Source organism: Lysinibacillus sp. FSL R5-0849 (assembly GCF_038595075.1).
Classification (GTDB): Bacteria; Bacillota; Bacilli; order Bacillales_A; family Planococcaceae; genus Lysinibacillus; species Lysinibacillus fusiformis.
This window is the reverse complement of record NZ_CP152004.1, coordinates 4,147,095-4,204,765: the sequence shown is the minus strand read 5'-3', so window position 1 is coordinate 4,204,765 and position 57,671 is coordinate 4,147,095. Positions and strand designations below refer to the sequence as shown.

47 protein-coding genes, 1 tRNA gene and 1 pseudogene (2 of these 49 cut by a window edge) are annotated in these 57,671 nt (G+C 37.6%); 33 read left to right on the top strand and 16 right to left on the bottom strand.

The window, feature by feature from the left end:
- A protein-coding gene (locus MKY80_RS20780; RefSeq protein WP_008177029.1) for a sigma-54-dependent Fis family transcriptional regulator crosses the window boundary here: on the bottom strand, nt 1-197 show its beginning. It extends 1,489 nt beyond the left edge of the window; the window shows 197 of its 1,686 coding nt (coding positions 1-197); the start codon lies at nt 195-197; its stop codon lies off the left edge, out of view.
- A 174-nt stretch (nt 198-371) separates the two neighbouring features.
- Between MKY80_RS20780 and MKY80_RS20775 the strand changes: the two genes are divergently transcribed.
- Genes MKY80_RS20775 through MKY80_RS20755 form a run of 5 tightly spaced genes read left to right on the top strand, consistent with a single transcriptional unit; the run spans nt 372 to nt 5,882 of the window.
- Nucleotides 372-1,553: an FAD-dependent oxidoreductase gene (locus tag MKY80_RS20775; protein ID WP_342531030.1), complete on the top strand. Its 1,182-nt coding sequence runs from the start codon at nt 372-374 to the stop codon at nt 1,551-1,553.
- Nucleotides 1,550-2,569, top strand: a complete 1,020-nt coding sequence (locus MKY80_RS20770) for a proline racemase family protein (RefSeq protein ID WP_342531028.1) — start codon at nt 1,550-1,552, stop codon at nt 2,567-2,569. The genes MKY80_RS20775 and MKY80_RS20770 overlap by 4 nt, the downstream gene beginning before the upstream one ends.
- A 12-nt stretch (nt 2,570-2,581) precedes the next feature.
- Nucleotides 2,582-3,454 carry a proline racemase family protein gene (locus MKY80_RS20765; RefSeq protein ID WP_089987166.1) on the top strand — a complete coding sequence of 291 codons (873 nt, stop codon included), beginning with the start codon at nt 2,582-2,584 and terminating at the stop codon, nt 3,452-3,454.
- Nucleotides 3,455-3,479: 25 nt separating this feature from the next.
- Nucleotides 3,480-4,382 carry a 4-hydroxy-tetrahydrodipicolinate synthase gene (gene dapA / locus MKY80_RS20760; protein WP_089987165.1) on the top strand — a complete coding sequence of 301 codons (903 nt, stop codon included), beginning with the start codon at nt 3,480-3,482 and terminating at the stop codon, nt 4,380-4,382.
- 18 nt (nt 4,383-4,400) lie between these two features.
- Complete coding sequence (locus tag MKY80_RS20755) at nt 4,401-5,882, top strand: aldehyde dehydrogenase family protein (RefSeq protein WP_089987164.1); 1,482 nt, start codon at nt 4,401-4,403, stop codon at nt 5,880-5,882.
- A gap of 61 nt (nt 5,883-5,943) precedes the next feature.
- Here MKY80_RS20755 and rpoN read toward each other — a convergent pair whose 3' ends face one another.
- Both rpoN and MKY80_RS20745 read right to left on the bottom strand, forming a co-directional pair.
- Nucleotides 5,944-7,230 carry an RNA polymerase factor sigma-54 gene (gene rpoN, locus MKY80_RS20750; protein ID WP_089987163.1) on the bottom strand — a complete coding sequence of 429 codons (1,287 nt, stop codon included), beginning with the start codon at nt 7,228-7,230 and terminating at the stop codon, nt 5,944-5,946.
- 179 nt (nt 7,231-7,409) lie between these two features.
- Nucleotides 7,410-8,474, bottom strand: a complete 1,065-nt coding sequence (locus MKY80_RS20745) for a Xaa-Pro peptidase family protein (protein ID WP_239355479.1) — start codon at nt 8,472-8,474, stop codon at nt 7,410-7,412.
- 135 nt (nt 8,475-8,609) lie between these two features.
- Between MKY80_RS20745 and MKY80_RS20740 the strand changes: the two genes are divergently transcribed.
- The gene (locus tag MKY80_RS20740) at nt 8,610-10,292 is read left to right on the top strand and encodes a peptide ABC transporter substrate-binding protein (RefSeq protein WP_096365780.1); all 1,683 of its coding nucleotides are present in this window, start codon (nt 8,610-8,612) and stop codon (nt 10,290-10,292) included.
- Between the two features lie 40 nt (nt 10,293-10,332).
- On the opposite strand, the gene MKY80_RS20735 is transcribed toward MKY80_RS20740, so the two are convergent.
- The 4 genes from MKY80_RS20735 to opp3b are packed head-to-tail and all read right to left on the bottom strand — an operon-like array spanning nt 10,333 to nt 14,657.
- Nucleotides 10,333-10,698, bottom strand: coding sequence for a DUF3899 domain-containing protein (locus MKY80_RS20735; RefSeq protein WP_216604819.1), 366 nt, complete (start codon nt 10,696-10,698; stop codon nt 10,333-10,335).
- Entirely contained in the window at nt 10,695-12,686 is a 1,992-nt protein-coding gene (locus MKY80_RS20730; RefSeq protein WP_008177010.1) for an ABC transporter ATP-binding protein, read from the bottom strand. The genes MKY80_RS20735 and MKY80_RS20730 overlap by 4 nt, the downstream gene beginning before the upstream one ends.
- A 13-nt stretch (nt 12,687-12,699) precedes the next feature.
- Nucleotides 12,700-13,731 carry an oligopeptide ABC transporter permease gene (gene opp3C / locus MKY80_RS20725; RefSeq protein ID WP_342531021.1) on the bottom strand — a complete coding sequence of 344 codons (1,032 nt, stop codon included), beginning with the start codon at nt 13,729-13,731 and terminating at the stop codon, nt 12,700-12,702.
- A complete protein-coding gene (gene opp3b / locus MKY80_RS20720) occupies nt 13,728-14,657 on the bottom strand; it encodes an oligopeptide ABC transporter permease (RefSeq protein ID WP_107922886.1) in 930 nt (309 codons plus the stop codon). The genes opp3C and opp3b overlap by 4 nt, the downstream gene beginning before the upstream one ends.
- 150 nt (nt 14,658-14,807) lie before the next feature.
- On the opposite strand from opp3b, the gene MKY80_RS20715 reads away from it, so the two are divergent.
- From MKY80_RS20715 to tsaD, 6 genes are all read left to right on the top strand, one after another.
- Nucleotides 14,808-14,883, top strand: a tRNA-Asp gene (locus MKY80_RS20715).
- A gap of 470 nt (nt 14,884-15,353) precedes the next feature.
- Nucleotides 15,354-15,692: a hypothetical protein gene (locus tag MKY80_RS20710; RefSeq protein WP_043990233.1), complete on the top strand. Its 339-nt coding sequence runs from the start codon at nt 15,354-15,356 to the stop codon at nt 15,690-15,692.
- A 335-nt stretch (nt 15,693-16,027) separates the two neighbouring features.
- The gene (tsaE, locus tag MKY80_RS20705) at nt 16,028-16,477 is read left to right on the top strand and encodes a tRNA (adenosine(37)-N6)-threonylcarbamoyltransferase complex ATPase subunit type 1 TsaE (RefSeq protein ID WP_043990256.1); all 450 of its coding nucleotides are present in this window, start codon (nt 16,028-16,030) and stop codon (nt 16,475-16,477) included.
- Nucleotides 16,474-17,181, top strand: coding sequence for a tRNA (adenosine(37)-N6)-threonylcarbamoyltransferase complex dimerization subunit type 1 TsaB (gene tsaB / locus MKY80_RS20700; RefSeq protein ID WP_089987158.1), 708 nt, complete (start codon nt 16,474-16,476; stop codon nt 17,179-17,181). Before tsaE ends, tsaB begins: the two co-directional genes overlap by 4 nt.
- Nucleotides 17,174-17,626, top strand: coding sequence for a ribosomal protein S18-alanine N-acetyltransferase (gene rimI, locus MKY80_RS20695; protein ID WP_342531015.1), 453 nt, complete (start codon nt 17,174-17,176; stop codon nt 17,624-17,626). Before tsaB ends, rimI begins: the two co-directional genes overlap by 8 nt.
- Nucleotides 17,626-18,642: a tRNA (adenosine(37)-N6)-threonylcarbamoyltransferase complex transferase subunit TsaD gene (gene tsaD / locus MKY80_RS20690; RefSeq protein ID WP_008176997.1), complete on the top strand. Its 1,017-nt coding sequence runs from the start codon at nt 17,626-17,628 to the stop codon at nt 18,640-18,642. The genes rimI and tsaD overlap by 1 nt, the downstream gene beginning before the upstream one ends.
- A 436-nt stretch (nt 18,643-19,078) precedes the next feature.
- Here tsaD and MKY80_RS20685 read toward each other — a convergent pair whose 3' ends face one another.
- Nucleotides 19,079-21,022: an ABC-F family ATP-binding cassette domain-containing protein gene (locus tag MKY80_RS20685; RefSeq protein ID WP_342531013.1), complete on the bottom strand. Its 1,944-nt coding sequence runs from the start codon at nt 21,020-21,022 to the stop codon at nt 19,079-19,081.
- Between the two features lie 244 nt (nt 21,023-21,266).
- On the opposite strand from MKY80_RS20685, the gene MKY80_RS20680 reads away from it, so the two are divergent.
- From MKY80_RS20680 to tatC, 3 genes are all read left to right on the top strand, one after another.
- Nucleotides 21,267-21,902: a redox-sensing transcriptional repressor Rex gene (locus tag MKY80_RS20680; RefSeq protein WP_008176993.1), complete on the top strand. Its 636-nt coding sequence runs from the start codon at nt 21,267-21,269 to the stop codon at nt 21,900-21,902.
- 165 nt (nt 21,903-22,067) lie between these two features.
- On the top strand, nt 22,068-22,253 hold the full coding sequence (locus MKY80_RS20675; protein WP_008176991.1) for a twin-arginine translocase TatA/TatE family subunit: 186 nt from the start codon (nt 22,068-22,070) through the stop codon (nt 22,251-22,253).
- A 16-nt stretch (nt 22,254-22,269) separates the two neighbouring features.
- Nucleotides 22,270-23,094, top strand: a complete 825-nt coding sequence (gene tatC, locus MKY80_RS20670; protein WP_239355477.1) for a twin-arginine translocase subunit TatC — start codon at nt 22,270-22,272, stop codon at nt 23,092-23,094.
- A gap of 75 nt (nt 23,095-23,169) precedes the next feature.
- Here the strand turns inward: tatC and MKY80_RS20665 are convergent, their stop codons facing one another.
- On the bottom strand, nt 23,170-23,934 hold the full coding sequence (locus MKY80_RS20665) for a type II CAAX endopeptidase family protein (protein WP_089987156.1): 765 nt from the start codon (nt 23,932-23,934) through the stop codon (nt 23,170-23,172).
- 168 nt (nt 23,935-24,102) lie between these two features.
- Here MKY80_RS20665 and groES point away from each other — a divergent pair, with 168 nt between their 5' ends.
- The 7 genes and pseudogenes from groES to MKY80_RS20630 all read left to right on the top strand — a co-directional run bounded on the left by groES (nt 24,103) and on the right by MKY80_RS20630 (nt 31,562).
- Nucleotides 24,103-24,387 (top strand): co-chaperone GroES, encoded by a 285-nt coding sequence (gene groES / locus MKY80_RS20660; RefSeq protein ID WP_008176986.1) that lies wholly within the window; start codon nt 24,103-24,105, stop codon nt 24,385-24,387.
- Nucleotides 24,388-24,515: 128 nt separating this feature from the next.
- Nucleotides 24,516-26,150, top strand: coding sequence for a chaperonin GroEL (gene groL / locus MKY80_RS20655; protein ID WP_008176984.1), 1,635 nt, complete (start codon nt 24,516-24,518; stop codon nt 26,148-26,150).
- Between the two features lie 136 nt (nt 26,151-26,286).
- A pseudogene (locus MKY80_RS20650) lies at nt 26,287-27,644 on the top strand (IS3 family transposase).
- Nucleotides 27,645-28,031: 387 nt separating this feature from the next.
- Complete coding sequence (locus tag MKY80_RS20645; RefSeq protein WP_342531007.1) at nt 28,032-28,478, top strand: DUF6241 domain-containing protein; 447 nt, start codon at nt 28,032-28,034, stop codon at nt 28,476-28,478.
- A gap of 244 nt (nt 28,479-28,722) precedes the next feature.
- On the top strand, nt 28,723-29,772 hold the full coding sequence (locus tag MKY80_RS20640) for an iron ABC transporter permease (protein WP_171366050.1): 1,050 nt from the start codon (nt 28,723-28,725) through the stop codon (nt 29,770-29,772).
- 4 nt (nt 29,773-29,776) lie between these two features.
- A complete protein-coding gene (locus MKY80_RS20635) occupies nt 29,777-30,538 on the top strand; it encodes an ABC transporter ATP-binding protein (RefSeq protein WP_089987153.1) in 762 nt (253 codons plus the stop codon).
- A gap of 13 nt (nt 30,539-30,551) precedes the next feature.
- Nucleotides 30,552-31,562: an ABC transporter substrate-binding protein gene (locus tag MKY80_RS20630; RefSeq protein WP_090003192.1), complete on the top strand. Its 1,011-nt coding sequence runs from the start codon at nt 30,552-30,554 to the stop codon at nt 31,560-31,562.
- Nucleotides 31,563-31,664: 102 nt separating this feature from the next.
- Here the strand turns inward: MKY80_RS20630 and MKY80_RS20625 are convergent, their stop codons facing one another.
- The 4 genes from MKY80_RS20625 to MKY80_RS20610 all read right to left on the bottom strand — a co-directional run bounded on the left by MKY80_RS20625 (nt 31,665) and on the right by MKY80_RS20610 (nt 38,462).
- Nucleotides 31,665-32,129, bottom strand: a complete 465-nt coding sequence (locus tag MKY80_RS20625; protein WP_342531000.1) for a 4'-phosphopantetheinyl transferase superfamily protein — start codon at nt 32,127-32,129, stop codon at nt 31,665-31,667.
- A 185-nt stretch (nt 32,130-32,314) separates the two neighbouring features.
- Nucleotides 32,315-35,482, bottom strand: a complete 3,168-nt coding sequence (locus MKY80_RS20620; RefSeq protein WP_342530998.1) for an amino acid adenylation domain-containing protein — start codon at nt 35,480-35,482, stop codon at nt 32,315-32,317.
- A gap of 131 nt (nt 35,483-35,613) precedes the next feature.
- Nucleotides 35,614-37,362 (bottom strand): HAMP domain-containing methyl-accepting chemotaxis protein, encoded by a 1,749-nt coding sequence (locus MKY80_RS20615; RefSeq protein WP_008176967.1) that lies wholly within the window; start codon nt 37,360-37,362, stop codon nt 35,614-35,616.
- A gap of 557 nt (nt 37,363-37,919) precedes the next feature.
- A complete protein-coding gene (locus tag MKY80_RS20610; protein ID WP_237068913.1) occupies nt 37,920-38,462 on the bottom strand; it encodes a hypothetical protein in 543 nt (180 codons plus the stop codon).
- A 119-nt stretch (nt 38,463-38,581) separates the two neighbouring features.
- On the opposite strand from MKY80_RS20610, the gene MKY80_RS20605 reads away from it, so the two are divergent.
- Together MKY80_RS20605 and MKY80_RS20600 are read left to right on the top strand one after the other, a co-directional pair.
- A complete protein-coding gene (locus tag MKY80_RS20605; protein WP_342530995.1) occupies nt 38,582-39,919 on the top strand; it encodes an AAA family ATPase in 1,338 nt (445 codons plus the stop codon).
- A complete protein-coding gene (locus MKY80_RS20600) occupies nt 39,912-40,643 on the top strand; it encodes a hypothetical protein (protein WP_008176961.1) in 732 nt (243 codons plus the stop codon). The genes MKY80_RS20605 and MKY80_RS20600 overlap by 8 nt, the downstream gene beginning before the upstream one ends.
- A gap of 47 nt (nt 40,644-40,690) precedes the next feature.
- Here the strand turns inward: MKY80_RS20600 and MKY80_RS20595 are convergent, their stop codons facing one another.
- Both MKY80_RS20595 and MKY80_RS20590 read right to left on the bottom strand, forming a co-directional pair.
- Nucleotides 40,691-45,775, bottom strand: coding sequence for a DUF4132 domain-containing protein (locus tag MKY80_RS20595; protein ID WP_342530992.1), 5,085 nt, complete (start codon nt 45,773-45,775; stop codon nt 40,691-40,693).
- A gap of 13 nt (nt 45,776-45,788) precedes the next feature.
- The gene (locus MKY80_RS20590) at nt 45,789-46,208 is read right to left on the bottom strand and encodes a hypothetical protein (protein ID WP_342530990.1); all 420 of its coding nucleotides are present in this window, start codon (nt 46,206-46,208) and stop codon (nt 45,789-45,791) included.
- A gap of 536 nt (nt 46,209-46,744) precedes the next feature.
- On the opposite strand from MKY80_RS20590, the gene MKY80_RS20585 reads away from it, so the two are divergent.
- The 3 genes from MKY80_RS20585 to MKY80_RS20575 all read left to right on the top strand — a co-directional run bounded on the left by MKY80_RS20585 (nt 46,745) and on the right by MKY80_RS20575 (nt 50,945).
- Complete coding sequence (locus tag MKY80_RS20585) at nt 46,745-48,034, top strand: glycoside hydrolase family 18 protein (RefSeq protein ID WP_342533082.1); 1,290 nt, start codon at nt 46,745-46,747, stop codon at nt 48,032-48,034.
- A gap of 126 nt (nt 48,035-48,160) precedes the next feature.
- Nucleotides 48,161-50,374, top strand: coding sequence for a YcdB/YcdC domain-containing protein (locus MKY80_RS20580; protein ID WP_090003198.1), 2,214 nt, complete (start codon nt 48,161-48,163; stop codon nt 50,372-50,374).
- 106 nt (nt 50,375-50,480) lie between these two features.
- Nucleotides 50,481-50,945, top strand: a complete 465-nt coding sequence (locus tag MKY80_RS20575; protein WP_008176953.1) for a YusW family protein — start codon at nt 50,481-50,483, stop codon at nt 50,943-50,945.
- Nucleotides 50,946-50,998: 53 nt separating this feature from the next.
- Here the strand turns inward: MKY80_RS20575 and MKY80_RS20570 are convergent, their stop codons facing one another.
- Nucleotides 50,999-52,984, bottom strand: a complete 1,986-nt coding sequence (locus MKY80_RS20570; protein ID WP_342530987.1) for a catalase — start codon at nt 52,982-52,984, stop codon at nt 50,999-51,001.
- 172 nt (nt 52,985-53,156) lie between these two features.
- On the opposite strand from MKY80_RS20570, the gene MKY80_RS20565 reads away from it, so the two are divergent.
- The 6 genes from MKY80_RS20565 to MKY80_RS20540 all read left to right on the top strand — a co-directional run.
- Nucleotides 53,157-53,591, top strand: a complete 435-nt coding sequence (locus MKY80_RS20565; protein WP_008176948.1) for a MarR family transcriptional regulator — start codon at nt 53,157-53,159, stop codon at nt 53,589-53,591.
- 51 nt (nt 53,592-53,642) lie between these two features.
- Nucleotides 53,643-54,626 (top strand): ring-cleaving dioxygenase, encoded by a 984-nt coding sequence (locus tag MKY80_RS20560; protein WP_342530985.1) that lies wholly within the window; start codon nt 53,643-53,645, stop codon nt 54,624-54,626.
- 68 nt (nt 54,627-54,694) lie between these two features.
- Nucleotides 54,695-55,312: a nitroreductase family protein gene (locus MKY80_RS20555; RefSeq protein WP_008176945.1), complete on the top strand. Its 618-nt coding sequence runs from the start codon at nt 54,695-54,697 to the stop codon at nt 55,310-55,312.
- A 63-nt stretch (nt 55,313-55,375) separates the two neighbouring features.
- Nucleotides 55,376-55,918, top strand: coding sequence for an NADPH-dependent FMN reductase (locus tag MKY80_RS20550; protein ID WP_025117582.1), 543 nt, complete (start codon nt 55,376-55,378; stop codon nt 55,916-55,918).
- A 129-nt stretch (nt 55,919-56,047) separates the two neighbouring features.
- A complete protein-coding gene (locus MKY80_RS20545) occupies nt 56,048-57,448 on the top strand; it encodes an ATP-binding protein (RefSeq protein ID WP_342530982.1) in 1,401 nt (466 codons plus the stop codon).
- A protein-coding gene (locus MKY80_RS20540; RefSeq protein ID WP_342530980.1) for a response regulator transcription factor crosses the window boundary here: on the top strand, nt 57,420-57,671 show its start. 450 nt of this gene lie beyond the right edge of the window; 252 of the gene's 702 nt are visible here — the first part of the coding sequence; it begins with the start codon at nt 57,420-57,422; the stop codon falls past the right edge of the window. Before MKY80_RS20545 ends, MKY80_RS20540 begins: the two co-directional genes overlap by 29 nt.

Genomic DNA, 57,671 nt, shown 5'->3' with positions numbered 1-57,671 from the left:
ATGGCGTTTTTGAGCGGGCAATTCGACTGGATGGTATGACAGGCAACATAGTGAACATCATTTTTTCTTTTACCGCGAACTGCACCATAGGGTTTATTATTTTCAATCACAAAATATTGTTTGCTGGCATCGTTTATTTTGGACACAATGTCGTCAGTAGTTGTAATAGCAAAGTTACATTTTACTATTTTATTCATTATTAAATGATATGGATGCAAGATAAGTCCCCCCTTATTGTTCATTTGTCCAATTATTTTGAATAATATAAATAATTTTGACACATAGTGCCTAGTTTATCAAACAAATTCCAGTTTGATAGATTGGCATGATTTTTGCATCATACAGTCATAAATAGAAAGGAGGAGGAAGATATGAAGAAATCCCATCATGATATCGTAATTATTGGCGGTGGCATTATTGGTGGAGCAATAGCTTATTATTGCGCAAAGGCCGGCCTAGATATCACAATACTTGAAAAAAACGAACTTGCGAGTGGGACTTCTTCTCGTTGTGATGGCAATATTTTAGCTATTGATAAAGATCCTGGCTTCGACAGTCAAATGTCTTTAGTCAGTCAAAGATTGGTTCATGAACTTAATAGAGAGTTAGATATGAGCTTTGAATATCGGAATCCGGGCAGCATCCTTGTTTGTGAAAGTGAGCTAGAGATGGAGGCTGCGCAGCAATGGGTTAATCGCCAACAAGAGGCGGGTTTAGATTTTACGATGTTAGATCGTGAGGATTTACGGAACGAATCAAAATACTTCGCAGATGACTTATACGGTGGATTGGAATGTAAAACTGATTCAACAGTGAACCCATACATGCTGACATTTTCTATGTTTCATTCAGCTGAGAAGTTAGGGGCAAAGATAAAAAAACAGACAGAGGTCAAGCATATTAAAAAACAGCCAGATCATACATTTTTACTTAAAACGAATGACGGATGGATAACCGCCAATAAAGTCATTAATGCTTGCGGAATTTGGGCACCGTTTATTGGACAAATGCTTGATATTGATATTCCCATTAAACCTCGCAAAGGTCATATACTGGTCGCATCACGTCAGCAACCAGTTGGGCTAAGAAAAGTAATGGAATTTGGTTATTTAATTTCAAAGTTTGGTGGAGAGCGTAAGGTGGATGCGGATATTGAAAAGTATGGAGTAGCCTTAGTGTTTGAACCGACAGAGGCACAGAATTTTTTAATAGGGAGTAGTCGTGAATTTGTAGGCTTTGACACGAAGGTGAATCATGATGTGGCAAAAATGATTGCTAGACGTGCAGTACGATTCTATCCAAAAATTGCTGATATGTCGATTATTCGTACATATGCAGGGTTAAGACCATGGACAGAAGATCATTTACCTATTATTTGTGAAGTAGAAGAAGTACCTGGCTTCTATATTGCAGCGGGTCATGAAGGAGATGGCATTAGCTTAGCTGCAGTTACCGGAAAACTTATCCAAGAATTACTCCAGCACAAAGATACATGCATTCCTACTGAACCGGTACATCTTAGTCGTTTTCAGAAAGGAGTCCTTCATAAATGAATTTTCAAAAGCTATTTATGACGATTGATACTCATACGGGTGGAAATCCAACACGTTCATTAATAAGTGGTATGCCCAAGCTTGAAGGCAAAACTATGTCAGAAAAAATGTTATTTATGCAAGAGAACTATGACTGGATTCGAAAATTTCTTATGAATGAGCCACGAGGACATAGCGTAATGTCAGGCGTTATCATTACAGATTCTTGCCACGCCGAAGCCGATATTGGCGTGATTTATATAGAAACAGGTGGGTACTTACCAATGTGTGGACATGACACAATAGGTGTTTGTACAGCACTAATTGAAGCAAATTTAATAGAGGTCACTACACCCTATACAAACATAAAATTGGACACACCTGCAGGTTTAATAGATGTACAAATTAAAGTGGATGATGGAGTAGCGAAGGAAGTGACCTTTAAAAACGTACCATCCTTTTTATTAAAAACGATTGAAATCAACGATGCTGAGCTAGGTGTAGTGGAATGTGAAATAGCATATGGAGGGAACTTTTACGGCATTATTGATGCTAGAAAAATCAATCTAGACTTAGCTGTAGACAATTCGACGAAGATTATTAACACGGCTATTCGCCTCCGTAATACTGTAAATGCTAAGGAGGATATTGTCCATCCTGAATTCTCGTTTATCCATGGGCTTACACATATTGAGTTTTATACAGATCCAGTTAACCCATCAGCAGATTTAAAAAATACAGTTGTTGTTCCGCCAGGAGGAATAGACCGTTCTCCTTGTGGCACTGGTACTTCTGCCAAAATTGCTACACTCTACTCAAAAAATAAGCTCGCTCTCAATGAGTCCTTCGTTTATGAAAGTATTGTGGGAACAATGTTTAAAGCACGTGTACTAGAAGAAGTAACGATAAGTGGTTTAACAGCTGTTATTCCGGAGGTAACAGGATCAGCATGGGTAATGGGGATGCATCGTTTCTTTTACAATGATCAGGACCCACTAAAAGAGGGCTATTTGATGATTCCGCCAATGGATCACTAAGGGAGGATAAACATGAATTTTCATAAGTCTTTTCAAACGATAGATACACAAGTAGTGGGAGAAGCCTTTCGCATCATTGTGCAATCCCCAATCATGCTTATGCATGAAGATATTTTGGAAGCGGATCATCAGTTAAATACACAATTTGAAGATACAAAACAACAGCTTTTGAATGAGCCTAGAGGACACCGTGGAATGAATGGCTGCCTTGTTTTACCATCCGCTATTGCTTCTTATCGCTTATTATTTTTCCAGCATGCAGCTTCTACAAATTTTAAGTATGAGGCACTTGTAGCCACAATGACAGCATTGATTGAGCAAGGAACAATAGAACTCTCAAAAAATAATACTTACTCTATTGAAACAGTCAAAGGCGTCTATGAAGCCTATGTCAAACTTTCTGAAAAGAGAGATGCAGTATTATCAGTTCATTTAATAGTGAAGCCAGCACATTTAGAAGGTGAGCAAGTCATTATTGATAATGAACGACGCTACATGGTGGTTGAAAAACCACGGCAAATTAAAGCCATTGTTTTAGAAGAATTAGCAGAAATCAGTACGTGGGGATTACTAGAAAGTGAGAAATATAGTACGGCAGATGGGGTCATTATGTATGAACAATTAGTTGGCTCTGTCAGGTCCGTTACCTTTGAACGAGATGGCTATATATTACGTTCACCTGGTGTAGATAGTACACTGGCGTTAATAGCGGTTTTAGGGGAAGAAGCTGTCAAAAAAAACGACAGTATTTTTGGTAGCAGCATTGAAATTATACAAAAGCATGAAGCTGGCTACGAAATTGCATTAACAGGTTATATCACAGGAATCCATCAATTTGTAGTGGACCGTGAAGATCCTTTGCAGCATGGATTTATCATTGTGTAATAAAAGAGGATAGAGGAGGATAAAGATGAAAAATCTAGAAGGTGTATTTCCTGTATTAGTAACGCCGATGAAAAATCAAACAGACATTGATTGGGGTGGTTTCCGTCAAAATATTGAACATTTTATTGAAGCAGGGGTAACAGGTATTGCTATTAACGGTAGTACAGGTGAATTTGTAAGTTTAACGAAAGAAGAACGGTTTAAAGCAGTAGAGGTAGCTGTAGATCAAATTAAAGGGCGAATTACATTGATTGTTGGTACAGCAGCTGAAACAACTGCAGAAGCAATTATCTATACACAGCAGGCAGAACAGGCTGGAGCAGATGCAGCATTATTAATTAATTCCTATTACGCACATCCAAAAGATGATGAAATATATGTTCATTTTAAATCAGTAGCCGAATCTGTAAACTTCCCTATTATGATCTATAATAATCCGTTTACTTCGGGGGTAGATATTGGCTTAGAAACGATTTTAAAAGTAGGTAGAGATGTTCCAAATATTACACATATTAAAGAATCAAGCGGCAATATTGGAAAAGCGCGTGATATCGTACGTCAAGGCCAAGATGATATAAAAGTATTTTGTGGCTCAGAGGATTTAGCTATCGAATCATTTTTAGTTGGGGCTGTTGGGTGGATTTCTGTATCTGGAAATATTGTGCCAGAGCTTGTGACAAAATTATATAGCCAAGTACAAGAGGGGAACCTAGAGGCAGCTTGGGCAATTTACGATCGCTTATTACCTTTATGTGCATTTTTAGAGGGATCGGGTAAATATGTACAAATTACTAAACGTGCAATGGAACTAAAAGGGTGGGCAGGAGGGCCTTGTCGTCTACCACGACTCCCACTAACAGAGGAAGAAGATGCCCAACTTAAAGCAATTATGACTAATTTAGACGTACTGGCAATTGAACATTATTAATGCAAAGGGGGATGAATGATGGAGGCAGTGTTGACATTAAAACCACAAGTAAAGGAATTTCTACAGTCCACGATCGGCTTGTATATTGACGGTGAATATGTGCAAGCTCAATCAGGTAAAGCATTGAATGTTTTAAATCCTGCTAATGAAGAGGTCATTGCGGTAGTAAGCGAAGCACAGGCAGAAGATATTGATCTTGCAGTAGAAGCTGCTCGAAAAGCATTTGATGGTGAATGGTCAACGATGGAGGCAGCTGAACGCTCCCGAATTATTTATAAATTGGCAGATTTACTAGAAGAACATCGTGAAGAGCTAGCACAGCTTGAATCATTAGACAATGGAAAACCATATAAAACTGCTCTTGCAGATGATGTGGATGGCACAGTTCAACATTTTCGTTATTATGCGGGCTGGGCAACAAAAATTACAGGCCAGACTGTACAAGTGTCGAAGGATTACTTGAATTACATTGTACATGAGCCCGTTGGAGTTGTAGGTCAAATTATTCCTTGGAATTTTCCTCTTGCCATGGCGGCATGGAAGCTTGGCTCAGCGTTAGCTGTAGGATGTACGGTTGTCATCAAACCTGCGGCTGAAACGCCATTGTCATTATTATATGTGGGGCAATTAATGAAACAAGCTGGTTTTCCGGACGGTGTGGTAAATATTGTACCAGGTACGGGAGAGGCGGGCGAAGCGATTGTTACTCATAAAGGTGTAGCAAAAGTAGCCTTCACTGGATCAACAAAGACAGGAATACACGTGATGAAAAAGGCTGCTGATGATGTGAAAAGTATAACATTAGAGCTTGGGGGGAAATCTCCTGCTATTGTGTTACAAGATGCAGATGTCGAGGAGGCAATAGAAGGAACATTTGCTGGGACGATGTACAATCATGGCCAAAACTGTAGCGCATGTACACGAGTATTTGTGCATAGTAGTCTATACAATCAATTTATTGAACGACTCGCAGAAAAGGCTAAAGCATTGAAGGTAGGGCCAGGTTTAGACCCAGAAACAGATATGGGTCCATTAGTGTCACAAAAGCAATTAAACACTGTTCTTTATTTTATCGAAAAAGGAAAAGAGGAGGGTGCTCGCTTAGTAGCTGGCGGTGATCGAGCACTGCCAAAGGGATATTTTGTCCAACCAACTATCTTTGCTGATGTACAGGACACGATGACAATTGCCCAAGAAGAGATTTTCGGACCTGTTATGTCCATTCTATCGTTTGAAACAGTAGATGAAGTAATTGCACGCGCTAATAATAGTAAGTATGGACTTGCTGCAAGCATTTGGACTGAAAATGTAAAGAAGGCACATTATATTGCTAGTAAACTACAAGCAGGGACAGTATGGATTAATGATTTTGGATTAGAATGGGAAACGATGCCATTTGGAGGTTACAAACAGTCAGGTATTGGTCGTGAAATGGGCGGTGAATATGGATTGTCCAATTACACTGAGGTGAAAAGTGTATTTGTTAATATGAAGCAATAATAGGTGAATTTGCATGAAAGAAGGAAAAGGAGCTATCTTCAATAGGTAGCTCCTTTTCTCGTTATTGAAAGGGTATTATTTTACGCCGTGCAGAGGACGGGATACTCATGTCCTCGCGGTATTTGGCTATGGTACGTCGAGATATTTCAATGCCTAAAGCAGCGTTAAAATATTCAGCTATTTTTTGATCAGAGAAGGGCTTAGCCTTATTTTCTGACTTGATATAGTCTGACAGCAAAGACTTCACCTTTACTTGTGACACACTCTGACCATTGGCTGTCGACAATTTAGAGCTGAATAATTCCTTTAATTCAAAGGTGCCAAAAGCAGTTTGTACATACTTATTTGTTGTAATACGACTTACCGTTGATTCGTGAACATCTATTTGGTCAGCAATTTCACGCAACGTAAGTGGTTGCATGGCGTCGAAGCCATCCAGAAAGAAATTTTTTTGCTTTTCAATAAGGGCCTTCATAATGTTGATCATTGTATTTCGACGTTGTTCAATGCTGTTCACTAGCCAGTGGTAGTCAGCTAAGTGTTTTTTAAAATAACTCTTTTCTGAGGAATGAGCTTTTATATAAGGAAAGTAGTCAGCGTGAATACTAATCTTTGGTAAATAATAATCGTTCAACGAAAAGGTAATCCCACCGTCAACAATATCAACAATAATATCTGGTATCGTCGTATGTACCAATTCCTGATAAAATAATGAGCTTAGTTTTGGCTGTAAAGATTGTATAAAAAGATAAATCATTTGTAAGTCATTTAGTGATATATCCAGCTCTTTTAATATTTTCTTCCAATTATTATGAGCAAGCTCTTCTAGATAATTAGAAATAATAGTATCGGCATGAGCAGGGCTGTTAGGACAATAAATAGTTTGTAATAGTAAACATTCCTTTAAATTACGTGCACCCATTCCTAAAGGACCAATCGTTTGTAATAAATGAATGCCCTTTTCTATTTCTAGGTCATTATAAGAAGTTTGTATAGGTTGCTCATAATAACCATTGTCATCTAAATGATAAATAATATGTTTTAAGAGCTGAATGTCCTTTTCATTATCAAATGTTAGCCTGACCTGCTGGAACAGCTCATCACGAATATTTTTTTCACATTTTGTAGAAAGATGCCAATTGTTATAGTGTCCGCTACTCGTTTTTGGAATCTGTAGGTGCTCTTTAAGTGTTGGTTCACTTAGTTCGATTAACGGATTAACGAGCTCTTGTTCACGTATATATTGTTCTAACTCCTGAGTTGAGTATTGGAGTAGCTCGATTGCCTGACGAAGTTGGGTAGACATAACGATTTGTAATTCTTGTGTTTGTTTAATAGAAAGTTGCATACTTAAACCTCGATTCTCTATCAATCTATCTAACTAACTTAGAAAAATATAGTGACAAGAAACTTTGACATGTGCAACGAAATGAATCATTAGCTTTCAATAATAAGCTCAAAATGTTGAAATGAATGGTTTTAAAAAGTGTAAAAAAAGTAAACATCTATAGGGTAAGTGTAAAGAAATTATAAAATAATGAGTTCTTTTGGCGAGTGTGTGATTATTTCAACACCATCTTTTGTAATGATGACATCATCCTCTATACGAACACCACCAACTTGTGGGACATAAATGCCTGGCTCTACAGTAAGCACCATATTCTCCTCTAAAACGTCTTCACAAACTGTCGACATGAAAATATTTTCGTGAATATCTAGACCGATGCCATGACCTGCTCCATGTCCGTAATTTTGCCCATAGCCTTTAGCTGTAATATAGTCACGTGTATAGCTATCTGCCTGTCGTCCAGTAATACCAGCCTTCATATTAGAAAGAGCGTGTTGCAAGGAGCCATAAACAATTTGATATATTTCTTTTAATTGTTCAGGGGGCTCGCCGACAGCAATAGTTCTTGTCATGTCAGAACGATAGCCTTCATAATAAGCGCCAAAATCAAGTGTAAGCATATCACCTTGCTTAATAGTTTTCGAAGACGCCACGCCATGTGGTAGAGCAGAGCGATGACCAGAAGCGACAATCATATCAAATGCAGCGCCAGTAGCACCATTTTTACGCATATGGGATTCCAGCTCATTGGCAATTTCGATTTCTGTAACACCAGGTTTAATGAATGTCAAAATATGCTTAAAGGCTTCATCTGAAATCCAAGCTGCTTTCTTAATAATTTCAATTTCCTCTGGTGTCTTAATCATACGTAAATCTTCCACAATTGTAGATAAAGGCTTTAATGTTGCTGTTAATTTATTTGCCATTAATTGATACGTGTAGTAAGTGACGTGATGTTGTTCAAAGCCAACAGTTTGAATGGATTCCTGTTCTAAAATTTCTTGAATCGTTTCATATAAACGGCTGCGATCAATTTCATGAACCTCAAATGCTTTACTTTGCTCTGTTGCTTGCTGTGTATAGCGGAAGTCCACCAATAAAAGTGCTCGTGTGTTAGTTACTACAACCGTTCCTGCACTTCCTGTAAATCCTGTTAAATAACGTCGGTTTTGAGCATTTGTAATAATCATTGCGCTTGTACCTTGTGCTTGTAGAGCATTTCGTAATTGTTCTAGTTTTGACATGTTGTCATTCCCCCTTTAATGAAAGTATAATGCAAAAACTGTGCCAATTTTTTAAAAAATAGAATCGGCATGGAAATTGCATAGATTTTTATAGTGCGATTTCTTTCGTGCAATAAAATTAAAGGGGTTTTGAGGATGGCTAAAAAAACAAAATGGCTTTTCGTATTGTTAGCATTAATGCTCGTTGTATTGGTCGGTTGTTACGGCAAAGATAACACCACTTCTGGAAATACTACAAATAGTAATGAAACAGACAATGTATCTTCTGATGGGGAAGATAATATTGCCGCACAGGAACTTCATTTAGTGGCAACAGGAGATTTAACGACGATGAGCTCTTTAGGGAGTGTAGATGCACTTGCTGTGACGGCAATGAACTCAGTATTTGAGGGATTATATCGTATAGGTCCTGAAAATACACCAATTCCAGGTATGGCAGAGTCACATGAAGTTTCTGAGGATGGTACAGTATATACATTTAAAATACGTAAAGATGCTGTGTGGAGTAATGGGACTCCAGTGACAGCACATGATTTTGAGTATGCATGGAAAAGAGCTATAAATCCCGAAACTCAAGCAATCTATTCATACTTAATGCTAGATATAAAAAATGCTGCCAATGTGCAAACAGAAGAAGATCCCCTTTATGGGAAGGTGGAGGAAATCGGTATTAAAGCAATAAATGATGAAACGTTAGAAGTGCAGCTAAATGCGCCGATCCCATACTTTATTAGCTTAACAACGTATGCACCGTTCTTCCCATTAAATAAAGAATTTACAGAGTCCCAAGGCGATCAATACGCGCTAGAAGCGGAAAATATGATCTATAATGGACCTTTCATGATGGAGTCTTGGCAACATGGGCAAGGATGGACGTTCGTCAAAAATGAAAGTTATTGGGATAAGGACACGGTAAAACTTACTAAAATCACGCAGAAAATAGTGAAAGATACGGCAACGGCTGTCAATCTCTATGAAGCTGGTGAAATAGACACTGCCGAGTTATCTAGTGAATATGTTGCTCAATATAAAGACAGTCCAGAGTATTCAACGTTTTTAAAGCCAAATACGTATTTTATTCGTATGAATCATGAAAATAAATATTTATCTAATCTAAACATTCGTAAAGCCATTGATATGGCATGGGACAAACAAGGATTCGCTGATGTGATATTACAGGATGGTTCCATTCCTGCCTACTATTTAGTACCTCAGGGATTATCAACAGATGACAAGGGAAATGATTTCCGTGATGGCAACGGCGATATGAATAAAACAAATATCGAGCTAGCGAAGGAAGCGTGGGCTACTGGCTTAAAGGAACTTGGTGTAGACCAAGTAAAGCTGGAGTTTTTAACATATGACCGTGCAGAATCTAAAAAAGCCGCTGAATTTATTAAAAACCAATTGGAGACGAACTTAGAAGGCTTAGAGCTAACAATTAATATGCAGCCAAATAAGCAAAAGCTTGCATTAGAAGGGGCTGTTGATTTTGATTTAGACTATGGTGGCTGGGGCCCTGACTATCAAGACCCTATGACATATATTGAATTATTTGAGTCAACGGCTTATTATAATCAATCTAACTATAAAAATGAAAAAGTTGATGCACTTATTAAACAAGCAAAAACTACCTCTAATGTTAGCGAGCGTTGGGAACTTATGCAGCAAGCCGAAAAATTAATGATGGAAGATGTAGCATTTGCCCCAACATTCCAAAAAGGGTTAAGTCGTTTGACAAAACCATATGTGAAAAACTTATATGAGCATCCATTCTCAGCTGACATAAGCTATAAATGGGTAGAAATTGTAAAATAAAAATGCTGTCCTCTTTTCTCGAGAGGACAGCATTTTTCATTTATAGATAGAAAACTATAGATAAAATGGCTGTCACGGAGCAGCCAAGTATACCTGCTAGTAGTAGCGGATAAGTGAAGGTATAGGACGGAGCATGAACATATTCTAAATCTCCATCTAATTCAAAGGCATAGACACCATTTTTAGTAACACGTGCAAAAAAGCGTTTAAAACTATAGGCGATACCATTAAAAAGCCCACCTTGTACAACAACCAATGAAGCACCTACAATTGTAGCAGTAAGGGATATAAGGAAAATATTATTAATTAGCGTTAAAAAAGTGATTGGTTGGTGGAGGAGCCAGGTATAGCTAAGGGAAACTATGATTATACAGCTAGCAAGTAAGAGGAAGGTCTTTAATTTCAACGTAATATACCTCCTTCTTGTGCTGAACGGTATTGGACAAGCTCCTCTTCTGTCAGCATAACAAAGTGACCAGGCCGTATCTCAACAAAGCTTTCACTTGCGGTATTTCGGTTAGCTTGATAGGTAGCTTCATTAAAAATAATGCGTTTGCGGTCTCGCTCTAGCTTAGGATCTGGTAATGGAATGGCCGATAATAATGATTTTGTATAAGGGTGTACGGGGTGATCATAGAGCTCTTGACTGTCCGCTAGCTCAACGATTTTCCCTCGATACATCACACCAATACGATTACTAATATACTTCACCATCGACAAATCATGTGCAATAAAAAGATAGGTCAACCCACGTTCTTGTTGTAACTTTTTTAGCAGATTCACTATTTGTGCCTGAATGGAAACGTCCAATGCAGAGATAGGCTCGTCTGCAATGATGAGTTCAGGTTCTACAGCTAGAGCACGTGCAATACCAATTCGCTGACGCTGGCCACCACTAAGTTCGTGAGGATAACGGTTTGCATACTCCTTTGTTAATCCGACTATGTTTAATAGCTCATATATTTTTGACTTCCATTCACTTTTAGGTACTTCATGAATGGCCAATCCTTCTGCAATAATATCCATTATCTTCATACGTGGATTGAGAGAAGAATAGGGATCTTGAAAAATCATTTGCACCTTGCTATTGAAGGCAAGCTTGTCTTTTTTTGTTTGATGGTCATTGATATTACGGCCATCAACGTGAATCTCACCACTAGTAATCGCATGGAGTCCAATAATGGAACGTCCCGTTGTCGATTTACCACATCCGGATTCTCCTACAAGACCAAAAATTTCTCCTTTATAAATATCGAAAGTAATGCCATCTACCGCTTTATTAACCGTGTTTTTACTTAAAGAAAAGTGCTGCTTAACCTCTTTTAATGATAAATATGGATGTTCTTTATCAAAGATAGTTGGTGCCTGACGCTTCTCTTGCTGTACTTGAGCAAGCTGTTGGTGAACCGGTACTATTTTCGGTGCGTGTTCATGCAATAACCAAGTGGCAGCGAAATGAGTGTCGCTGACCTGAAACATAGGTGGTTCCTCTATAAAGTCAATTTTTAAGGCATGTTTATTACGAGCTGCAAAGGCGTCACCAGTAGGGGGATGAAGTAGGTTTGGTGGCGTTCCAGGAATAGCATACAATGAATTTGTCTCAATATCTGGATTAGGCATGGCTGCGAGTAGCCCTTGTGTATAAGGGTGCTGACAATGATAAAATATTTCATCAACTAAGCCAATCTCAATGATTTTTCCAGCATACATCACGGCGACGCGATCTGCCATTTTAGCGACAACGCCTAAATCGTGGGTAATAAAGATAATGGATAAATTCATTTTTTGTTGTAGATTTTTTAATAATTCTAAAATCTGCGCTTGGATCGAAACATCTAGTGCTGTGGTAGGCTCATCAGCAATGATGATACGTGGCTCACAAGCAAGAGCCATGGCAATGACTATTCGCTGGCGCATACCTCCAGAAAATTGATGTGGGTACTGTTTATAGCGTTTATCAGCTTCTTTAATACCGACAAGTTGCAATAGTTCTATAACACGGTTAGTTATGTGTCGGCCACGTAAAGTCGTATGTTTTTTTATACTTTCTGCAATTTGGTGACCAATCGTCATCGTAGGGTTTAAGGCAGTCATTGGATCTTGAAAAATCATAGCGATTTCAGCTCCGCGTATTGCTCGAATTTCTTGCTCACTGGAAGATAAAATATCATGCCCGTTATAAAAAATGTGTCCGCTTTTTATCATTGTGGACTCGGTTGGATTAAGGCGAAGAAGGCTTTTCGAAGTAACAGATTTTCCAGAGCCAGACTCGCCTACAATGGCTAAGGTTTCACCTTCAAATAAATCAAATGATATATTGCGTACGGCTTGTACCTCACCATTGTACGTGTTGAAGGAAACACTTAAGTTTTTTACCTCTACTATTTTTTTCATTTAGAGCACCTTCCTATTTACGAGTTTTTGGATCGAATGCATCACGCAGTCCATCACCGAGTAAATTAAAGCTAATCATAATTAAACTAATGACAATAGATGAGACAATCATGCCATGTGGATAAATTCTTAATAATTTATATGAATCATTAACAATTGTCCCTAAAGAAGCGGTTGGTGGTTGTAGCCCTAGTCCAATAAAGCTTAATAAAGCCTCTGTGAAAATAGCACCTGGAATAGTAAATGTAGTCGCAACGATAATTGGTCCAAGCGTATTGGGAATTAAATGCTTCCATATGAGACGCTGGTTACTAGCACCAAGTGTTCGTGAAGCAAGCACATATTCATATGTTTTTAACTTCAGTATTTGTGCTCGAACAATTCGAGCCATACTAATCCATCCTACGATCACCATTGCAATCGTAATTGAAATAATGCCTGGCTTTAAAATAAGGATCAGAAGTATGTTCACAATTAGTCCGGGTATACCCACTAACACTTCAATAATACGTTGCATGATAGTATCTGTTCGACCACCATAAAATGCTGAAACAGCCCCATAAGCAACGCCTATAATGAGATCGATGGTTGCTGCTAAAAAAGCAATATAAAGAGAAATCCTTGTTCCTTCCCATACACGTGTCCATAGATCTCGTCCTAATTCATCTGTACCGAACCAAAAATATTCTTCAATCCCTTTCGCTTCATATTGGTCTATGCCTCGGCTATCGACACCATTTAAGCCTAAGAAAAAAATATTCTCAAGGACAGGAATTTTTGGCGGTAAATTGGTACGCGCAATATTTTGTTCGTCATAGCCGTGGCTATTCATAAAGGGCCCGAAAACGGCAAGTAATAGAACAATGATAATAGTACATAGCCCAACGATAGCTGCTTTATTTTTCCGCAGGCCACGCCATGCATCCTGCCAAAATGATTGCTCAGGACGATAGGTGAAATCATCTGTAATATCAGTTTGCGAGGCATATTCAAATAACTCCTTTGAAGGGCTCTTCGTTGTATCATCTGTCAGTTTTATGGTCATGCCTTATCGCCTCCTGTCACACGAATTCGGGGGTCAATCAATCCGTATAAAATATCAATGATTAAAATGACGGTTACAAATAACACCGCATAAAAAATAGTCGTTCCCATAATGAGCTGATAATCATTTGTAATAATTGAATTAACAAATTGCTCACCTAAACCTGGAATACTGAATACCTTTTCAATAACAAGTGAACCAGTAATAGTGTTTACGGTTAACGGACCAATAATAGTTACGATTGGGATCATGGCATTTCGAATCCCATGCTTTGTAATGATAATAGGCTTTGATAATCCTTTTGCTTTTGAGGTTAAAATGTATTCTTGACTAAGGACCTCTAGCATTTCGATACGCGTGAAACGAGCAATTGTAGCAATTACTCCAACAGCTAAAGCAATGGTTGGTAAAATGGAGTACTCAAAGCCATTCCAAAAGGCAATGGGTAACCAGCCCAATTTAACGCCAACCCAATACTGTAAAAAACCTGCAAAAACAAATGATGGAATGGATATGCCTAGTACGGCTAGTATTGTAGCGCCGTAGTCAATAATAGTGTTGTGTCTTAGAGCAGCTATAATGCCTAAAAAAAGTCCAATAATTGTACCTACTAGAATGGCTTGAAAGCCTAAAACAGCCGATGCACCAATACGTTCCTGAATAATCTTAGTCACTGGTCGATTATCAAAGACAAAAGAAACACCTAAATCTCCTTGTACAAGATTCGTTAAATAAATACCAAATTGCACAGGAACCGGCTTGTCTAATCCGTATTTTTTGTATAATAGCTCTTTTTGCGTCTCTGGAAGGCGTTCATCATTAAATGGTGAACCTGGCAAAGCCTTCATTAATAAAAATGACAGCAGGATAATAATAAAAAGCGTAATGATCATATAGCCAATTCGTGTAAATATGTACCGAACCATGGCACCAACCTCCTACTAAAAAGTGTGTTGAAACTATTAATTTATTTGCAAGATTGATGCCAATTGTTAGAAAAATAGGAGAAGAAAAAATATGAAAATATATATTGCATACCTTTTTCTTATATGATATATTTATAAATGTCTTAAAGAGGTCCCGTGGTGTAGCGGTTAACATGCCTGCCTGTCACGCAGGAGATCGCCGGTTCGATCCCGGTCGGGACCGCCATTTAAAATTGATATGTTCGCTCTTATGTACTGTTACAGTCATAAGAGCTTTTTTGTATTGAATGAGAATTTTCTTGCCGCATAGCCGTCAACCATAAAATTGATTCAAGCACTTATTTCAATTGTGAAAGTGTCACTTTATGAAGACCCAGTTCACTGGGTAGAAACATAGAGGTGAAAAGCTTTACATTTGGTGAAGGCTTTATGACCTACCTCCTATTGATTTTAACAAAATAACATCTATTGCCCTAAATGGCCCCACTACTGTCACTCGAAATACGCCCAATCCCAATGAAAGCACTTGTATTATTGAAATGAAACTAATGAATTGTATATATTTAACGTTATCTAAAGATAGTAAAAATTACCGATAAATGATGACGGTTTTATAAGGTAAAATGAGATATGTTTCTAAAATTAAAACGACGGGTAAAAATTAGAAGTAATTGGATTGGCTACGGAGGTGTTTATATGGGCAAAGACCATTTCTTAAACCATTTTTATTTACCTTTGCTTATTGGTTCCATGATTATGATGGTAGGCTGTGGAGATCCTATTATAGAGATTGAAGAAGCAAATACGTATCACTGGCAAAAAAATATGAACGAAGTAGAATTTGAGAAATTAAAAAATGATATGTCATATATTGAGGTAGTTGAGACAGCAGGTGGCGCAGGTAAAAAGGTGAAGAATAATGAATACCGTTGGAATGATGAAACTTTGTTGACTCAGGCTTATATAGTGAAATTTAAGGATGATAAATTAATTGCTAAAGAGATTATAGCTGTAAAAGGCCATTCCAATCGATAATTGTAAAATGTCTTTGTAAAAGAAGGCATCTCAACATGTAGACAAAAGCCATCGGGAAAATTCACTCTCGATGGTTTTTGTCCTTCTTATCACATTCACTGGAAAGCGTTCGCCCTTAGTAGAAATCAGTGGCTTTACTTTATTGCATTGTACTGTCTGACACGTCCTCTTAAGAGAAGTCGTGTTTTTGTTTTCATCGTGCCACCTAACTGCTGTTATTAAAAGAGCATTTTAACGAGCGCACTCAAAGCAAGTATAATGGTATTGGATGCTTTGAACATTTTGGCTAGTTTAGGTAAACTAGAGGTAATGTAGTGATGAGAGGAAAAAAGAATATGTATGAAATAATCATGAATTCAGTTGATGATACAGAACGTTTTGCCTGCAAACTTGCGAATAAACTAGAAGCTCAGGATACGATTACATTAGAAGGTGATCTAGGCGCGGGCAAGACGACATTTACGAAAGCCTTGGCGAAGGGGCTAGGGGTCAAACGAACAGTCAACAGTCCAACATTTACGATTATTAAGCAGTATGAGGGAAGAGTACCGTTTAATCATTTAGATGTATATAGGCTAGCAGAAAGTGATGAAGACCTTGGTTGGGATGAGCTGTTTTATGGAGATGCGGTATCAGTGGTTGAATGGGCGCATTTAATTGAACAGGATTTGCCACAGGATCGTCTAGCGATAGAGATTTACCGAATCGGAGAAAATGAACGACGCTTTGTGTTAATACCTCGTGGAGAACGCTATGAGGCACTATGTGAGGAGCTAATGAAATGATTTGGTTAGGAATAGAAACAGCAAATACACCACTTTCCATTGCAGTTGTAAAGGACGGCAAAGTAGTGGCCGAGATGGTACAAAATATAAAATTAACGCATTCTGCAGGTGCGATGCCAGCGATTGAAGAAATCCTGGCACGAATAGATGTAAAGCCGAATGACTTGGATGCGATTGCAGTATCTGAAGGACCAGGTTCTTATACAGGTGTCCGTATAGGTGTGACATTAGCAAAGACATTAGCATGGACATTACAGAAACCTTTAGTCGGCGTATCTAGTTTAAAAACATTAGCTGCCAACGCTGCCCTTTATAACGGGTTAATTTGTCCAATTTTTGATGCTAGAAGAGGCAATGTCTATACGGCAGTTTATCAAGGTGAGACATTAGAAGCACTTGTGGAGGATCATCATGCACATATTGATGATTTATTAGTGCGTTTAAAGGCATTAGAGCAACCTATTTTATTTGTAGGAACAGATGTTGATATATTTTGGGAGAATATTGTGCAAAAACTTGGTGATCATGCAGTACGTGCACCATTTAGTATTGACTTGCCACGCGCGATGGAAGTCATTCATCTAGCGATGAAAATGGAGTTACAAAGTGTCGAAGCTACCCATCACTTCGTTCCACAATATAAACGGATTGCCGAGGCTGAGGCGAACTGGCTGAAAGAACAGAAGGAGAAGGAACATGAGTAGGAATGTAACTTATCGAAAAATGGTTTCTGACGATGTGCCAGCAATTTATGAAATTGAATTGGCTTCATTTCCAGTACCATGGACGTTAGATTCCTTTTACTACGAAGTGCATGAAAATCAGTATGCGCATTATGTACTGGCTATAGATGAAGATGGTAGTATTATTGGTTTTTGTGGAATGTGGATGGTCATAGATGCAGCTCAAATAACAAATGTAGCTGTGATTGAGCAGGCTCGTGGCAGAGGGATAGGCGAAGGACTAATGCGTGAGGCGATGCATATAGCGCGTTTACATGGAATGGAAGTCATGACGCTTGAGGTACGTGTAACAAATGTAGTTGCACAAAATCTCTATCGCAAGCTTCATTTCCAAGATGGTGGTATACGGAAAGGCTATTATACTGATAACGGGGAGGATGCCCTTGTCATGTGGGTGAATTTATAATGAATAATGGATTGATATTAGCAATAGAATCGAGCTGTGATGAAACAGCTGCCGCAATTATTCGAAATGGTCATGAAATTGTTTCGAATGTTGTTGCTTCACAAATAGAAAGCCATAAGCGATTTGGTGGCGTAGTTCCTGAAATCGCTTCACGTCATCATGTTGAACAAATTACAGTGGTTATTGAGGAAGCATTAGCACAAGCGAATATAAAACCAGCTGAGTTAGATGCTGTTGCCGTTACGGAGGGTCCAGGTTTAGTCGGTGCGTTGCTAATTGGCATAAACGCGGCTAAGGCTTTTGCATTTGCCAACAATTTACCGATTATCGGTGTACATCATATTGCAGGTCATATTTATGCCAATGCTCTTGTCCAGCCAATGGAGTTTCCATTATTGGCACTTGTTGTATCAGGTGGGCATACGGAGCTTGTTTATATGAAGGAACATGGCTCCTTTGAGGTTATCGGTGAAACAAGAGATGATGCAGCCGGTGAGGCATATGATAAAGTGGCACGAGTTTTAAATTTACCCTATCCAGGTGGCCCACGCATTGATCAGCTTGCTCATGAGGGCGAAGAGGCTGTTCCTTTTCCAAGAGTGTGGTTAGAGGAAGGGTCTTATGATTTTAGTTTTAGTGGCTTAAAATCAGCGGTCATCAATTATAAACATAATATGGATCAACGTGGCGAAGCTATTTCGCCAGCAGCCGTAGCAAAGGGCTTTCAGGAAAGTGTTGTCGAAGTACTAACCGCGAAAACATTGCGTGCCGCTCGCGAATATCAGGTGAAGCAGGTCATTGCAGCTGGTGGTGTAGCAGCCAATAAAGGCTTACGTGCTTCATTAGAGACAGTGTTCGCTGAGGAAGGAATTCCGTTTTTTGTACCACCACTCAAATTGTGTACAGATAATGCGGCAATGATTGGAGCAGTAGCGATGCCAATGTATGAAGCGGGTATCAGAGGAAACTTAATGATGAACGGTCGTCCAGGCATGGAGTTAAAATCCTGGGTGTAGTAGTAAATGAAGGAGGTATCTTATTGAAGATATCTCTTTTTTATTGTCGAAAATTTGTTGATAAAAAATGAATGTAGCGAAGAGAAGCGTCAAATGAAATGGTTTAATTGACAAATTTTTCGGAAAATTATCCACAGGTAATAGAGCGAACTAAATACCGAACACGCGTACTTATGCACAAATTGTTGATAACTTGTGCATAACTTGTGATTATTCAATATATAGTAGTATGTTTTACACGAGGTGATGTGGATAAAATAATTTTTAATTGTGGACAGTGTGGAAAACTCTGTTGATATGTTGGTATTACTAGATTTATGGTGTGAATAAAACTGTGGGCATTTTTTGTCGAAAAATAGCACTTGACCAATATATATGAAAAATGAAGGAGAGTAAAGAAAAAAGCCATGCGACAATGCACACGGCTTAAATCAAATTACATATCTATATTTTCTAATTCTTCATTTAACTCTAACCACTCTAATTCTAAAAGCTCATGCTGTTCCTTTTCAGTAGCCAATTCGTCTTGTAGTTGGGCAATTTTTTCATGATCTGTAAAAATTGCAGGGTCACAGAGAGCTTCCTCTAATCTATCAATGGAGACTGTCGTTTCTTGCATCTTGCCTTCTAATTCTTCGATAGTACGTCTTATTTGCCGTTCGCGCTTTTTTGCCTCTTTATCAATTTTGGAGGTAGAGGACTTATCAGGTAGTTCCTGCTGTAGTTGCGGTTGGGAAGTACTTTTCATTTGTGCTAGCTCCAACAGCTCCTGTTTTTTCTCTACATAATAATCATAGTCCCCTAAATATTCAAACGACCCAGTTCCAGACAACTCCACTACCTTCGTAGCGATACGATTAATGAAGTAGCGGTCATGGGAGACGAATAGAAGCGTTCCAGGGTAATCGATCAAAGCATTTTCCAGTACCTCTTTACTATCTAAATCTAGATGGTTTGTAGGCTCATCGAGAATTAAAAAATTGGCCTTTTGCATCATTAGTTTTGAAAGTGCCAGTCGTGCTTTCTCACCGCCTGATAAAGAAGAGACGGTTTTATCCACATCTTCTCCACTAAATAGAAAACGTCCTAATACGGTGCGAATATCTTTTTCATTCATAAGCGGCCATTCATCCCATAGCTCTTTTAAGACACTTTTACTGCTTGAAAGCTTTGCTTGCTCTTGATCATAATAGCCAATTTGTACATTCGTACCATAACGGATATCACCTGCTAGAGGTGTTAAATCTTTCACAATCGTTTTTAATAATGTCGATTTACCAACTCCGTTTGGTCCAACAAGAGCAATCCGATCCTCGCGAAAAGTACGTAGCTTAATCCCACTAGATATGCGCTGATCGTTATAGCCGATTGTTAAATCATCAACGGATAATACATCATTTCCACTTTGACGTTCAATCGTAAAACCAAAACTAGCGGATTTCTCATCACCATCCGGCGATTCCATCCAGTCTGTTCGTTCAAGCATCTTCCGTCGACTTTGTGCCATTTTTGTTGTAGAGGCACGTGCAATATTCTTTTGGATAAAATCCTCTAGCTTGGCCTTTTCGTCTTGCTGACGCTCAAAAAGTTTGACATCACGTTCATAGTTTTTAGCTTTTTCATCTAAATAAGCACTGTAGTTGCCTGTAAATTTTGTGACACGATGACGTGAAACTTCGTAGACAATGGAAACAACTTGGTCTAAGAAGTAGCGGTCATGGGAAACAATTAAAATAGCGCCCTCATAGTTCTTTAAATAAGATTCTAACCAAGATAATGTTTCAATATCTAAATGGTTCGTAGGCTCATCGAGAATTAGTAGGTCTGGTTTACTCAATAAAAGCTTAGCTAGTGCTAAGCGTGTGCGTTGTCCACCAGATAGTGAGCTAATAGGTTTATCATAGTCTTCCGGATAGAATTGCATGCCGTGAAGCACTGAGCGTATGTCCGATTCATATTGATAGCCGCCAGCATCCTTAAATGTATGCTGTAGTTGATCGTATTCCGACATAACTTTGGCATACAGAGTAGGATTTTCATAAACAGTAGGGTCTGCCATTTGCTGTTCGAGCGAGCGGAGTGTTTGTTCTTGAGCTAAAAGGGGTTCGAAAATGGTCATCATTTCATCCCAAATAGTTAACGTAGAATTTAATCCGGCATGTTGCTCTAAATAGCCAACCTGGATGCCCTTTGGAATAATGATATCCCCTGAGTCATAGGACATTTGACCAGCGATTATTTTTAATAAAGTAGATTTACCTGCACCGTTGCGCCCTACTAAGGCAACGCGATCACGGTGTTGAACTTCTAATTTCACACCACTTAAAATTTCATCTGCAAGAAAGGATTTAGTTAGTTGATTGACCTGTAAAACAATCATTCTTGACACCTCAATTCTACCTTAGTGTAATGGATGAACGATTTGCATGCAATGTCGGTGCTTTACTTATTCCGAGCAGTCATGTAAGATTGAAACGATTTCTTTTTAGTTAGCTGCGTACAAAGCGCCATTAACTAAAGAGAAATACGCTAGTGGATTGAAAAATGTTGTATATAGTTAAGGATAAATGTATTAAAATTAGTACAGTAAAATTGATTGAGTTTCATCTTAAGGAGGAGAAAGTTTGAAACAAGAATTAAAAATTCCACAAGCCACTACAAAAAGACTTCCTCTTTACTATCGATTTATTCAAAACTTTGCACAAGAAGGTATGGAACGTATTTCGTCGAAGGAACTGAGTGAAGCGATGAAAATAGATTCTGCAACCATTCGCCGTGACTTTTCTTATTTTGGTGCTCTTGGAAAGAAAGGCTATGGCTACGATGTACAGCATCTATTACAATTTTTTAGCCAGACGCTTGATCAACATGAAACAACAAAAGTAGCGTTAATTGGCGTGGGGAATTTAGGCAGTGCATTATTAAAATATAATTTTCAAAAAAACCACAACACTCATATTGTTGTAGCATTTGATTCGAAAGCGCCGAAGGATGGCAAAATGATTAGTAACATTCCTGTTTTTCATCCTGATTTGCTGGAAGAAAAGTATGCAGAATACGGGGCAGAGCTAGCTATTTTAACAGTATCACCACGCTCTGCGCAAAAAATGGCAGATCGTTTAGCGGATATGAATGCAAAGGGAATTTTAAACTTTACGCCCGAGCGCTTAACGGTGCCAGATAGCATGCAGCTCTTAACCATTGATTTATCGGTAGAATTGCAAGCGCTTATTTATTTAATTCGGAATCAGGAAGTGTGAAAATTTTACATATTTTATAGTGGAGTTCACTGTTTCTGTCAAATAGTAATTTTAAATAAAACAAGGTAAAATCAGTGAGAGTGACGAAAAACTTTCACATATAATTAGTTAGCAAAATGGCGAAATATGCGTTAAAATGATGGATATAAAGAGGAGGTGGCTGTAATGGGCGGTATTGGTCCTATGAGCCTCATTATTATCGGAGTTGTCGCGTTACTAATTTTTGGTCCTAAAAAGTTACCAGAGCTTGGTAAAGCATTTGGTTCAACACTACGTGAATTCAAAAATGCTACTAAAGGTTTAGCCGACGAAGATGATGATGACAAGAAAAAGAAAGAACTAGATAAGTAAGTTAGGATGTTGAGGAATGAATCCAAAAGATCTAACTGTCATTGAGCATATAGAAGAATTAAGAAAACGGCTGTTCATTGTTGCCGTTTTCTTTGTTCTCGCTATGGCCGGCGCCTTTTTTGTCGCCAAGCCACTTGTTAAATATCTTCAAGCTACCGGAGCACAATATAATATTGAGCTCCATGCATTTGACGTAGTAACACCACTAGCAATTTATATTCAAGTTGTTTTTTTAATTGCATTTATTCTTTCATCGCCAGTATTAATGTATCAATTGTGGTCATTTATTAGTCCAGGATTAAGGGAAGTAGAGCGAAGAGCAACCTTAAGCTATATACCATATTCATTTTTATTGTTTATCGCAGGGTTATCTTTTTCATACTTTTTATTATTCCCGTATGTCATCAAATTCATGATGAATTTATCAAATGATTTAGATATTAAGCAAACAATTGGAATACATGAGTATTTTACATTTTTATTTAAACTCACAATACCATTCGGTTTTCTATTCCAATTACCTATTGTAGTATTGTTCTTTTCACGGATAGGTATATTGAGTCCAGATCTACTAATTCGTATTCGTAAATATTCATACTTTGGTTTATTTGTATGTGCTGCTCTCATTGCACCACCTGAATTGGCGTCTCACTTAATGGTATCAGTGCCCCTATTTATCCTGTATGAAATTAGTATTATGATATCTCGAGTTGGTTATAGGAAATATTTAAAATCAGAGGAAATTCGATTAAAAGAAGAGCAGGAAGCTGAGCAAAAACGCCAGATAGAAGAGGCTCTTGAGCAACAACGACGACAAATAGAAGAATTGAATAAACAGTAATAGATAAAGCTCGGTGCCTACATAAAGGCACCGAGCTTTTGTATTTTTGACAACTTTATAGAGCTTTACAAAAATTTATTGCATTTTTTCTAGTTCTTGAAGAAACTTTTGCAATGGTTCTGCATAGAATTGTACAAGTGTCACAAATCCATTCAGCATGACATGTGCAATAATGGAAGTCCAAATACGTTTTGTTTTGTGATATAAAAAGGCGAAGATCAAACCACAAATTGTATAAAGTAAAATATGGGAGAAGTCGAAGTGGATAATCGCAAAGAATATAGCACTTACTATTGCCGCCACCCAGAAGTTTGTTGTTTGGACAAGTGATCCAAATATAACTCTACGGAAGACGAACTCTTCTAAAATGGGACCAAATACAACGATTGCTAATATGGCAATAGGAGCTCCTTTAGCTATAGCGACAATATCAGCGGTATTTTGGGAACCTCCTTCAATACCAAAAACCGCCATTTCAATAGCTGCTCCAATCATTTGACCGAAAAATACAAGGAAGAAACCAAGAATACCCCAAACAATTGTGAGTGGTATTGTTTCTTTTTTTCCTTGATAAACGTTCCAAAAGGCTTTATCACGGGATGTTAAGATGAAACTTAAAATGAGCGCCACGGCAAAGCTAAGCGCAATATACCATCCTTGAGTTATCGGTGCTGCTTGCTCAGAAGCTAGGCCAGTCATCTTCATAACGAGCTTGTGAAACGGTAAGAGCAACCATCTGCTTGAGATTTGCATGAGGATATAAATCAGTAAAACATATAGAGCTGTTTTTTTATGTTTTGTTACTTTTGGAGAATTAGTCACAGTCAAAATCCTTTCCATTCATAGGCTTCCTTTCTATTGTAGATGAATATGGAAAGAAAACAAAATTTTTCGAAGTTCTGACTTGCAAAAAAAAGTGTGATTGATTATCATAATAATTGTATTAGCACTCGATGTTATAGAGTGCTAATAAATTCAACAATTATTATTATTAGGAGGTTGTTTCACTTGTTAAGACCACTAGGAGATCGTATTGTAATTGAACTAATCGAGGTAGAAGAAAAATCTGCATTCGGTATTGTACTACCTGACTCTGCAAAAGAAAAACCACAAGAAGGTAAAGTTGTAGCAGTTGGGACAGGTCGTGTTTTAGAGAACGGACAACGTGTAGAGCTTGACGTTAAAGTTGACGACCACATTATTTTCTCTAAATACGCTGGTACAGAAGTTAAATTTGAAGGTAATGAATACCTAATTTTACGCGAAAGCGATATTCTTGCAATTATTGAATAATATTTGATGCACCTTAAATTAAGGTGAATGCTTATTGTTTCTTGATCGAAAAGTGACAATAAGATGAAATTGATATAAATATATTGAAGAAGCTTAACGAATATTCCATTTCAGGAGGGTAAATTCTCATGGCAAAAGATATTAAATTCTCAGAAGACGCTCGTTCATTAATGTTACAAGGTGTAGATAAATTAGCAAATGCGGTAAAAATAACATTAGGTCCAAAAGGGCGTAATGTAGTATTAGAAAAAAAATTTGGTTCACCATTGATTACAAATGATGGTGTGACAATCGCAAAAGAAATCGAGCTGGAAAATCCATACGAAAACATGGGAGCAAAATTAGTAGCTGAGGTTGCTTCTAAAACAAACGAAATCGCTGGTGATGGTACAACTACTGCAACAGTTCTAGCACAAGCAATTATTCGTGAAGGCTTGAAAAATGTGACAGCTGGCGCAAACCCTGTAGGTATCCGTAAAGGTATTGATAAAGCTGTTGCTGCGGCATTAACGGAATTACACTCGATTTCTCGACCTGTAAGCAATAAAGATGAAATCGCACAAGTTGCTGCTATTTCAGCTGCTGATGATGAAGTTGGACAACTTATTGCTGAAGCGATGGAGCGTGTAGGTAATGATGGTGTTATTACAATTGAAGAATCTAAAGGCTTCACAACAGAGCTTGATGTAGTAGAAGGTATGCAATTTGACCGTGGCTATGCGTCACATTACATGGTAACAGATACAGATAAAATGGAAGCAGTTCTAGATAACCCATATATCTTAATTACAGATAAAAAAATTACAAATATCCAAGAAGTATTACCATTATTAGAACAAGTGGTACAACAAGGTCGTCCACTTTTAATGATTGCTGAAGACGTTGAAGGAGAAGCACTTGCAACACTTGTTGTGAATAAGCTTCGTGGTACATTCAATGCTGTAGCAGTAAAAGCACCAGGTTTTGGTGATCGTCGTAAAGCAATGCTAGAAGATATCGCTATCTTAACTGGTGGACAAGTGATTACAGAAGAATTAGGCTTAGACTTAAAATCAGCTGATATTTCTTCACTTGGTCGTGCTGCAAAAGTAGTTGTGACAAAAGACAATACTACAATTGTTGAAGGTGTAGGCGGTGCAGATGCAATCGAAGCACGTATTGGCCAAATCCGAGCACAACTTGCTGAAACAACTTCAGAATTCGATAAAGAAAAACTTCAAGAACGTCTTGCGAAATTAGCAGGTGGTGTAGCAGTTATTAAAGTAGGGGCTGCAACAGAAACAGAGCTTAAAGAGCGTAAACTTCGTATTGAAGATGCTTTAAACTCAACACGTGCAGCTGTTGAAGAAGGGATCGTATCAGGTGGTGGTACTGCACTTCTTAACGTATATGCAGCAGTTGAAAAAGTGGCTGAATCTGAAGCAGGCGACGTAGCAACAGGAGTGAAAATCGTCCTTCGTGCTTTAGAAGAGCCAGTTCGCCAAATTGCTAACAACGCAGGTCTTGAAGGCTCTATCATCGTGGATCGCCTAAAACGTGAAGAAATTGGCATTGGTTTCAATGCAGCAACAGGCGAATGGGTAAACATGATGGAAGCAGGCGTAGTAGACCCAGCGAAAGTAACTCGTTCAGCTCTACAAAACGCTGCCTCTGTAGCTGCACTGTTCTTAACAACAGAAGCAGTAGTTGCAGACATTCCAGAACCAGCTGGCGCAGGTATGCCAGATATGAGTGGAATGGGCGGCATGCCAGGAATGATGTAAGGGATTATTCACTTCCATCTTGTGAAATAATTACTGGTCATGTAAATAATTAATTTCAATCACAATAACCACTTCTCGGTAAATGAACTGCCCCGTAAAAGTTAGACATTAATCTAACTTTTACGGGGGTTTTTTTATGACAAAAGTAAGTGTTGAACAACGTATTCAAGCAGTTCAACGATATTTAAATGGAAATGAAACTTTGATCGAAATTGCGAATGATATCGGTGTGACAGCTCAGATTGTCAGTGAATGGGTTCGCCGTTATCAAAAAAATGGCGTAGAGACTTTCTTAAAGTCCTATACAAACTATTCAGCTGACTATAAAATGAATGTACTTAATTATATGAACGAGACAGGTACATCTTCGAGAGACACAGCTGCACTATTCAATATTTCATCTCCTGGCATGATTCGGAATTGGAAGTTGAAGTTTGAAGTTGGTGGTTATGATGCTCTTGTTTCTAAGAAAAAGGGGCATCTATCTATGAAAAAAGAGACAAAATGAACAACGAAATCAACACCAGCTGAAGGATCTGTTGAGGCGTTAGAAGCACGAATCAAACAATTAGAAATGGAGAATGCGTACTTAAAAAAGTTGAATACTTTAGTTCAAATGCAAGAAAAATTACCAATCAAATCAAAGCGCAAGTAATTTATGAACTAAAGGAAATCTATGAAGTAGTGGAATTAATCAAAGTCGCTGATATTCCACGTAGTACGTATTATTACTGGGAAAAGCGTTTGAATCGTCATGATAAATACGCTGATGTGAAAGTCGCAATTCAGTCCATTTATCATGAACATAAGGGACGTTATGGTTATCGTCGGATCACCAAAGAACTAAAAAAATTTGGTATTCATCATGATCCGAAAACGATTAACTGCTTGATGAATGCCATTGGCATAAAGTGCGAAGTCCGCATGAAGAAATATCGTTCGTATAAAGGTAACGTCGGAAAAATTGCCCCAAACATATTACAACGCGATTTTACAGCGGAAAAAATGAACGAGAAATGGGTAACAGACGTGACAGAGTTCCATCTATTTGGTGAGAAACGCTATTTATCACCCGTCCTTGATCTATGTAATGGCGAAATCATTGCATACTCGGTTATGAAGCGTCCAGTGTATAAACTAGTCCATAATATGTTAGAACAAGCATTGGAGCGCCTTGAATCAAGTGATCAAGTTATTCTTCATTCAGATCAAGGTTGGCATTATCAAATGAAAAAGTATCAACAAACATTAAAGCAACATGGTATTACGCAGAGTATGTCCCGTAAGGGTAATTGTTTGGACAACGCAGTCATCGAAAATTTCTTTGGCTTATTAAAATCTGAACTCCTGTATCTACAAGAATTTGAATCTATGGCACATTTTGAACAGGAGCTCAATGACTATATTCACTACTACAATCACAAACGAATGAAAGAAAAATTAAAAGACCTAAGCCCGGTGGAGTACCGAACTCAGGTCTTAGCAGTTGCTTAACTAAATATGTCTAACTTTTTTGGGTCAGATCAAAACAAGAGAAGTGGTTTTTTTGTTGCTTAACTTTGCCTATCAATACTTTTTAGATGATAGATTGCACTGAAATCCAAGTAATAAATGTTGAGGATATTACTTATAATCATGTGATAGCATTTGATGAACTATGACTTGATTTAATGCAATTGTGTAGGTACTCTACGTTTTAGAGATGTTGAACCCTGTTACAACTTTCTGTTATTATTATCCTAATTGCATAATATAAACCAATATATAATGATAAAAAATTACTGAGGGGTTATAACATGAAGAGAACAACAAAATCGGTTATCAGTATCATTGTCATTTTCATCATTTTCGGTATTTGGTTATATTAAATCCACTGAACATATGGAGAAGCCTGTCCCTGAAAAAGAAAAAGCAATTGTTGAAAATGATGGTGTAATTCTTGAAAGTAAACCTGTTACAAAAGAAGAATTGCTTTATCCTGACAATTTAATAGAACACAAAGTAAACGAAGCCATTCATAACATGTCCCACCAAAAAGTTGAAGCTAGTGTAAAATGGGGCCACACTGAAATCACACAAGAAAAAGTTGATCGATTGTTGGCTGTATGCAAAATGAACGATTATAAATATAAAGAACTTTACATTTCAATATTGGAAAGATGGTCGAAGGGTGATTTTTCTCATGCTGTAGAGGATCATAACGCAATTTGGGAGATGCAAGGTGGCGAAGAATCAAGAAATTCAGGAAGAGCGACGCGTCTATTGAGACCCGAAGAGGAGCGAGCTTATATTGAACACAATTTAAAAGCAGATTTATATGATAAATAACACTCAGCAAAGGGTGTTATTTTTTTATTTGTCGGCCCTTTACCAGTCTGCAGTTAAAAAATGGAGAGCTAGTTTTTTGTGTTTTTTAATAAAAAAATCTAATAAAAAAAATTTTCCTGTTGTTTTTCCTTAGATTATCCCTTACAATACGAAATGTAAAATGATAATGATAATCGTTATCATTTGAGATAATTTGGATAATTGAGGTGACATTTTGGATAATCAGGAAGCTAACAGAATAGGGATGGGCAATATATATTATGTCATCATCTTGCTATTAATCGGCTCCATTATAATATCTGCCGTTTTTTCTGTATCAATTGGTCAGGTCAGTATACCCTTCAAGCAATCAATGGATATCTTGTTGCATGCTGTATCTAATGGAAAGTTTGGCACACTCGATAGTGTGGATAGTGAGTCCTATTTGAATATTATTTTACAGGTCAGAATGCCACGTGTTATTTTTGCACTGCTCATCGGTATTGGACTTGCTTTATGTGGGGCTGTGATGCAAGCAGTTGTACAAAATCCTCTTGCTGATCCATACATACTTGGTATTTCTTCAGGGGCATCATTGGGTGCAACCTTTGCCATTTTAGTTGGCTTTGGCAGCAGTGCATTGCTGGCACAATTCGGGGTTGCCTTTGGCGCATTTGCAGGAGCCATGCTTACTTCTATGGCCGTGCTAATTTTATCTAGTATTGGTGGTAAAGCAACATCGGTAAAGCTCGTCTTATCTGGTGTTGTGATAGGTGCATTATGTAGCTCATTTTCAAGTCTTATTATCTTTTTTGCCAATAATGCTGAGGGCATAAAAACCGTTACTTTTTGGTCTATGGGAAGTTTAGCCTCTGCAAGCTGGGATAAAACACCGATTTTAGCAATCGTCATCGTATTAGGAGCTGCATTATTTCTTTTTCAACATCGAGTGCTGAATACGATGTTACTTGGAGATGAATCGGCTATCACATTAGGTATCAATTTAAGTGTTTACCGTAAATTGTATATGATTCTCACATCGCTAATAACAGGAACGATGGTTGCTTATGCAGGTATGATTGGTTTTGTTGGCTTAATTATTCCACATATTACGAGAGGGATTTTCGGGGCGGATCATAAACGATTAATGCTAGGAACGTTACTCTTAGGAGGACTTTTCATGATATGGGCAGATATTTTGTCTCGAACATTGATCGAGAATGTTGAACTACCGATTGGCATCATTACTTCTGTCATTGGATCACCATTATTTATCTATATGATTGTAAAAAAAGGTTACAACTTCGGAGGGTAGAACAATGGAATTAGTAGCGAAGGAAATAGAAGTAAAGATAGGAAAGAAGGAAATTGTAAAAAACATCTCCATTCATGTAAACAAGCAGCAATTTGTGGGCTTAATCGGACCAAATGGATGCGGAAAGTCAACTTTACTGAAAAGTATTTATAAAAGCTTAGTGCCACAAAAAGGGATGGTTTTTTTAGATGATTTAGACGTTTTGAAAAGCCCAGAAAAGAAAATCTCACAGCATTTAGGGGTGGTAGGGCAATTCAATGAAATGCATTTTGATTTAACCGTTCAGCAAATGGTGATGTTAGGCAGAACACCTCATAAAAAAATGTTAGAGTCTGATAATCAAAATGATTTTGAAATTGTCGAAGAGGCATTAGCACGCACGAACTTACAAGCTTACAAGGGACGTAGTTTCCTTTCATTATCTGGTGGCGAAAAGCAACGGGTTATTTTAGCGAGAACAATTGCCCAGCAGCCTAAATTTATGATCTTAGATGAACCAACGAATCATCTAGATATTCGTTATCAAATTGAAATACTTTCTTGTGTGAGAAGCTTAAATATTGGAGTGTTAGCAGCACTTCATGATTTAGAAATGGCTGCACATTACTGTGATTATCTTTACGCAGTAAAAGATGGTGAGGTTTATGCGCATGGTACGCCCGAGGAAGTTTTAACACCCGAAATAATAGAAGCTTTATATCATATTAAGTGTCAAACGTTTACTAATCCAGTGACGAATGGATTAGGATTTGCATATGGACTATAGGAGGAGCAACAACATGAAGAAAAAATTATTACTAGGAATTGGTTTGGCCGCTTTATTAACGTTAACAGCTTGCGGTAATACTAGCAAAAATACTTCAGAAGAAGCACAAACAAAAGAGCATTATCCATTAACTATTGAAAACTTTACAAAGGCTGAAGGTGGTTCGACTTGGGACAAGAAAGATCAAGTATTCGATAAGGCACCTGAAAAAATTATGGCAAACACACGCCCAGCAGCAGAATTATTATTGCATTTAGGACTAGGCGATAAAATCGTTGGTGTTGGTGCAAACTTTGGTGCTGTCGATAAATCTGTGGAAGAGGAATACTCAAAATTAAATATATTAAGTGATGAATATGTAGGGAAAGAGGTTACATTAGGAACTAATCCAGATTTAGTATTTGGTCGTGGTGGCTTATTTGATAATGCTGAATGGGGAGTAGGTACAGTAGATTCACTAAACGAAATGGGTATTAAAACATTTGTTTTAGAATCATCAATCACAGGTGGCACGTATGATTCTATTTATAAAGACATCGAAAATATCGGTGAAATTTTCAATGTTCAAGACAAGGCAACTAGCTTCATTAAAGAATTAAAAGATCGACAACAAGGCATTACTTCAAAATTAGAAAGTATTAAAGAAGAAAAAACATTTGCTTATTTGCATACAAATGATCCAAAGGAACTTTTTGTATACCCAGCACATGATGAAACATTCTTTAATGACGCATTTAAAATGGTTAAGCTAGATAATATTTTCAAAGATGAAACAGGAGATGTTAGTGTGGAAACATTAATTGCATCTGATCCAGATGTGTTAATTCTTCCAAACTGGGATGGTTCTGATCTGACAAAAGTTCGTGAAGAAATCTATGCTAACCCTAAGCTTTCGAGCATGAAGGCTATTAAAAACAAACAAATCTATATTGTAGATTACAATTATATGTTTGGTTATGGCTATAATACAATAGATGGTATGGAAGCCTTAGCGAAAGAAATGTATCCGGATTTATTTAAATAAACTGTATTGGAGCTGCCCATTGGTCTATAAAAAAGACATAATAGGCAGCTTTTTTGTTCATAAACAAGGAGGAGAAATGATAGTTTTCTCCTCCTTGTTTGATTACTGTAGAAGCTGCTGTCTATTTAATGTTGTTATTTTTACATTGGTAGAGCTATTGTTCCAGCATATGGTGACAGGATGACGTTGATCAAGATAAAGTAATTGCGTTGAAAGATCTGCTCTTGTCGTTTTAATATCAATAGTATCAAGCAAGTGAGGCGATAGGTTAGGAAATAAGCCTGTTTTAAAAAGAGCCTCTTTTAATGTCCAAAGTTCATAAAAAGCATGTAGAGGCTGATGAAGGGCCTTATGGAACTCTTGTTTAGATAATGCATAGTGCATAATATCTTTATTCACTGGCTTTATTTCTTCAACATCAATGCCTACTCGCCCGTTTGTTGTTAGGGCCAGGACAATCCAATCACCAGAGTGAGAGAGATTAAAATCGCCTTCCCAGTGTTTGTGATTCGCTACAGTTGGACGACCATAAATGTCTTGAGTAATATGGCATACAGCCTTATTCATGAATGGGAGGAGCGCCCACCTGATAAGGGTGTTACCTAGCAAGGCTCTTTGGCGGTCCTGCCATTGCTTGTACTGCCTGATATTTTTTTGGACATGAAAAGGGAGCATTATAGTAAACGCATTCCATTCTTCGGAAGTTAACTGTCCCCCTAATGGGAGTGCAAAAAGCTGTATATCATTTGTGTTCATCGTATATTGACTTGTTTGGGCTCAGGAAAGTAACCTATTTCGATCCCATATTCAATCATTTGATGAATAAGTGCTGTATTTGGTACAGCACATTCAATACTTGCATTTGCTAGAAATTCAATCGTTTTTTTGCAGTTAAAGATAAATGGGGAGTCACTAGCTCCATCACCTTCTAGCTGTGCAATAGCTAAAGCTAAATATTCTTGTACTTCTATAGAATGGTCATCATGTAATAGCCAATTTGTATACTCTTGCTTTGTCATGACTTGTAAATCATAGCCAAACTCCTTTATCATGTCGATTAATTCTAAATAAGTAAGTGATACAGGATTACATAGGTGGAAGACATGTCCATTTGCTGCTGGTTGATTAGCTAGGCATACTAATGCTTGGCTAGCATAATTAATCGGTGTGAAGTCTACATGCCATTGTACGGAAGGTGTTTTACCTAAATAAAGCATAGATTTAATCATTCGGTAAAAGGCGTTATCATTGATATTTCGTTGGAATTTTCCTGTTTCAGAATGACAACTTAAATTACCTACACGATAGATAGAAATAGGAATCGCGTCATGTACAGCATTTCTTACGAGATTTTCTGCTTCCAGCTTACTTTGTGTATAGACACTACGAAGCTGCATATCGTAGTTGAAATCGCCTTTTGCCTCATCTGGTCCCCATTGAATGGCAGCGAGCTCCTCTGGAATGCCGATTGTTGATACATAATGAAAATGAATACCAGGTTTACCCTTTGCCAATTCAAGTAAATAACGGGTCCCATTTACATTAACATTATTAAAATGATCCGTTGCTCCGAAGTGACGTACATCGGCTCCACAGTGGATGATGGCATCGATTTCTTTTATTAGAACCTGTTTATCTTCGCTAGTTAAATGAAGGTTCTTCTTTCCTAAATCGCCTTGAACGACGGTTATTCGATCCTCCATATGTTTAGTCATGTTATGTCCAAAGTAAAATTGCATACTTTCCTTTAGCTTATCCTCTAAAGTGGCCTTTTCACTTGGTCGAATAAGACAATAGATATGTGCTTTTGTTGTCACTAGCAGCTCGTATAATACATGGCTTCCTAAATAACCTGTCGCACCTGTTAATAAAACCGTAGTCATCGGTAACGGCTTCACCGTTTGTGAAACTGGAAGCTTGCTAGGTTCCATCAAATCCTTATAGACAATGTTTTTTGGTGGTGTTTCCACGTCCAGATCTTCAGGCTGATAGTTGCCAATATATTGATCTAATTCAGCAATCGTTTGATATTGGAAAAAATCCTGAATCTTTAGGAACGGTATATGCTTCTTCACTTGTACAAGAATTTCAAGTACTTTTAATGAATGTCCGCCAATGTGAAAGAAGTTATCGTGAATGCCTATTGGACTGTTGCCAAGTACATACTCCCATGCATTCGCTAGTAAATGCTGCGTGTCATTTTCAGGGGCAACGTATAGATGACTCCGTGATAATGATACATCCAATGTGGCCAACTGCTTACGATCGATTTTGCCAGTAGGGGATAATGGCATTTCTAGCAATTCGATGAATCGTTCAGGTACCATATAATCTGGTAAAAGATTGTTTAAGTAGTCTCTTAAAACTTGTTCTTCTAGCTGTATACCATTTGCCGCTGTGTAGTAAGCAAATAAATGGTTTTGGCCGTCAGACATTTTCTTAGCTATGACCACAGATTCCTGAATGATAGGGTGATTGCTTAAAACGGTCTCAATTTCTCCAAGCTCAATACGGAAGCCTCTTACTTTAATTTGTGAATCTTTCCGTCCTACAAATTCAATGACACCACTAGGTAATAGGCGGACTAAATCACCTGTTCGATACATTTTTTGATCTGGTTTAAACAGATGAGGAACAAAGGCCTCTGCTGTTTTTTCAGGTTGATGTAAATATCCTGCTGCTAGGCCAGCTCCTGCAATACATAATTCGCCTGTTACATGAACTGGGCAAAGCTGTTCATCCTTATTCACCACATACATCTCATAATTGGCAATTGGTCTGCCAATAGGAATACTTGATTGCATGTCTGTTAACTGACTTTTTATCTTGAAGTAGGAGGTTAAAACTGTACATTCAGTTGGTCCATAGACATTAATAATTTCTGTAGAATAACCGAATTTTTCTTGCCATTTTTGGACAATAGCAGGCAATAGGGCTTCGCCGCCAACCGATAGATATTGTAGCGTCATCAACTTGTCCCGATAATCTATAGGTAAATGTGTGGCTAGTTGTGTAAAGAAAGCGTTCGGTACAGTTGCAGTTGTTACTTGCTCTCGTGCAATCATATCGGCAAATGCTTCTATTGAAAGACGCTCAATACTTGCGAGCATATGGAGTCTTGCACCAGAAAAGAAAGCGGTAAAAGTCTCTGTTACAGAGGGATCAAAACTGTAAGAAATAAACTGAGAAAATACATCTTCTTCAGTCGAATGGTAAATTCTTTGATTATCTGTTATTAGGTTAATAACGGCTGTATGTTTAAGCAAAACACCCTTAGGTTTACCAGTAGAACCAGATGTATAAATAATATAGGCTAAATCGGATGGAAGTAGGTTACATGGTAAATCCTCTTGTGAAAGGCCACTCTCCATTTGATTGATTGTTAGCACTGTGCGTGATTGGAACTCATTATGTATTAGGTCATTCAGTAAGTCATTATATTCGTTTTTCGTTATGATAAATGGTGCACCAGTATCATGTAAGAGATATTGGCAACGTTCTTTTGGATAACTCGGATCAATAGGAACATAAACACCACCAGCTTTTAGCACGCCTAACAAACTGATGATAGTTTCCTTGCTACGGTCCATAATAATTGCCACATAGTCACCTTTTTGTAGACCATTGGCGATTAGAATATGTGCAACTTGATTAGATTTTTGATTTAACTGACGATAGGTCATCTTGCCATCTTCATAGGAAAGAGCGATACGGTCTGCAAACTGTTGTGCTACTTGATAAAATACTTGCGGTATCGTGATATTTTTATCATAGTCAGCCATTGTACGATTTAATGTTTGATAGGCTAAAGTATCCTCTTCATTTAATAGCTTTGTATGATTGGATAGTAGCGTATCTTGTTTAGAAAAATGCTTTTTAAACTGTGATGTAGGACAATCAAATTCTCGTTTATTATTCAATCATTACAACTCCTATTTTAGAAAAGGGCAGTCACTTATGTAGGAATTTTTAAGTCCTTTAGCTCCAGCAGAAAGTATTCTGTAGAAGCTAAGGGACCAAAAACACCGTATAAGGGCAGCCCTTTCTCTTTTTATTTCACTACAAAGGTATTGACAACATTCAATAATTCTTCAGATAACTCGGATAGTACTTGAGCTTCCTCAGACACTCGCTGTACTGTATTTAGCTGAGAGGCAGAAGTTGCAGCTACTGCTCTTGTACTTTCTTTAGAGTTGATGGAGAAGTCCTCCATATCTTTAACTGCGGAAGTCACTTGTTCCATGCCAGCCGCCATTTCTTCAATAGTTGCGGACAGCTCTTGTATTTGTCCAGTTACATGATGAATAGATGTTAATATTTGACTAAATGATTGTTCTGAATCGTTTATCATGACAATACCATGATCGACTTCCTCTACCGCACGAACCATGACATTCACAGATTCATTTGTATCGTGCTGAATATGAGAAATAAGCGTGGAAATTTCTCGGGCTGAGGCCTCAGACTGTTCGGCTAGCTTACGTACTTCATCAGCTACAACGGCAAAGCCACTGCCAGCTTCTCCTGCACGGGCAGCTTCAATAGCTGCATTTAAGGCTAGGAGATTTGTTTGAGAGGCAATTCCGGTAATAATGCCGACAATTTCTTCAATTTTATTAGAATGATCGCCAAGCAATTTAACAGATGCTGCTGATTGATTGACTGCCTGACTAATCGCATTCATTTGAGCGACAGACTTATTAGTTGATTCATTCCCTCTTTCAGCTTCCTCAGATGCTAAGATAGAAGATTCTGAAATCTGATTGGATGTCATAGCAATACGTTGAATTCCAATACTCATTTCTTCTATTGTAATGGTACTTTCATTGGCTCTTTGAACTTGAAGATCAGCTGCACTCGCAATTTCTTGCATAGAAGATGTCACATTATTATAGGAATCAGAAGTTTCCTGCATGTTCGTAGACAAAATATTGGCTGTGTTTGAAACACGTGCAGATACATTTGTTGTACTCTTAATAACAGTTTTTAAATTTTCAATCATCAAATTAAAGTTTTGCGTAAGCGTTCCTACTTCATCCGTTGAAGTAACTGGTAGAGGATCGAGCTCTAAATTACCTTCTGCTACTTTTTTAGACTGTAGGGAAAGCTGTTGAATCGGTGTTAATTTTTTTCTTAAAAGAGTATACACAGCAATGGATGAACCAATTAAGAAAATAACCGTTACTACCAATGTCCAAAGTGCCTCTGACATAGCCTTGCCAGTTACCATCGAAACGTCATAATCAATAGCATATGCAGCTAGCATAGTTCCATCATCATCTAAAATTGGTGTAAGGCCAGTTTTATAGCTACCAAACTCATCACTATAGATATCTGTAGCTGTAGCTTCTTTTGTCTCAAAAACTTCTTTAATTCTCGCTAGGAAATCAGGTGATAAACCCATAGCAATCATGTCCTGATTATACTCAGCACCTAGTTCAAGTATACTAGAAGATAGGACAGGTGCATTAATATTTTCACCATCAACTGTAATTAAAAAGAGATTGGTAATGCTATCTGAATAATCATTAATAGCATCCATTTCCTTCGTCAGTCGAATTGCATCAGAGTTACTATCTGAAGGATTATCTAAGATTGATTTCAATGTGTTCACATCAATTGTTTTGGCTAAGATCATACCTTTGTCATCAAGCGATTGATTCATATCTGTTAAATTACTATTTCTTACTATATAATAAGAAAGCCCTAAAGTAACTAACCCAAACAGTAATAAAATACTTACCATTATAACGGTTATTTTTTTACTAATGGACATATGCTGCTTCTTACGTTTTTTCATGCTTTTCCTCCTAATTATATTATACCGATTATTTCATGTTAAGGATGAGAAATGGGTATTGTTATCGATGAAATAAAAGCTAATTCAATGTAAAGTCTAGATGTCATTCATAGAATTCCAGATGCATTCTCAATAAATATGTACCAGTGAAAAATAATCTAATTATCCCCTAACAATAAACTACTATACTGCCAAAAAAAATGATTCACAACCCAGAAAACTTACTATTTGCAGTGTAGATTTAAATAGGTAAACGAAGATATTTAGTGTTATAGTCTATATATTTTATAGCTTAGACAATATTTTTATGAAAATTCAAAGGGTAAATAATATAAAAAACAAGTATGCTCAAAACTGAGTCAATTTTAGTTTAATTAAAATTTGGCTAAAATCTTATTTTTTTATTTCTCTTTAAGTCTTTTTACCTATTAAGGAATGTCATTTCTTCTAGAAAATGCTATTGCCGTTCTTTGTTATTATTATGGAAATAAAATATAAATATGTAAAAAAAGGCTTTTCTTTATTCGTAAAAGAACAAAGAGAAAGCCTTTTATTTTTTATGGCTGTCTAGGGTTGCCGATAATACCTGGCAAGATGTTTGGGAGTCCCGGCAATAATGGAGGTGGGAAGCCCGGGAATTGTCCCCCAGGAAACGGCGGATATGGCCTTGGTGGTTGTGGTGGATAAGGCTGCGGAGGATATGGTCTTGGTGGTTGTGGTGGGTAAGGCTGCGGAGGATATGGTCTCGGTGGTTGTGGCGGATAAGGCTGTGGCGGATAGGGTCTTGGTGGGTACGGTTGCGGCGGATAAGGTGGTGGATAGGGTGGTGGATAGGGCGGTGGATAGGAGTTGCCAGGAGGTGTTCCTGTACCAGCAGCCGTTATTTGGCTAACATCAACAGTCACCAATTGACCGTTATCTAATTGGATTTCGGCTGTTCTTCCTCCTGTTCCAAATGTTCGAATCAATGTACCTGAATAAGTCCCAGTAGGTAGTGTCACCCATATTTTCATACCTGGACGGAATTGACTGTTAAAATCTTCAGGAGCCAATCTAGGATAAACCAATGAAACACACCTTTCTTCATTTTTCTTTAACATATGCCTACCTACTGTGAATGTTATAGGCTATAGGCTAATTGATAATGAAGTGTGAGATTGTTATAAAATATAACAATTTTCATTATAATAGGGGAAAAGAGCTAAAGGATGTTTAGTAAATGGCAATCATAAAAATAAAAAAAATCAAACTAAAAAATTTACGGAATGTACGACATGGTGAGGTTACTTTAGCAGTTAGCTTCGAGAGCTTTTTACAAGCAAATGTGGTTGGACTTTACGGACAAAATGGCTCTGGGAAGACAACCATTGTAGATGCATTTGGTTTATTGAAGACCCTTATTTCAGGTTGGCTTGCTGAAGTGAAGCTACCCCCGCAAGAAAAGCGGTTAATTTTAGCGGGTGAGGATACAGCCAGTCTCGATTTTGAATTTTTAGTTGAGAATCAATTTGGTACGTTCTTTGTCCATTATTATGTGGAGCTGCAGGAGGATCAGCATCGGCTCTATACAACACTGGAACGACTGACGTATAGAGAAAATGACAAGGGAAAACGGTCAAAGGTGTTAATGGCTATGACAGAGAAAGGTATCCAAATACGTAACTCAAATTTGCCTGATATGAGTGAACAAGCACGTATTCAATTGCTTGTTATTCAGCAATTAGCAAGAAAGGAATATAGATCTTTTCTTTTCCATAAGGATTTGAAGCCATTATTACAGGAACGGTTGACCGAACAAGAGATTCAGCTAATCAAAAATATAGCCGTTGATTTTAATCGAGATTTACATGTAGTGAATAACCAAAATATTGCCCCGTTATTTGAAGAACGGATTATGCCATTTAGTATCCATTTAGAGAAAACAAGAGGGCAAATTCCATATGACTTAAAGGGTCCTGCCTTATTGCCTGAGGATGAATTCTATGCTTTATGTGAAGTGATTGAACAGAGTAACCGAGTGCTAGATGCTATTATTCCAGGTCTGACTATTAAGATCAATATTATTACAAAGCAGACAATGGATGATGGGGGACAAGGCATCCGTTTTGAATTTTTATCGCAGCGTGGAGAGCAAGAATTACCCTTGCGAACAGAGTCAGAAGGGATATTGAAGATCATTTCGATTCTTAGTGTATTGATTGCCGTATATAACAATCCAAACGCTTGTGTCGTTATTGATGAATTAGATTCAGGCGTTTTTGAATATTTGCTAGGTGAGTTGTTAACAGTGATAGATGAGGATGGAAAAGGACAGCTTGTTTTCACATCCCATAATCTACGAGTGTTAGAGGTGCTAGCTATTAAAAATTTATGGTTCACGACAACGAATGAAAATCACCGTTATATGCAGCTAAAGGGTATTAAAGAAATAAATAATGCTAGAGATGTCTACTTGAGAGCTATTCAGCTTGGTGGACAGGATGAAGAGGTTTATAAAGAGACCAAAACATTTAAAATTAAACGTGCTTTTCGTAAAGCAGGTGTGCAGCATGACTAAAAAGGTACTTTTAATCATTGTTGAGGGGCAGACAGAGCAAATTATTTTAGAGGATTATTTGGATACTTACTTCGCGGATACAACGATACGTTTTGATGTCCAGCGTGAGGATGTATTGACAAAATGGGATGCCCATAAACGCATTCCCAATATAAAAAACAGTGTTATCCGTGTAATCCAGAGTTATTTAGATAAATATAAATTTTTAGCGAAGGATTTAACTGCTGTTATTCATATAACAGATGCAGACGGTTGTTTTATTGCACCAGAATGCGTCAAGGTCGATGAGAATATCGAGCAAAAATTGTTTTATACAGAGGATGCCATTTTAGTGAAGTCCGATAAGCGTAAAGAGCAAATTGAACAGCGCAATGAGATGAAGGCGAGGAATGCCAGAATCTTAATTGCGAATGACCATTTTAGTATTAATCGCTTGAAAGTGCCTTATCAATTATTTTATTTCTCTACAAACTTAGAACATGTACTATGGGATGAACGTAATGAAATCCCAACGGAGAAAATCCACAAGGCAGATGAGTTTATAGAAAATTTGTCTGGTACGATCGAAGAATATTTAAAGGCTTATTTGCCAGTCGATGCTGAACTACCCTATAGGGAAAAAATGAAAAAAAGCTGGTCGTTTTTAATGGAAGGAAGCCATTCATTACAGCGAGGAACGAATGTACCTCTTTTATTTGAAATGATAAAAACAAATGTACAATAAAACAGGTGACGTATGTTGTTTCGTCACCTGTTTTTGTTTTGTACCTTTTAATGCGTTTGTTCATAGCTACGAATATGAGCTAAAATGGCTGGGTCTTTCATTTTAGTATCTTCACTTAGCATTAAAAGCTTTGACATAATTTCAGCTGTTCGTGGATCATCATCCACCATAGGTAAGAATATGCGTCCACGATGCTGAGATGGGACTGCGACAATTGGTATCATCGAACCACCGACTTGATGGGCCACGCCGCTGCCTAAATGCACGGAATAGCTTGCTAATTTACCTTCAATAAGGACATGTTGTTTCTTCACTTCTACGTTGGAAAGCTTTAATAATTTTGCCAATTCCTCAACAATAATAGTCCGCATTTCAACAGTAGAATGACTGGCCTCAGGGTCGACACCACCAACATGGGCAACGCTGACAACGAGGTCCATATCCCGCATAACCTCAGAGAAGATTGCAGTTGGAATATCATCTAAGACGATATCTTTTCCTGTTAAACGATCGTAGAAATAAACACCTTCGACTGCAGGTGCTTCGATTTCTGCTGGAGTAAACCAGTCTGCCTGCGCATACAAGGATGCCACAATATTTTCTTTGTAATACACCTTACGAGGTCCAGTTTCATAACTAATTTGCCAGCCTCGTGTTTTTAGCAAGGCTACTGTTTGAGATGGATTGACTTGATGTCCCGCATAACGCAATGATTGTTTTAAACCTTTTTCGTCTGCATTTATAAGATATAGCTCACGGAACACTTGTTTAAATGGCTGTTGTATTTTGTGTTCGAACATATAGGCCTGCCATTGTCTCCATTGACCACTTTCAAGAAGATGGTAAGGGTGAGCAATCATTAAGGGTGTTGTCGGAGCAAGATTCACGACATTACCTGATAGTACCTGTAAACCCTCTGGTGTTATCATCCCAACATGCTCGCCGCTAATAAAGACAAGCTTTTGTAAAAGCGGGGCTAGAATCGGGTGAGCTAACAAATTAATTAGCTCTTCCGCTGAAAACTTGGTTTCTAATGTCATTGCCTGCTCTAGTGCTGGACGTGCACGTTTATATTGTTCTTGTAAATCTTTACGAGCTTCTTGAAGAGTAACAACGTCAGCATGCTTTTTTAAAGCAGCAGGTATGTTTTTTAGACGTTTACCATCTTTTTCAACGATTATTGTAATAGCGGCATCTTCTTCAATTTGTAAATGCGCTGTTATTTGTTCGATAGGCTGTGCTTTAAATAAATGCTGAATATCGTTAAAGGCTGATAATTCCATTCGCCATATGAAGCGAGTAGCTTCTCCGTCCCCAGCGTTGCGGGCTAAATTTTCTAGTGCAATACTAGCTGCTCGTGATTCACTTGCCCTACGTTGAGCTCCAAATTGTTTACTTTCCTTTAAAAACTGTTGAATAAATTGGTAACGATGTAGAGCATCTTTGTCATCTGTTGTTTTTAACGGAATAAGTCCAAGTGCACGCAGTTTATCTTTATTGCGCTTTTCCTGAATTTCTTTCATTAATGGCTTTGGACTAAGTGTGCCAATGGCTGTATCTGCATAAAGCTGAGCACGACGGTGGTTGGCTCCTTCTGAAGCGTATTTCGCCGCATCATATACAAGTTTAAACTTCTTAGAGCCCAGTGTTTGATAAGCACTTTGGAACCATGCTAAATCAAAGGCGCCATCACGAAAATCTTCTGCCGTTATACTGGAGAAGAGGGCAATTTGATCTTTGGCAAAGTCTGATAAAGAATCTGTAGTATGGGCAATAAAATACCAAGCAGATTCCTTTAGTCCTTCCCAGCCAATCACCTCGCTGACAAGGTCAATCCAATGCTGGTTATACATCATAGCTTCAATTAAACGCTCTTTAGAAATCTCTGTTTTTTGCCATGCTTCTTTTAACTGCTGTGCGGTTTCTTCTTTTTGAGGATAGCAGCTAGTTAAAAGGCGAGAGAAGACATCTTTTTTCGTCTCTGCCTGCCATATATAACCTCGTGAAAGCTTTTCACCATCAAGTGCCTGTAAAATTTGCAGGAAATAATCGATTCCTTCAAAGTAAGAAATGCTACTAGCAAGCTTGGTAACAGCTGTCGGAGTATCGCCACGCTTTAGCTCGATAGCTAAGATGCGATCGATCGCTTGATTACGAATGGCAAGGAAATCAGCTAAGTCTTCAAAAGATTGATAGCGATCCAACAGTTTACTTGGTTCAGTAAATATTTCTGAGGCAAGAGTGTTCGTAAAAATAGCTTCATATAAATGGTTTTGCGTCAATAAGCCAACTTTAAATGCATCTAAATATTGGAATAATGATAGATCGTAGAGACTTGGGCTATAATTTTCTTTTTGCATACGCTTTGTCAGCTCTTCGTTAATGGCAAGCATTTTAGCATAGCCTTCATAAGTTGCGTAATTAGATAGTCGATCGACAAATGCCTCAATAATATCTAAGTCGATAATTGTAGAGGTAGATTGATAGTAGTAATAACCTTTATCTCTTACATCCACTCGCCACTGATCAGCAGGGATTTGATGTAATAGCTGAAGCACGATACCGGTTGCCTGTTCAAAGCTATTAAATGCTGGTGCATGTCGTTCAAGTAATGAAACTGCTTCTTTATGCAACAATGTCTCTCCTGAAATATTTTTGATATCTTGCGACAAAACTGAAAAGATTTGCTGAAGCGTATAGTGATATTTCAAGGAGTTAAATTGGGCAACATATTTTTTCATTTCCTCATATTGAAAGAAAGGTTTTATAAGAATATGGGCTGCTTCAGAAAGGTCATGAGTAGCAGGGTATTCTGATAGATGATTATAAAAGTTAAAATAAGCTAAGTCTTCACCGCTAAAAGATGATGATTTAATCCATTGAACAATGGCCTCTGGTATAGGATAAACATCTAAACTGGCATTTCGCTGACTGTCTGTTTTAGAGGCCAAGATACTGTATTTTTGCCCTAAAGTAGTCAACATTTTAGTGTCATTCCATTGATATGTTTCATATTCAAAATTAGCATATTCATCAAGTATTTGAATAAGTTGTTCTAGCTTCGAGAGAAGCTTATCTAAATCATATTGAAAGAATTTTTCAATAGGTGTAGGTGTTTGTACATATAAAGGTACAAGCTGTTGCCAAGGTTCCTCACCATTCATTTTGATCGCGCTATTGGCAATGCGATCGTATGGAATAGGAGCATGTGGTGTATATAAACCAAAGCCATTGCTTTCGTTATATTCGGGTACATCTCTTGCTACTAATTGTTCTAATAGTACTTGTTCATTTTTTGTTATCTTTGGTAATAGGGAGCATAATTTCGTAATTTGCTCGCTCGCTAAATTGTAGTCCTTAGATGCCTCTAACAATAATTCAAGACCACCAAGCCTCTTTAGCTGCTTACTGTCTTTTATTAATCGTTCAGCACTTTCCAATATATGATCCTGTGGTTGAATTTTCAAGAGTGAAATAGCTTCTTTCCGCAGAGCCCCAGATTTATTGGCTAAAAGATCCTCGATTTTTGTTATTTCTTCTTTGGTTGGTGTCAATGCATGTATTTTCTTTAATGCAAGGGAACGATTGATAGAGCTTCGATCTCGTAATGAATTGAATAGAAATTCACGCTGTCCTTGTGTGATTGGATCCAGACAATAAATATTCAATAAGCCGATCCTACTTGATGGTGGATAAGCATCTGCATGCGCGATGATTCGTTGGAATAACTCTTCATCTTGTAGATAATACGCAAGTACAATTTGTGTTGAAATTAAGTCTTCGAATGACAAGTGAACAAAGACAAAAGATAGAGGCTTGCCTGTAATGGATAACCCATCTTTGGTCATTTCATTTTTTGCCCATTCAAGCTGTTCAAATAATGCATATTCTATGCCCTGTAGCTGTGTATTGTCTTTCATGAAGCTTTGAAGTGTTTTATCCCATTCATTATCTCTTGCATATTCACTATTGATATAGTGGTTGGCATGAAGGAAATTATCCCATGCAAATGCAAAAATTTCGATATCCTTCGTTGTTACAATTAATTCCTTCACGAAAGGCGCTGTAAAGGATATTTTTGATAGGTTTTTCAAAAAAGCTAATGTTGTAAGCTGAATATGCTTGTCTCGCTGTAAGAGATCGGCCAACAGCACATCTAGCTCCGTATAATCTTTTGTCGAAGTCGCCCATAATGCAACGTAAATATCAATGGTCCGTTCACTTTTTAGCAACTGTTCAGTGAAATGGTCGTCTTCCATCGCTTGGATGGCTAAGGACAAAACTTCCTCCGTTATTTTTTGATTTTCGAAGCTACTATAGCCAAGCCCCATCCATGTATCGACCGCTCGTATAACAGAGGAGAACCTTGTTAGTTGATGTTCCTGAATAAGTTTCATCATGTAGAGCTGTGCATCAAGATTCCCGTGGTCAATATTTTCTACAATTGCTTGTCGAAGCCCTTCTTGACGTGCAGCCGCTACTAATAATTTTCCAAGCGCTTCATGCATCCGACTATTGCTTGATTTAAAAATGCCACGAATGAGTGGATGACCGAAAAAGTTACTGCGGTGCTCATCAAATAAAATACTCTCTACTTTATCTTCAATGAATGGATTTTCTAAGGATAATTCTTCAGCAAGCAATTGCTCAAAGACATGAAAGCCCATTACTTTTTCATTTTCGTTTTTCAATACATAGGAGCTATAGTTCGGGTAGGTACCATGCTCATATTGGCTATGGTGAGCTAGTAAATCCTCCAGACTAATTTCTTCAAATGTCAGCATTTCTTCTATTAATTGTAGACATTGAAAAAGATGATCTTGTACGGACTGTGCTGAACGAAATGATCGACGTAACATATCAGTTTGGAACATCGTAGCATCAAAACGTAAAGCTAGTTTCTTAATGTGGAGCGCGCGTTCCTGTGAAGAAAATAATATAAGCACTTCTAATAATTGTCCGCTAAACAGCTCCTCTAGTGATTGAACATGCTGTTCTGTAATAAGCTTTTCAATATCGTAATCACGATTGTCCATATATTTTAATAATGCGGCTGCTAATGGCTGTATTGTTGACGGTGCCGTGTCAACTATACTTTGAAAATGTGTTTTTTGTTCATGTGATAGTGTCATGAGACATTCCTCCTTACCAAATTCGTCCTGCAAGCATGGTTAATCTAATAAATGTAAAAACATCTTCTTCCTGTACAGTTAGTGGCGAGTTAAGCGAATCTAGAGACTCCTCATTGTGAAGTACTAAGAAAAGCTCATCTTGAAAAGCTTGAAGCATTGTAGAGACAGCTTGGTCTACTGGCTGGAATGAATCACTTTTTTTCTCTCCAAAATGGACTTTGCCATGCTGAGCCGCATCATCTAATTGCTGATCGGTTAAATAGAGATGGAGTGGCGTATCAACCATTTTCTCGTTATATTGTTGTACCTGTTGTGTGACAAGTTTAATAAGTAAATCTTGTAAATTTATGACAGGTTCTTCAATGAAAAATGGAATCTGTTGAAGCTTACGTGATTTCTTACCGATTACTTTTTGTTGGTAAAATAAACGCAATCTAACACCTCCTTACAATAATTTCATTATACAAGAGTGATAACTATGAAAAGAATAAGGCATCCGACGCTAGTTGCATAATTATTTTTGGGAAATGTGTAACAAAAAATAGCATGTTACGGATTATTAGTAAGGTAGAAAGAGGGGGTAGGCTTGCTTAAAGATCTGTTGAAAATAGAACGTTTGTACGATTATTTTTATAGGGGTATGTATCAATTTGCGCTCTATAATATAAATACTATGGAAAGCAGAGGATATTACACAAGAAAATTTTTTAGGCTACTTCTACTATATAGAGAGTAATAGAAAGTGAACGCTTGTGTGGAAAATATAACGAAATGATGATGCTAAAACTATTATAAAGGATCTTTTATTCGCCAAATCTATAAAGCTAGAAGATTAGAAAATAAACCACGGTAACATCCTTTGCTACTTTGATGAATGGATTTTTATGTGGTTTCTAGAAAGACATTATTTCTTTTCTTATCTCATAAACTTTATAGGTATGATTTATCAAGCTAGAAGGAGGCAAGATCATTCAAATACATGTTGTACGGGCTGGCGAGTCTTTATGGGGTATTGCGCAGGCGTATGGGACTACGGTTCAAAGTATTGTAGATGCCAATCAAATTCCAGACCCAAATCGTTTAGTTGTGGGGCAAGCTCTTGTGATACCTATTGTTGGTAGCTTTTATTATGTACAGCCAGGAGATAGTTTATGGTCAATTGGACAACGCTTCGGTATTAACTATGTAACACTTGCGCAAGTCAACGGTATTAACCCAAATCAACCATTAGCTGTTGGGATGAGATTATATATTCCGCAACCACCAAAAACAAGAGCAGAAACATTAGCATACTTAGAGCCAAGAGGTACTTCGGTTAGTGAGGTACTTTTAAATCAAGCTAGGGAAGCGGGTCCCTATTTAACATATTTAGCTTTATTTAGCTATGAAGCCAGACGGGATGGCACCTTACGGATACCGCCTAGTCAAGGTGTAACTCAAATTGCGGATGATACTGGGGCTTCATTGGCAATGGTCGTTACGAATCTGGAGAATTTCAGTTTTAGTGGAGATCTGGCGAGAGATATTTTTCAAAGTACAGCTGTTCAGGATTTACTCTTTGATAATATTCTTGCGGAGGCTAGAAAGCTAGAGGACGTTAAGGATATCCATTTTGATTTTGAAAATTTACCAGGTGATCAACGAGAAGCCTATAACAATTTTTTAAGAAGAGCGGTGGAGAAATTCCATGCTCAAGGATACACGGTATCTACTGCTTTAGCTCCAAAAACAAGTGCAAGTGATCGAGGTCCATGGACTGCGGGGCATGATTATAGGGCACATGGTGAGATAGTGGACTTTGTTTTATTAATGGCCTATGAATGGGGTTATTCTGCGGGACCCCCAATGGCCGTTTCCCCACTTCCTGAAGTGGAGGCCGTTGTCAAGTATGCAGTGAGTGAAATACCTGCCAGCAAAATTATGCTAGGACAAAATTTATATGGTTATGATTGGACATTACCATTTGTTCAAGGGGGCCCATTTGCTGAAGCATTGAGTCCTCAACGAGCTATTGAGATTGCCAAACGTTATAATGCGGCAATTCAATATGATTGGAGAGCACAAGCTCCGTTTTTTGAATACTATGATGAACAGGGTAGAGCGCATATTGTATGGTTTGAAGATGCAAGATCCATTCAAGCTAAATTTAATCTAGTCAAACAATATAATCTTCGTGGCATTGGCTATTGGAAATTAGGATTATCTTTCCCTCAAAATTGGGTATTAATTGGTGCTAATTTTGATGTGGTGAAGAAATGAAACGAGGCAGAAGAATAGGGTTTACCCATTGTATTTTCTTTTGATTTGGAAATTATATGTAAAAACGTTTCTAAATATCGGAAACTATATTATAATTATGGCAAATAGTATTTTAGGAGGGATATTTTGGGTAAATTTAAAAAGTTAGGAATAATTCTAACGTCAACAGCATTTTCTGTTGGTATTTTAGCACCAATATCGCAAGCATCAGCAAATGTAAAGGAAGGATCGGAGCGTATTGAAATTCAGGTAGCTTCAACTGAAACAAAAATTACAAAAAATATGCTAATAAAAAAGCTACGATCACTATTTCCGGAAGAGTTCAAATTTGTAGCGGATCAAGACTTTAATTCTGGACCAGGACACTTCTATAGAGATGATACAACGGTTCGATATGAACTAAATTTCTATAAAACAATTAAAGGTAAAGACGTACATGGTAGCTTTGTATTTAAGGGCGATGATTTAGAATTAGAAAACTTTTATTATCAGCCTGCAAATATAGCAGAGGCAATCTATCCAGCAAAGTATTCTGAGAATGAGGCACAAAAAATTGCACAAAAATTCCTGGGTAAATTTGCAAATGCGGATAATTACAAACTTCGTGATGATTATAACGAATATGGTTTTAATATGACGAGACCGTTATCAGAACCGATTACTTACTCCTATGTCTATTCACCAATTTATAATGGGGTTCTTATTGGAGATCAAAGTATTACTATTAATGTTCTGGCAAATGGTGAGGTTACGGGGATGTCTAGTAATGCAGAGTCTATTAGTAAAGCTTCCTTTGATAGTTTAGATCAAAAAAAGAAAGAGGAGGATATGCTGGCACAAGTTCGAGATAATTTAGCTGTCGAACTTCGTTATTATATTGATTATGACTACAGATCTGATCAACGTAATGTGAAGCTTGTTTATGCACCTGCCACAGGGTTCAATGGTGTACATGCTCTAAATGGGCAATGGCAGACAGCAAATGGTTTCACTGAACAATTGCCGAAGACAAAGAGCATTGAAAAAATTTCAGCACAACCATTACCACCAAGAAAGAACGGTATGACGGCAACTGAGGCTGAAGAATTCGCAAAAAATTTCTTAAAAGTTGATGAGAGTAAAGCAAAACTTACGATCGATTTAGTAGATGAAAGAGAAAATGACAATGGTGAGACGATCTACTCTGTAAACTATACGTATATGTATGGCAATGGTGGATCTGGTAGCTCTTTAGAAATTAATAAGGCGACAGGTGAACTAGTTCAGTATCATGACCTATCGAGAGATTTTTTAATAAATAACAAAGTAAACGCAATTTCTAAGGACGCTGCATTGAAGAAGGCAACTGATTACTTGAAGGAATGGGCACCTTCATATTTACATGAATATTCAATGCCAATCGAGGATGCCGTATTCGATCAATATAGTAAGGAGTATTACTTCACCTTCCCACGCATTATGAATGGTATTGCAGTTGTAGGAGATGGCTTACATGTAGGGATTGGCTCTGATGGATCTTTACGCTCACTAAGTGTATATAAGCAAAAGATAGATAACTGGCAGCCTATTAATAATGTTATATCCGCTGACAAAGCAAAAGAAGCTTATAGCAAAGCACTTACATTGCAACTGCAATATGTAAAACAAGATTCAGAGAGTAAACTCCATTACGATTTGGTGTATGCACCTACTTACAATGGAAGTTTATATAACCAAATTGATGCTATTTCTGGTGAATGGTTAACGAATGTAGATGACTCAAAAGAGAAGCCAGCTATTTCTCATCCAACAGCTGCCAAAGAGTTAAACTATTTATTCAACCAAAATGTGTTAGATGTAAAAGATATAGCAAACTTTAATGCGGACGCTGCTGTAACAAAAGGAGAAGCATTGAAAATTTTATTGCACTCCTTAACTTACGGGTACTATGGCAATGGGGATGGGGAAAAGCAATCCTTCAACAATATTGATAAAAAACATCCGCTCTATGGGGTAGTGGAGCAAGCTGTTAAAATGGGCATTATTCAGCCTGCTAATCAATTTGCATTAGATGCTACTCTAACTCGCCAAGAGTTCGCAGAGTGGTCAATCAAACTATTACAATTAGACAATGTTGCTAAATATAAAGATATTTATAAATTAAACTTTGCTGATGCATCTTCAATTGATCCAGCGTATACAGGCTATATTGCTTTAGCAAATGGTATAGGTCTAATTGATGCACAGCAAAATAACTTTAATGCTACGAAGAGTGTGTCATATGCTGATTTGGCTGTCTCGACAGTTCGTTTAGCAAAGGCTATTCAAGAAAATAAAGTTGATCGCAATTTCTATTATTAGTTGTATGTCATGAAAAGGGCATTTCCTCATTTGAGGAGATGTCCTTTTTTGGTTAGTTTATAGCAGAATGGGGAAATAATATGAAAAGAAAGGAGTGTACAATTGGATGAAATTAAAATTATTATTAGCGATTTCTTTCGTAATGGTTATCCTTTATGGCTGTAATAAAGATGAGGTAAAGGATGTGCCTACTAATGCGCCAGCAGATCAGAATGCTTCACAACAGACTGGTGATACGCCTACAGACCAAGTGACATTCAATTTTTTAGAGTTTTCATTGGATGTTGATTATTCTGCAACGGAGTCATATGAGGTAGAGTATGAAAATAAAAAATCAGGAATTTCAGCGAAGTTACAGGATGATCGACAAAATGTAAAGTTACAAGGTGATGAAGCCTATACAAAACTAGAGCCGTTATTTAAGCAGTTAAATTTTGATTCTACCACGCCAAATGATGAAGTGATTGATCAAGTAATTAAAGTTTTTAATATTGAAGATAACTATCAGTCCATTGAAGTCGAAGTAGAGTTTATGGACGGAAATGAAAAGGAATTTAAACGACTACCTTAAAAATGAGACAAGCCAGCTAAACAAGCGTTAGCTGGCTTATACATGTATAAACGTTAACGTTCCCAATGTCGATGCTTTGAAAGGAATTGAATAAAAGAAGGTAAGTTATTCGCAACCCCATTTTTATTGGCGATATGCGGTAAAACCGATACATTTTTAGCAAGGCCAATTGTTTTAAAGTGCTGGTAGGCTTCTTCAATAAATTGCTCTGCTTTAATTTGTTGATGGGAATCATGGTAGGAACCAGTTACATAAATTCCATCATAAAGTACGGACGAAGCAGTGGCAAAAGTTTCATGAATCTCAAAGCCATTTAGTAAGCCCTGTTTTGTACTAATTAATTCTACTACTATATTTTTGCTCAAAAGTGTAGCAATCAGGTCATTTAGGTTTTCCTCCGTATTTTCTGCTACGATCACGGCTACTTTAAAAGTTTTTACACTTTCTATAGCATTCAAGATTTGGCTAACAGCAGGGGAGGTTTGCATAGTATGAGGGACCTCTACGTGTACGGGAGGTACAATACCAATATTATCTGCAATTGCTGTTGCAAGTGTATGGCTGACATGGGCAAACATATCGACAACTTGTTTTCGAATGGCTTTATTTTTTACTTTACCAAGCTCAAAGCTAAAGGCATTGATGATATGTTCCTTTTCAATATCGGTCATACTCAACCAAAATAACCTAGCTTGTGTAAAATGGTCTTTGAAACTTTCACTGCGTGCGCGTACTTTATGACCCTCTACTTTTTCCTCATAATGTGTATAGCCACCTTCTGCCTCAGGAACGGGGTATGGTGTGTTATCAGCTAAGGAATTTTTATGGTAGCTAACTTGCCCAACATTAATCGTTTGTCGACCATAGCCATCTCGCTGATTATTATGGAAAGGACAGATAGGCTTATTAATAGGGAGCTCATGAAAGTTTGGGCCTCCGAGTCTTATTAACTGTGTATCTGTATAAGAAAATAAGCGGCCTTGTAATAAAGGATCATTTGAGAAGTCAATGCCAGGTACAACATGCCCTACATGAAATGCAGCTTGTTCTGTTTCAGCAAAAAAGTTGTCCACATTTTTATTAAGCGTCATTTTGCCAAGGATACGGACAGGAACCTCTTCCTCGGGCCATATTTTTGTAGCATCGAGAATATCGAAACTAAATTTAAATTCATCTTCATGCGGAATAAGCTGCACGCCAAGCTCCCATTCTGGATAATCACCACGTTCGATGGAATCCCATAAATCTCTGCGGTGGAAATCAGGATCTTTACCAGCTATGATCTGTGCCTCATCCCATACTAACGATTTAACACCAAGAACTGGCTTCCAATGAAACTTAACAAAATGGGATTTTCCTTCGGCATTGATGAAACGATAGGTATTCACACCGAAGCCCTCCATCATTCGGTAGCTTCGTGGAATCGATCTATCCGACATATGCCACATAACCATATGGGCAGATTCCTGATTGTTCGCAATAAAATCCCAAAATGTATCATGGGCACTTTGAGCTTGAGGAATTTCGTTATTTGGTTCGGGCTTTACTGCGTGTACGAAATCGGGGAATTTAATAGCGTCTTGTATAAAAAATACCGGAATATTATTTCCGACCAAATCATAGTTACCTTCCTGTGTATAAAATTTTGTAGCGAAGCCACGTGCGTCACGGACAGTATCGGCTGAGCCTCTTGAGCCTGCAACGGTAGAGAAACGAACAAAGACTGGTGTTTTAGTTCCTTTACCATTTAAAAATTGTGCTTTTGTAATGTCACTTGCACATTCATAGGTTTCAAAAATCCCATGTGCTGCCGATCCACGTGCATGTACTACTCTTTCTGGAATACGTTCATGATCAAAGTGCGTCATTTTTTCACGAAAATGAAAATCCTCTAGTAAAGTAGGACCTCGATCACCAGCTTTTAAAGAATGTTCATCCTCTGATATTTTTAGTCCTTGATTGGTTGTGAGTGGTTGATTTTTATCACTTACTCGGAATGCTTCTAATTGTTGTTGTTTTTGATTCATTTCTTTTTTCATATATAGAATCCTCCTTTATAAGTTACAACTTCCTTCTACCCGCAGAGGATGTTCACAAACATTTTCAGCTAATGAGTAACATACGAAACAAAATGATTGCTGATTAAAAATGGATATGTTATTATTATCTCGAATTAAAGATAATTAAATTCGAAATAAGTGAGGGAGTCGTATGAAGGAAGACAATCGTAACTTAAAAGCATTTACGGTCTTGTTCCGAGCATATCAAACGATTCAGGAAGCAACAAAAAGGGATTTACTTCAATTTGACTTAAATCAAACCGAATTTTCGGTCCTTGAATTTCTGTATCATCGTGGGGAGCAGCCCATTCAAGTGATCGGCAAAAGAATATTAATTGCAAGCAGTAGTATTACGTATGTAATTGATAAGCTTGAACAAAAAGGCTATGTATATCGAAAATCATGCCCTAGAGATCGACGTGTCACTTATGTATTGCTTACAAATGAGGGACAGACCCTAATGGAAGAGATTTTCCCTAAGCATGAACAAAAAATAAATGAGATATTTCAAGTATTGGGACCTCAAGAGCTGGATACAATGATTTTGTCCCTAAAAAAGGTTGGCAAAAATGCGAATGAACAGTAAAAAAATTTTAAATAAATATCTCGATTTCGAGATAATGGGAGGAGAATTTTTATGAATCATTTAAAAGGTGTACACCATGTAACGGCTATTACAAGCAGTGCTGAAGAAAATTATAAATTCTTTACCTATGTATTAGGAATGCGCTTAGTGAAGAAAACAGTCAATCAGGATGACATTCAAACATACCATTTATTCTTTGCGGATGATAAAGGGAGTGCTGGTACAGATATGACGTTTTTTGATTTCCCTAACATTCCAAAAGGTGTACATGGTACAAATGAAATTTCAAAGACTTCCTTCCGTGTGCCAACAGATGCTTCTTTAGACTATTGGGAAAAGCGCTTTGACCGATTACATGTAAAACATACAGGTATAAAAGAACAGTTTGGTAAAAAAACACTATCATTTGTGGATTTTGATGATCAGCAGTATCAGCTTATTTCTGATGAGCATGATACAGGTATCGCATCAGGTACGCCATGGCAGGATGGGCCTATCCCACTTGAATTTGCTATTACAGGTTTAGGGCCAGTATTTGTTCGTGTAGCTGATTTTAATTACTTTAAAGATGTGTTAGAAAAAGTAATGTTATTTACAGAGATTGGGGAGGACGGACATTTCCACCTATTTGAAGTAGGTGAGGGTGGCAATGGAGCGCAAGTGATTGTAGAACACAATACTGTGTTACCAGTAGCTCGCCAAGGTTTTGGTACGGTTCACCATGCGGCCTTTCGTGTAGAGGATCGTGCAGTATTAGATGAATGGACTGCACGTTTTGAAAGCTTTGGTTTCCACACATCTGGCTATGTAAATCGTCATTTCTTTGAATCCTTATATGCACGTGTAGCGCCACAAATTTTATTTGAGTTAGCAACAGATGGGCCAGGATTTATGGGAGATGAACCGTATGAAATGTTAGGAGAAAAACTTTCATTACCACCATTCCTAGAACCAAAACGTACACAAATTGAAGGACTTGTTCGCCCTATAGATACTGTAAGAAGCTCCATTACGTTCGATAAAGAATATGAGTAATATTTTTAATTCAGTAGAGAAATTTTTTCTCTACTGAATGGTTACATATTGAATTGGAGGTTTATTGAATGGAATTTTCCAAATTGATTGATAAGCGTCGCTCGGCGAACAATTTTTTAACGGACGTTAAAATGACTGAGGAAGATATACGCCCAATTTTAGAGGATGTCAAACTTGCTCCATCGGCCTTTAACTTACAGCATGCCAATTACATCGTTGTGTTGGATGAGGCTATGAAGGAAAAAGTAAGAGAAGCTGCATATGGTCAATATAAAGTGCATTCAGCTTCTGGAGTCATTCTTGTATTAGGTGATAAAAAAGCGTATAAAAATACGGCAGAACTAAGTCAAGGTATGGTCGATTTAGGGATTATCACAACGTATGAGTTAGAAGAAATAGTTGCTGAGAATACTCACTTTTATGAAGACCGCGGCGAGGAATTTATGAAAGATGAAGCGATTCGAAATGCATCTTTGTCAGCCATGTTATTTATGCTAGCTGCGAAAAATCGTGGCTGGGATACTTGTCCAATGATTGGCTTCGATAATCAAAAAATGCGTGAGCTTTTCAATGTACCAGAAGAGCAAGAAATAGCGCTCATGATTACGATTGGAAAAGAAAAAGAAAGCAGTCGTCGTTTACGTGGTTATCGTAAGCCAGTTGAAGAATTTGCCATTTATTATTAAATTGGTATAAAATACAATAGTTATTTAAATACTAAGAATTATGTACATTTAGGAGGAAACATCGTGAAAGTAGTAGCCATCGTAGGGAGTATCCGTAAAGAATCTTATAATATGCAATTAGCTCAATTTATTGAAAAACGTTATACAGAGAAATTGGATCTAGAAGTGTTAAGTCTGAAGGATTTACCAATGTACAATCAAGATATTGAAAATGAAGCACCACAAGCAGTTCTTGATTTTAAAGCAAAGGTAAAGGCTGCAGATGCAGTGTTATGGGTAACACCAGAATATAATGGAACTGTTCCAGGTGTCATGGTCAATGCAATTGATTGGTTATCTCGTGTAGATAAAGTAATGATTGGCAAGCCATCTATTATTATGGGTGCATCAATGGGGAATCTAGGTACTGTAAAAGCACAATTACATCTACGTGATATTTTATTCTCACCGGGCATTAACTCACCATTACTAAGCGGCAATGATGTTTATATTGGTGCTGTGCATACAAAATTTGATGCAGAAGGTAATTTGACAGATGAAGGTACAGTGAAATTCTTGGATGTAGTCATCGATAACTTCTTAAACTGGGCAAAAAAATACATTTAAATTAAAAGCTAACCCATGAGTATAAACTATACTTATGGGTCTTTTTATGTTTGGAAAGAGATTTTTTCTGCATGAAATCTTCATATTTTGCCGATATACTAGTAAGAAACTCTAAAATGGTGGTTACAGATGAGAAAATTATCACTAAAGCTAGGCATCATCTTTTTCATTACATTATTTTGTATTGAAACATTTATGATGTTTTTTTTACACGCCTCATTGACTAATTCTAGAGTGGAGGAAGAATTAGCAAGTTTGCAAGCGAGAGGAAACTCACATCGCACAATATTAGAACAGAACTTTAATAAGGAAACATTAGCACATGTCGTCTTGATGGAATCGGAAGAATCTACAGATGTAGTAGTGACAGATGCTGAGGGGACCATTTTAGCCTCCTCGCAACTGCATCCTGAAATGAAGAATCTGATAAAGAAATTAGATGGAACTACACCATATGAGGGAAAGATTCTACAAGATAACTGGCAACAGGCAAAAGCTATAGCTACTATTAGTCCAATGCAAAAAGAGCAGACAACGATTGGCTATGTCTTTATGTTTCAAAATACAGACTCGATCCATGCATTAATGAAACGCTTGAATAAACATTTCCTTATAGTGGGCATTGTTTCTGGCTTAGTCACCATTGCTGTCATCATTGTGTTATCTAGAAAGCTTGCTGAACCATTAATTCAGATGAAAGAGGCCACGTTGAAAATGAGTAAAGGGGACTTTACGGTCGCTCTTTCTACAAATGGCAAAGATGAGCTTGGGGATTTATCGAATGCCATTCAGCTACTATCAAATGAGTTAAATCATTTAAGGCAGGAGCGCAAAGAGTTTCTATCTAGCATTGCCCATGAGCTTCGTACACCGATAACCTTTATTAAAGGTTATACCGATATTCTTTATAAACGTGATTTATCCGTGCAAGATCGACAAAAATACTTAGCTATTATATTGGAAGAGACGAATAGACTTTCACGATTAATAAAGGATTTATTTGATTTAGCTAAGATGGATGAAAACTCATTTGTTATTGAAAAACAAAATCTAGATTTACAGGCTTTTTTTACTGGTATTAAGGGAAAATTAAGTCCTGCTTTTCAAGAAAAAGATATCCACTTTGATGTGTGCTGTGAAAAGAGATTAACGTTATGGGCAGATGAGGCAAGATTAGAGCAAATAATAATTAATCTATTAAATAACGCATTGACCTATTGCGGACAGGGGGATACTACCACGGTAGATGTAAAGAAGGTCAATGGTGTATTAACGATTATAATACGAGATACAGGGAGAGGGATTCCCAACAAGGATGTACCGTTTATTTTTGAGCGCTTTTACCGCGTAGAAAAATCTAGAAGTCGTGCGTTAGGTGGTACCGGATTAGGACTTGCCATTGTCAAGGAACTCGTACAGGCTCATGGGGGAGAAGTGACGGTTAAAAGTGAACTAAATAAAGGGACTGTTTTTGAATTATCGTTTAAAGGAGTAGAAGCGGATGAAAACCATTTTATGCATAGACGATGAACCAAGAATGTTAGATTTATTGACTCTTTACTTAGAGCCCGGTTTTCAATGTAGAGCAATGTCTTCCATTCAAGATGCGCTCATTTATCTAGAGGAAGAGCATGTGGATTTAGTTCTTTTGGATATTATGATGCCAGAAATGGATGGGTTTCAAGTGTGTGAAGAAATCAGGAAGTTTTGGCATGTACCTATCATCATGCTTACGGCTAAAGGAGAGCATTCG

What these genes read in the sequence shown, in the direction of transcription:
- MKY80_RS20640 (WP_171366050.1), top strand. Translation starts at nt 28,723, where the DNA reads ATGGGCAATATATATTATGTCATCATCTTGCTATTAATCGGCTCCATT.
- MKY80_RS20665 (WP_089987156.1), bottom strand. Translation starts at nt 23,934, where the DNA reads ATGGAAAGGATTTTGACTGTGACTAATTCTCCAAAAGTAACAAAACAT.
- tatC (WP_239355477.1), top strand. Translation starts at nt 22,270, where the DNA reads ATGAATCCAAAAGATCTAACTGTCATTGAGCATATAGAAGAATTAAGA.
- MKY80_RS20595 (WP_342530992.1), bottom strand. Translation starts at nt 45,775, where the DNA reads ATGACACTATCACATGAACAAAAAACACATTTTCAAAGTATAGTTGAC.
- MKY80_RS20710 (WP_043990233.1), top strand. Translation starts at nt 15,354, where the DNA reads ATGGGCAAAGACCATTTCTTAAACCATTTTTATTTACCTTTGCTTATT.
- MKY80_RS20575 (WP_008176953.1), top strand. Translation starts at nt 50,481, where the DNA reads ATGAAATTAAAATTATTATTAGCGATTTCTTTCGTAATGGTTATCCTT.
- MKY80_RS20605 (WP_342530995.1), top strand. Translation starts at nt 38,582, where the DNA reads ATGGCAATCATAAAAATAAAAAAAATCAAACTAAAAAATTTACGGAAT.
- MKY80_RS20685 (WP_342531013.1), bottom strand. Translation starts at nt 21,022, where the DNA reads ATGATTGTTTTACAGGTCAATCAACTAACTAAATCCTTTCTTGCAGAT.
- MKY80_RS20755 (WP_089987164.1), top strand. Translation starts at nt 4,401, where the DNA reads ATGGAGGCAGTGTTGACATTAAAACCACAAGTAAAGGAATTTCTACAG.
- MKY80_RS20770 (WP_342531028.1), top strand. Translation starts at nt 1,550, where the DNA reads ATGAATTTTCAAAAGCTATTTATGACGATTGATACTCATACGGGTGGA.
- MKY80_RS20645 (WP_342531007.1), top strand. Translation starts at nt 28,032, where the DNA reads ATGGAGAAGCCTGTCCCTGAAAAAGAAAAAGCAATTGTTGAAAATGAT.
- MKY80_RS20625 (WP_342531000.1), bottom strand. Translation starts at nt 32,129, where the DNA reads ATGAATAAGGCTGTATGCCATATTACTCAAGACATTTATGGTCGTCCA.
- MKY80_RS20765 (WP_089987166.1), top strand. Translation starts at nt 2,582, where the DNA reads ATGAATTTTCATAAGTCTTTTCAAACGATAGATACACAAGTAGTGGGA.
- MKY80_RS20775 (WP_342531030.1), top strand. Translation starts at nt 372, where the DNA reads ATGAAGAAATCCCATCATGATATCGTAATTATTGGCGGTGGCATTATT.
- MKY80_RS20545 (WP_342530982.1), top strand. Translation starts at nt 56,048, where the DNA reads ATGAGAAAATTATCACTAAAGCTAGGCATCATCTTTTTCATTACATTA.
- tsaB (WP_089987158.1), top strand. Translation starts at nt 16,474, where the DNA reads ATGATTTGGTTAGGAATAGAAACAGCAAATACACCACTTTCCATTGCA.
- tsaD (WP_008176997.1), top strand. Translation starts at nt 17,626, where the DNA reads ATGAATAATGGATTGATATTAGCAATAGAATCGAGCTGTGATGAAACA.
- groL (WP_008176984.1), top strand. Translation starts at nt 24,516, where the DNA reads ATGGCAAAAGATATTAAATTCTCAGAAGACGCTCGTTCATTAATGTTA.
- tsaE (WP_043990256.1), top strand. Translation starts at nt 16,028, where the DNA reads ATGTATGAAATAATCATGAATTCAGTTGATGATACAGAACGTTTTGCC.
- MKY80_RS20615 (WP_008176967.1), bottom strand. Translation starts at nt 37,362, where the DNA reads ATGAAAAAACGTAAGAAGCAGCATATGTCCATTAGTAAAAAAATAACC.
- MKY80_RS20610 (WP_237068913.1), bottom strand. Translation starts at nt 38,462, where the DNA reads ATGTTAAAGAAAAATGAAGAAAGGTGTGTTTCATTGGTTTATCCTAGA.
- MKY80_RS20745 (WP_239355479.1), bottom strand. Translation starts at nt 8,474, where the DNA reads ATGTCAAAACTAGAACAATTACGAAATGCTCTACAAGCACAAGGTACA.
- MKY80_RS20675 (WP_008176991.1), top strand. Translation starts at nt 22,068, where the DNA reads ATGGGCGGTATTGGTCCTATGAGCCTCATTATTATCGGAGTTGTCGCG.
- opp3C (WP_342531021.1), bottom strand. Translation starts at nt 13,731, where the DNA reads ATGACCATAAAACTGACAGATGATACAACGAAGAGCCCTTCAAAGGAG.
- MKY80_RS20555 (WP_008176945.1), top strand. Translation starts at nt 54,695, where the DNA reads ATGGAATTTTCCAAATTGATTGATAAGCGTCGCTCGGCGAACAATTTT.
- MKY80_RS20730 (WP_008177010.1), bottom strand. Translation starts at nt 12,686, where the DNA reads ATGAAAAAAATAGTAGAGGTAAAAAACTTAAGTGTTTCCTTCAACACG.
- opp3b (WP_107922886.1), bottom strand. Translation starts at nt 14,657, where the DNA reads ATGGTTCGGTACATATTTACACGAATTGGCTATATGATCATTACGCTT.
- dapA (WP_089987165.1), top strand. Translation starts at nt 3,480, where the DNA reads ATGAAAAATCTAGAAGGTGTATTTCCTGTATTAGTAACGCCGATGAAA.
- MKY80_RS20560 (WP_342530985.1), top strand. Translation starts at nt 53,643, where the DNA reads ATGAATCATTTAAAAGGTGTACACCATGTAACGGCTATTACAAGCAGT.
- MKY80_RS20570 (WP_342530987.1), bottom strand. Translation starts at nt 52,984, where the DNA reads ATGAAAAAAGAAATGAATCAAAAACAACAACAATTAGAAGCATTCCGA.
- rimI (WP_342531015.1), top strand. Translation starts at nt 17,174, where the DNA reads ATGAGTAGGAATGTAACTTATCGAAAAATGGTTTCTGACGATGTGCCA.
- rpoN (WP_089987163.1), bottom strand. Translation starts at nt 7,230, where the DNA reads ATGCAACTTTCTATTAAACAAACACAAGAATTACAAATCGTTATGTCT.
- MKY80_RS20740 (WP_096365780.1), top strand. Translation starts at nt 8,610, where the DNA reads ATGGCTAAAAAAACAAAATGGCTTTTCGTATTGTTAGCATTAATGCTC.
- MKY80_RS20600 (WP_008176961.1), top strand. Translation starts at nt 39,912, where the DNA reads ATGACTAAAAAGGTACTTTTAATCATTGTTGAGGGGCAGACAGAGCAA.
- MKY80_RS20635 (WP_089987153.1), top strand. Translation starts at nt 29,777, where the DNA reads ATGGAATTAGTAGCGAAGGAAATAGAAGTAAAGATAGGAAAGAAGGAA.
- MKY80_RS20565 (WP_008176948.1), top strand. Translation starts at nt 53,157, where the DNA reads ATGAAGGAAGACAATCGTAACTTAAAAGCATTTACGGTCTTGTTCCGA.
- MKY80_RS20630 (WP_090003192.1), top strand. Translation starts at nt 30,552, where the DNA reads ATGAAGAAAAAATTATTACTAGGAATTGGTTTGGCCGCTTTATTAACG.